Here is a 57671-nt window from a genome sequence, read left to right on the forward strand (position 1 = left end):
CTCCGTCAGTTGCCGCTACCGGCCGCTGGGATGGTGGGTTGCTTTGCGTTTTGGCCTCGGGTGGGGGGGGGCGGAGGAGTTTGCGGGGTCGCCAAAGACGGCCGCGCGGGCGGCCTTTTTTGGCGTTTGGGCGGGCTTGCGTCGGGGCGTTGGCGCTTCGCGAATGCGGGGGGTGCGTGTTTGATCGCTTTGGCGTTAGCGTTTTTCCAGTGCCAGCTTTAGTCCGAATGCGATGAATACCGCGCCTGTCATGCGGTCCAGGCCGCGCATCACGGCGGGGCGGGACAGCCATTTTGCCAAGGGGCGGGTGGCGGCGACCAGCAGAGTGAACCAGAGTACGCCCAGGAGGGCGTGGATCGTGGCCAGCAGCAGGCTGAAGGTCAGCACGTCCGCGCCCGCCGGGATGAACTGCGGCAGGAAGGTGATGTAGAAGATGCCGACTTTCGGATTCAAGGCATTGGTCAGGCAGCCGCGCAGGAACCAGCCGGTGGCGCTGGTGGAAACTGGAATCGGCCGTTGAAGGGCCGGCTTGCCCGCCGCCGCCGCAGGCGCGCGGCCGGGCAAGGTGCGCCACAGCAGTTTGGCGCCCAGATAGAACAGGTAGGCCGCAGCGCAGATGCGCAGCGTGTCGTATGCCAGCGTGGAGACGGCCAGCAGGGAGCCCAGGCCGAAAGCGGCGATGGCGCCCCAAAGCAGGCATCCCGCACAGATACCCAACCCCGCCATCAACGCGCGGCGTCCGCCTTCAACGGCGGCAGTTCGCAAGACCAGCGCCGTATCCAGCCCCGGCGTAATCGTGAGGATGGCGGCGGCCAGCGTGAAGGCGAGCAGAGCGGCAGTGGCGGTCATGATCGGAAGGCGAGGGCGAGGGCGAGGATAGAGGGCCAATAATGCCAGGCCAGGCGCCCACCCGCAGCGCAAAGGCCAATCGCCACTTTAACCCCAGTGCCGGATGGGCGGCGCGCGCACAAAGCCTCCATTCGCAATCCACCGTCCACCGCGCGCCGCCCATCTCTACCTACCCCGGCACTTGAAAGCGCACTAACACCCCCCTTTTCGCATTCGCGCAAGCGACCACCGCCACGACGAGGCAAGGCACGTATGCCGATTTCGGCCGCCCGGGCGGCCGAAATCGGCGGGCCCCGCAAGCGTCTCCACCGACCACGGCTCCAGCAGCGCATCAATCCAAGAAGGCGCCAGCTCGTCGGCGTGGGCGGCATGGGCGCGAGCAACCTCGATGCGCCCGAGGGAATCGGAAGGGAGCCGCAGGCGGACGACGATGACAACGGGGCAGTCCGGCGCCTGCGCGCCGGACCGCAATCGTGGGCGCGAGCGTCCATGCCGCCCACACCGACGAGCGACCGACAACGTGCCAGCCGAGAGCCAGCAAGAATGCCCCGCAAACACCCCCCCGCCGCCAAGCGTTATCATTGCGGCCTTCACGCAATCTGCACGATTTCAACGGATTTTTCGCCATGGCCCTGCGCGCCACCATCTACAAGGCCGAACTTAATGTCGCCGATACGGACCGCCACTACTACGGCAGCCATTCGCTGACGGTCGCCCGCCATCCCTCGGAAACCGACGAGCGCCTGATGGTCCGCCTGGTTGCCTACGCCCTGCATGCGCAGGAAGAACTGGCGTTCACCAAGGGCTTGAGCGACACCGACGAGCCCGACTTGTGGGTCAAAGACCTGACTGGCGCGGTCAAACTGTGGATCGAGGTGGGTCAGCCCGAAGAACGCCGCATCCTGCGCGCCTGTGGCCGTGCCGACGAAGTCATCGTGTATTGCTACGGCGGGTCGGCCAGCAAGATCTGGTGGGACGGCGTGCGCAACAAACTGGAGCGCACCCGCAACCTGAAGGTCATCAACCTGCCGTCGGACCAGAGCCGCGCGTTGGCCAAGCTGGCCGAGCGCACCATGCAGCTGAACGCGAACATCTCGGACGGCATCGTGTACTTTTCGGCCGACAAGGGCGAGGTCAGCGTCGAACCCGAGGCCTGGCGCTAACCGCCGCGCCGACAGGCCTGCGTTTCCGCGTTACACATTCACCCCGGATTTTTCTTGCCCGGGGTGTTTTTGGGGGATTAATATGATGATCATCATATTTTTGGTTCAAGACCATGCCTGGCCCGTCCTCCCGCAAAGCGCTTTCTCACGAACGCATCGTCGACGCCGCCGCGCGCGCGATCCGGCGTGAAGGCTACGCGGGCGTCGGCGTGGCCGACGTCATGAAAGAGGCCGGGCTGACCCATGGCGGCTTCTACGCGCATTTTCCGTCTCGCGACGCATTGCTGGCGGCCGCCATGGAACGCGCCGGCCGCGATGGCGCGGCGCGTATGTCCCAGAGCATCGCCCGCCGCCGGGCGGAAGGGGCCAGCCCCTTGCGCGCCTGGGTCGAGGCTTATCTGGGCGAGACGCATTTGAAAAGCTGTGAAGGCGGCTGCCCGGTATCGGCGCTGGCTTCCGAAATTCCCCGTCAGTCGAGCGAGGTGCGCGAGGTGTCCGCGCTGCGCGTGCAGCGCCTGATGGATGCCGTGCGGCAGGTGCTGCCCGAGACTGCCGGCGACCATGCGGCCGCGGCCGTGACCAGTACGTTGGTCGGTGCCTTGCAACTGGCCCGGGCATTGGGCGACAACGCCGAAGGGCGCGCCGTGCTGGCGTCCGCCCGCCATGCCATCCTGGACCAATACGACGACCGCGAGGCCAGTTCCTCGTCCACCTGAAAATCCCTTATCCAAGGCCGCATTGCGCGGTCTTTTTACCGGTCAAAAATATGATGATCATCATATTTTATAGACGCTAGTTGCTGTATCCACCCCAAGGACATCCCATCATGGATCTCAAGAATGCAGTGGTTTTGATTACCGGCGCCAATCGCGGCTTAGGGCTGGCATTTGCCCGCGAAGCGCTGGCCCGCGGCGCGCGCAAAGTCTATGCCGGCGCGCGCGATCCGTCGACGGTCACGTTGGCCGGCGTCGAAGCGATCAAGCTGGACGTGACGAACCCGCAAGACGTGGCGGCGGCGGCCGCGCATGCGTCGGACGTGACGCTGGTGATCAACAACGCGGGCGTCGCCGAGATCGGCAGTTTCATGGCCGAGGGCAGCATCGAATCCGCCCAACGCCATCTGGACACCAACCTGTTCGGTTCGTTGCGCGTGGCGCAGGCGTTCGCGCCGGTGCTGGCGGCCAACGGCGGCGGCGCGCTGTTGAACGTGCTGTCCATCGCCAGCTGGATCACGGGTCCGCTGCTGAGCGTGTACGCCATGAGCAAGTCGGCCGCCTGGGCCATGACCAACGGCCTGCGCAATGACCTGCGGGCGCAGAAGACGCAGGTGGTGGGCCTGCACATGGGCTTTGTGGACACGGACTTGAGCCGCGGCATTGATGGCCCGAAGTCCACCCCGGCGTCCATCGTCGGGCAGGCGTTCGACGGGCTGGAGGCAGGCGCCGAGGAAGTGTTGGCGGATGAACGCACGCGCCTGGTCAAGCAGGGCTTGTCCGCCGAGCCGGCGGTGTACCTGAAAGCGCTGGGGTAGGCCATCATGCGCGCGACTGCCCGCTCCGCCTCTGCCGCTTCGCCGGCGGCCCCCTCCGCCAACGACCCGGCGATCAACGCCGCGAATACGCCCGTCGCGGCGTCTCCCTGGCCCGTCTTCTGGGTCGCCAGCATTGCCGTGTTCCTGGTGTCGCTGGATGGCACGATGCTGTATGCGGCATTCGGCGCCTTGCGCGCCGGCTTTCCCCAGGCGTCGGCGGCGGACATGTCGTGGGTGCTCAACGCCTACACCGTGGTGTTCGCCGCCATGTTGATCCCGTCCGGCGGCCTGGCCGACACCCATGGCCGCAAGCGCATGTTCATGGTGGGCGTGGTGCTGTTCCTGGCCGCTTCCGCCGCGTGCGGCCTGGCGGGCAGCGTGGGGTGGCTGATCGCCGCCCGCGTGCTGCAGGCCGTGGGCGCGGCGCTGCTGACGCCGGCCTCGTTGTCGATCGTGCTGGCCGCCTTTCCGGCTTCCCAGCGCGCCGTGGCGGTCAGCCTGTGGGGCGCCGTGGGAGGCCTGGCCGCGGCGGTCGGCCCCAGTCTTGGCGCGTTCGTGGTGGACGTGGCCGGCTGGCCATGGGCCTTCTACATCAATCTGCCGCTGGGCGCCTTGTCGCTGTGGTATGGCGCGGGCCTGCTCAAGGAATCCGTGAAACCCGATGCGCGCCGCCGCGTGGATGGCGTTGGCATGGCGCTGCTGGTTGTGGCGGTGGGCGCGCTGGCGCTGGCGATCGTGCAGTCGGAATCGCCGTCGTGGACCCGTGTGGAACTGGGCGTGGTGGCCGCCATGGGCATCGTATCCATGGGTGCCTTCGTGGCCTGGGCGCGCACCACGCCGCATCCGCTGGTCGATCTGTCGCTCTTCAAGCACCGCACCTATCGCTATGTGAACCTGGCCACGCTGAGCTTTGGCATTGCGTTCGCGATGATGTTCTTCGCTTTCTTCTTCTACATGACCGGCGTCTGGCATTACAGCCTGCCGCGCGCCGGCCTGGCCGTGACGCCTGGCCCGCTGCTGGTGATGCCCACGGCGATCCTGACCGGCAGGCTGGCGGCGCGCATGGGCCACCGCCCGTTCCTGGTGGGCGGCGCCCTGATCTATGCGGCCAGTGGATTGTGGTTCTTGCTGGTCCCGGGCGAGCAACCCGCTTATTTGACGCAATGGCTGCCGGGCCTGCTGCTAAGCGGCATCGGCGTGGGCATGGTGCTGCCGTCGCTGTCGGGCGCGGCCGTCAGCCGCCTGCCGGCGCAACACTACGCCGTGGGCAGCGCCGTCAATCAGGCGACGCGGCAGGTGGGCGGTGTGATGGGGGTGGCGATCACGGTGCTGATGCTGGGGCATGGCGCGGTCAGCCATGCGGATTTCTCGCCGCTGTATGTCGGGCACGTCGCCTTGGCGCTCTTGACGGCCTTGCTGTGCCTGGCGGTGGACACGCGGCCCCGCCAGGCGTGATACGTCACTGCGTGCAGGCGTCCGGCGCCAGATTGGCCGGGTCGCCGCACGCGTTCCATTGCGTGGGCGTCAAGGCTGGCACCAGCGCGACGCGCCCCATCGGGTCGAAATAGAACAGGACCCGGCCGGGATGCTGGTGCATGGCCTGCCAGATCTGTTCTTGGGCCTGCGGCGTCACGTGCGCCGTGCCTTGCGCGTCGGTTTCACCCTTGGCCAGCACGGCCTGCAGCTCGGGGTCCCAGGACGATTGGTCGTCGCCGTCCATCGGTACGTCTTCGGGAATGCGCACGATGCGCCACGCCACGCCCGGGATCTCACCCGGCATCGCCGCCATATGTTCGCGCAGGCGCGGGTACAGACGGTCGGGGCGCGTAGCGGGTTCGGGGTAGGCAAGAGGCTCCGCGCTATCGTTCGGCGCGGCGAACGCGGAATATTGCCGCACGTAGCGCTGCGCCGGCTTGCCTTGCGCGTCGAAGGTCTGGACCGCCAGCGGCTGGCCAGGCGATAGCGTGTCGATGACGCGCAGCAGACGGCCCGAGGCGTCGTGCAGATAGTGGCGGCTGACGCCGGGGCCTTTGGCGTCGCCGCAGCCGTCGTCGATGAAGGTGGTCAGCACGCCTTGCGCGTCGCGCTGCAGGCAGGCGCGGCGAGTCACGGCGTAGGGCTGCGCGCTGGACGCTCCCGTCAAGTCGTATTCGGTATAGGCCGCCAGCGCGCCCGCCGCGTCGTAGGCCAGGCGATAGCCGCTTTCAAGCACGCTCCTGCCGCGGATTTTGCCATAGCGTTCCACCCGGCACAGCTTGCCGTCCGGATCGAAGTAGAGGCGCGTGGGCGCGGCCGCGCCTGCGGTTTCCCGAACCTGGTAGGCCGGCCAGTCGACCTTGTCGGCCCAGGTGTGGGGGGTGGGGTCGCCGCGCTCTTCGGTCCATGCCAGCTTGCGGTTCGTGGGGATGCGTTCGCCGCGCTTGCCCAGCAACACGCGGTCGTCCGTCAGGTCCACGGACACCGGCACGGCCGGCAACGTCGAGGGCACGGAAAAATCAGCATCTACTGGCCCGCACGCCGCCATGGCGGTCGGGGCCAGCAGCGCCTGGGCCGCCAAGGCAAGGGCGATCGGCAGCTTACGCATATTGTTGCGCGTCCATGTACTTCACCAGGTCCCAGAATTCCCGGGACACTCCGCCCAGGCGGAGCTTGCCCTGCGTGTCCTCGAACAGCAGGAACGGGTACGCGTCGCGAGTCAACACGCCGGGTTCCGGAAGCCGATAGGGCTTGAAGACCTCGGGGTTGCTGAAGTAGCTCTCCAGTCGGCCGCCGCCATCCACATGCATATAGCGCACACGCAGCGTCTGCTGCTTGAAGGCGGCCTGGGTTTCGGGATAGATGCCGCCGTCGCCCGCGACGACGGAATGCGACAGCGCCGCCATGAATACGCGCTGGATGCCGACGAAGCGGATTTCACCGTGCGTGCTGTCGCCTTGGGCGCGGGCCAGCTCCTTCACCACCTGCGAAGCGCGCGAACCGGGCACCAGCGTGTTGGCGAACAGCTTGTCGACGTCGGCATTCTCGCGATCGGGCATTTGGAGGAATTGCTGGAAATCCCGCCGGAAGTCTTGCAGCCACTGCTGATAGCGTTGATTCTCCAGCTGGCGATCGAAGGTCTGTGCGACGCTTGCGCCGGCATGCAATGTGAACAGGCTGGCCATTGCCAGCAGCCAGAAACGTCGGAACCAGAATCGGCGGGCGATAGCGATCATTGCAAGGGTTCCGAGGTGGCATCCGACCTGGCGTGCGACCCGGCATCGACCGTCTGCTCGCGCTGGCGACCGGGCCAGCCATAGAACCAGACCGTGCACAGGAACGCGCCGACCATACCGGGCAATGCACCCACGAAGGCGGGGAATAGCAGCTCCGTCCACTGGAATTCCCGGCTGCCGAATCCGGCCAGGAACAGGAATCCGTACAGGCCGCCCGCCACCGTCATCGTGCCTAACGCGCCCCACGAGGGACGCGCGGGTTTGAGCGCGCCGGCCACGATGCCGCACAGCAGCGCAGGCACGACGCCGAAGACGTAGAACCATGGCAGGCCGAAGATGGCCGTCATCAGGTTCTGGGCCTCCAGGGTGGCGATTGCGACCCCGATCATCAGTGCGATCCCGCCGATGGCAGGCGCCGTGAAAGCGTACATGATCGCACCGGCGACAAGGTCGCTGACGATGCGGCGGCGGGTGTCGTCGGGGCGGGGCCGCCGCAGGCGGTAGACGACGGCGGCAGCGATGCCAAGCAGCAGCAGGCCGAGAACGAGGTAGAGTCTCATTGCCTTATTCTGGCACAAGAGTCAGCGCGCGATGACCGCGCGCGGAAATATGCCTGGCATTGCGCGCCGGCGCTTCAGCGTGGCGTGCGCTGATGCGGGACGAGGGGCGGTACGGGCTGGTTGGCGATCAGTTCCCAGAAGCCGGGCAGAAAACACTCGGCCACCAGCAACGGCTGGCCTTGGCGCCAGAACACGGACCGCCGCGCCCAGATGCGGGTGGCGTCGCGGTCGCGCTGCTCGGGCGGCAGCACGCCGCGCGCCGTGGCGTGGAACGGCACCGGCGAGGCCAGCCGGCGGCATGCGAACGGCGAACGAATGACGGTGCTGTCGTGGTACAGCATGTCGGCCAGTGGCCGGGTCAGCAGCCGGCGCATGCCTTGCCACGCCCCGTGCGACGCGCCAAGCGGCGTCAGGCTGCGGGCGGGCACGCTGTCCACGCCGTTCACCGACATCAGGACTTCACGGATCCACACGGGGGTGCCGGGTGCGATGCCCATTGCGCGGGCTTCATCCAGGGGCGCGCCATCGGCATGCTCGGCCACCACGCGCAGGCGGACCTGGCCCACCTGGCGTAGCCCGGCGGTCAGCGCGCCGGGGCGGAACAGCCAGTGGCGCACGGCGGGCGGCAGGACGGGCGGGGCGATGGCGAGCCAGCCAGCGGCAAGGGGAGGGTGATGTGCTGCGGGTTTCATCATGGCTGCGTATTATGCCAAGCCCGGCTGACGGCCCCAATGCGTCGCAGTGACGCAGCGTGGGCGCCGCCGGGAAAAGGCGGCTTGGGCGCGACGGCCGGCGCGCGATTCCAGCGTTCGGGAAAGCACTTATTGTCCCGGGCGCGGCCGTCTCTCTATTATCAGCCCACGGTCAAGATTGATCCGAATGCCTTCAAGGCATGCAGCACCCCGCAGCAATAATTGCTGCTTGAACATTCAGTATGGCTATAGAAGCCCCCGACTTGCACGCGATGCGTGGTCGGGGGCTTTTTCGTTTTCAATTTTCGAAGAGGGAGATCGCATGCAAGCGTCGGATTCGCAACGTTCCCCGGTCGAGGCGACCTGGGTGGCCAGTGTGCAGATGGCTCCCGTGATCGGTGACGTCGCCGCCAATGTGGCCCGCTCGGCCGACATGGTGGAGCAGGCCGCCGCGCAAGGCGCGCGGTTGGTGGTGCTGCCCGAACTGGCCAACACGGGCTATGTGTTCGAAAGCCGCGAAGAGGCTTATGCCCTGGCCGAGGCGGTGCCCGGCGGCCCCAGCTCGCAGGCATGGATCGCGCTGGCGCAGCGGCTGGGCATCTATCTGGTGGCGGGCATCGCTGAGCGCTGCGGCGACCGGCTGTACAACGCCGCGCTGGTTGCCGGCCCGGCCGGATATCTCGGCACCTATCGCAAGCTGCATTTGTGGGGCGACGAAAACCTGTACTTCGAACCCGGGGACCTGGGCCTGCCGGTGTTCCATACCGAGCTGGGCCGCCTGGGGGTGGCGATCTGCTATGACGGCTGGTTTCCCGAGGTGTACCGCGTGCTGGCGGTGCGGGGCGCGGACATCGTGGCGGTGCCGACCAACTGGGTGCCGATGCCGGGGCAGACGCCCGACGGGCCGGTAATGGCCCATGCGCTGACCATCGCGGGGGCGCACAGCAACGGCTTGACGGTGGTGTGCGCCGACCGCGTCGGCACTGAACGCGGCCAGCCGTTCGTGGGCCGCAGCCTGATCGTGGGATCGCAAGGCTGGACGGCCGCGGGGCCCGCCAGCGCCGATCAGGAAGAAATACTGCTGGCGCCCATCGACGTGAAGGCGTCGCGCCGGGCGCGCCAATTGAACGATTTCAACCACGTGCTGCGCGACAGGCGCTGCGATCTCTACGACGAGCAACTGGGCGCAGGCGAGGCCCCGCGGCAACGTCAAGCGCCGGGCATTTAGCCGACTTCCAAGGAGCAACCTCATGAAACCCCTGTTCAGCAGCTTCCGCATCCGCTTGTCGTCCGTCGTGTTACTGGCCGGCGTCGCCGGCGCGCACGCCGCGGAACCCTTGCGCATCGGCGTGCCGGTCGGCCTGTCGGGCGCCAATAGCGTGGTGGCGCCCGGCGTGGTGCAGGCGTCGCAGTTGGCCGCCGACGAGATCAACGCGGCCGGCGGCATTCTGGGCCGTCAGATCGTTCTGGAGATCGCCGACGACGCGTCGGGTGCCGTCGGCGCCCAAAAGGCCTACGACACGCTGGTATTCCAGAAGAAGGTCGACGCGATCATCGCAATGGAGACTAGCGCGGCCCGCAATGCCGCGCTGCCCATCGTGTCGCGCGGCAAGGTGCCGTACATCTATACCTCTTTCTACGAAGGCCGTTCGTGCAACCGCTGGATGCATGTGAACGGATGGGTGCCCGAGCAGCAGGTCGCGCCCGTGGTGGACCACTTCATGCAAGAGCGTAAAGCCAAGACCTTCTTCCTGGTCGGCAGCGACTACGCCTTCGGCCGCGGCATGCTGAAGTTCACGCGGGCGTATATCGAAAAGCAGGGCGGGCGCGTGGTGGGCGAGGAATACCTGCCCATCGACGGTTCGGACTGGACGCCGGTGGTGTCGAAGATCCGCTCGGCAAACCCCGATGCGCTGATCAGTTCGACGGCGGGCGGCGGACCCAACGTCAGTCTGGCCAAGCAGATCAAGGCGGCGGGGCTGTCCATGCCCTACGGCAACCTGGCGATCGACGAGGGCACGGCCAAGACAATGGGCGATACGGCGGTGGGCATGTACATGTCGGCGTCTTACCTGACCAGCATCGATACGCCGCAGAACCGCAAGTTCCTGGATGGCCTGAAGGCGAAGTTCGGCAACGACGCCAAGACCGCCAATGAATTCTCGGGTCCGCAATATGAGGCCTTCTACCTGTACAAGGCGGCTGTCGAGCGAGCAGGCGGCCTGGATCCGCAGAAAGTGGTGCAGGCCCTGAGCGAGGTGTCGTTCGATGGCCCCCGCGGCCCCGTGAAGATGGACCGGCAGCGCCACGCCGCGCTGACCATGCGCCTGGGGCAGGTGCAGCAGGACGGTTCCATCAAGATCCTGCAGACCTTCAATCAAGTGGACCCGGGCGCGCAATGCCCGGACTTGAAGTGACCTTGCCGTAACGTGACAAGCGCCGCCGGCCTGCCGGCGGCGCCGGAGACCGATCATGGGTTTGATGCTGGACATCTTGAGCACGGCCGCCATGCTGTTCATCGTGACGTCGGGGTTGATGATCATCTTCGGCGTGATGAAGATCGTCAACTTCGCGCATGGGGCGATTCTTACGCTGGGAAGCTATGCCAGTCTGGTGGTGACCCAGCTGGGTTTGAATCCCTGGCTTGCGCTGCCGGTGGCGCTGGCGGCCGGCGTGCTGGTGGGCATGGGCGTGGAACGCCTGATCGTTCAGCCCCTGTACAAGCGGCCGCTGGACGCCATCCTGGCCACCTGGGGGCTGGGCATCGTGATCGGCCAGCTCATCACGGTGGCCTTCGGACGCGAGGTTCAATTCGTGGATTCGCCGATCCAGGGAGCGGTGTCTTTCCTGGGCACGGAGTATTCGGCGTATCGCCTGTTCCTGGTGCCCGGGGCGCTGCTGATCTATGCGGCCATGACGGTCCTGTTGAACGGCACGCGTTTCGGCGTGCGTACCCGCGCCGTCATCATGAACGAAGACCTGGCGCGCGGCCTGGGCATCAACGCCGAACGCATCCGCTTCACGACCTTTGGCCTGGGCGCCGGGTTGGGCGCGCTTGCCGGCGCGCTGATCACGCCGCTGTCCAGTGTGGACCCCAACATGGGCCTGCCGTGGCTGGTCAGCGCCTTCATGCTTGTCATGGTGTCGGGCCACTCGATCACCGCGCTGTTGCTGACCTGCCTGGTCTATGGCGCTTGCCAGGTGCTGGTGAGCATTTTCGTCAGCCCGATCCTGGGCGGCGTCACCATCGCCGTATTGGCCGCGTTGACGCTGCGCCTGCGTCCCCAAGGATTCGCCCATGACTGACCATTCGCTTGCACGACCGCGCGAGGCCGGCACGGCGCACCCGGCGCGCATCCGGCGCGGCCAGGGGCTGCCGTGGTTGGCCGGCATGTGCCTGGTCCTGACCGTGGCGGGCCCCTGGCTGTTCGACACCTACTTGCTCAACGTGCTGATCAAGGCGCTGTTTTTCGCGATGGCGGCGGTGACGGTGGACGTGCTGTGGGGTTACACGGGGCATCTGACCTTTGGCCAATCCGCGTTTTTCGGGGTCGGCGCCTACGCGGCCGGCCTGGCCTTCACGCATTACGGGTTTTCACCGTCGATCGCCATCCTCGCCGCCTTGGCGGCGGTGGGCGCGGCGGCGCTGCTGGCGCTGGCCACGGGCTGGCTGTCGTTCTATCGGGGGGCGTCGCCCTTCTTCGCAACCGTCATCTCGCTGGTGCTGCCCATCGTGCTGATGCAATTGGTGCTGGCCGGCGGCACCTACACCGGCTCGTCGTCGGGCCTGACGGGCTACGAGACATTCGACCTGTCGCTCGAGGCCTGGTATGTGATCGCGGCCGGCTCCCTGTCTGTCGTGGCCTTGCTGGCGTGGGTGGTGGTGCGCAGCGACGGCGGCCGCATCCTGGTGGCGCTGCGCGACAACGAGTCCCGTTGCAGCTATCTGGGCTTGAACACCGCCCATTGGCGCATCGTGCTGCTGGTCGTGTGCGGCGCGGTGGCCAGCCTGGCGGGGTTTGGCTATGGCGCGTTCAGCGGCGTGGTGGCGCCGGAACTCACGGGATTCGTGTTTGGCACCGAGCTGATCATCTGGGTGGCGCTAGGCGGACGCGGCACCATCTGGGGCCCGGTGCTGGGGGCCGTTCTCATCAACGTGGCGGGCTCCTACCTCAGCGGGAACATGCCGTTCCTGTGGCAGTTGCTGCTGGGCGTGACGTTCATCCTGGTCATCCTGCTGTTGCCGCGCGGGTTGTTGCCGCTGTTGACGGCGCCGTTCTTGCGGCGCGGCCAGGCGGCCGTGGTGCCGATGCTTGGCACGCGCGCAGGCCAATCGCAGCCGGCCAACGGCGCGTCGCGGGCATTGAGCCTGTCTGGCGTGGCCAAGCGTTTCGGCAGCCTGAAAGTGCTGGAAGGGATCGACCTGCAGGCCCGGGGGGGCGAACTGGTGGGCTTGATCGGCCCCAACGGTGCGGGCAAGACCACCCTGATGCGCTGCATCGCCGACGGCGCCGAACGGTCTGAAGGCGACTTGGAACTCTACGGCCATCGGGTGCTGCGGGACGGGCCCGAGCAATGCGTGCGCTATGGCCTGGGGCGAAAGTTCCAGAATGCCAATGTGTTCGACACGATGACCGTGGCGGAAAGCCTGCGCATCGCGACGACCCTGCGGGAGCAACCATCCTGGTGGCGGCGTTCGCCCACGTTGGACCTGCCGCCCTACGCGCTGGAAGTGCTGCGCGTGACCGGGTTGGACCACTGCCTGGCCAGCGTGGCCCGCGACCTGTCGCATGGGCAGCAACAGGCGCTGGAGCTGGCGATGGTGCTGGCGCTGGAGCCGCGCATCGTCTTGCTGGACGAACCCACGGCAGGCCTCTCCAAGGCCGAACGGTCACAGATCGGCCAGATGCTGTCGTCGCTGGCGCATCAGTACGGCCTGTGCTGCCTGCTGGTCGAACATGACCTGGATTTCGTGAAGGAAGTGGCGACGCGGATCGTCGTCTTGCACCAGGGCCGCATCGTCATGGACGGGAGTTTCCAAGAAGTCGTGGAATCGGAATTGGTGCGCACCATCTATGCAGGTAGCGCGCAGGCTGCGCAGGGGGCAGGGCAATGACGAGCATCGCACCGGCATTAAGCCTGGAAGGCGTGTCCAGCGGCTACAAGGGCGCGGTGGTGTTGAACGAGGTGTCGCTATCGGTCGATCGCGGCGCGTGCGTCGCGCTGCTGGGCAAGAACGGCATGGGCAAGAGCACGCTCCTCAAGACGGTCATGGGATACCTGCCCAAGTTGCGCGGGCGCGTGCGCCTGGGCGCGGTCGACGCCACGCGGTTGCGTCCGCATGAAGTGGCGCGCTGCGGCGTCGCGTATGCGGCGCAGGAACAGCCCTTGTTCCCTGACCTGAGCATCCGCGACAACCTGCGCCTGGGCCTGCCGCGCGATGACCTCTTTGACGAGCGCTTTGCCGATATCGCCGACCTGTTTCCGGTGTTCTCGACGCGCCTGCGCCAGCACGCCGGCACCTTGTCGGGCGGCGAGCAAAAGATGCTGCTGGTGGCGCGTGGGCTGATGCAGCGGCCCGAACTGTTGCTGCTGGACGAAATCACCGAAGGGCTGCAGCCCTCGGTGATCGAGCGGCTGGGCCGCGCCCTGAACTGGGAACGCGAGCAGCGCGGCACGACCATGCTCATCGTCGAACAGAATGTCGCGTTCGCGCTGGATGTGGCCGACCGCTATCTGGTGCTGAAACAGGGGGCGATCGTGGACGAAGGCGAGGCTGGCGCGCCCGAGGCCATCGGCCATATCATTGATCATCTGAAGGTATGAATGCCGCCGCACCCGCTTCTTCACGGGCCGGCATGCTCGATTCACGCATAAGGACGCAATCATGACCTCGCTCCAGGACCAGGACGCGGAACGGCCCGGGTGGCGCATCGGCGTGCTGTACTCGCGCAGCGGCGTGACGGGCACGACCGAATCGCAGCATTTCTTCGGGACGGTGCTTGCCGTGGAAGAGATCAACGCCTTGGGCGGCGTGTTGGGCCGGCCGCTTGCGCCCGTGGTGTACGACCCCGGCAGCGACGCCGAAGAATACCGCCGCCTGGCGGCCCGCCTGCTGCTGGATGACGAAGTCAGCGTCATCTTCGGGGGCTGCACCTCGCATTGCCGCAAAGCGATGCTGCCCGTGGTTGAACGCAGCAATTCCCTGCTTTGGTACGGCTCGGTCTACGAGGGCTTCGAGTATTCGCCCAACGTCATCTACACCGGCGCGGCGCCCAACCAGGGCAGCATGCAGCTGGCGGCCTACCTTATCCAGAACTGCGGTTCGCGCATCTTCCTGGTGGGCGCGGACTACATCTATCCGCGTGAAACGAACCGCATCATGCGCGAGACCGTCGAAGAGCATGGCGGCGAGATCCTGGACGAAACCTATCTGCCCCTGGGATGCGACGAAAGCGACATCATCGACGTGGTGGCGGACATCCGCCGCATCCAGCCGGACGTGGTGTTCTCCACGCTGATCGGCGCGGATGCGCAACGCTTCTATCAGCGCTACCACGAGGCCTGCCAGCAGGCGGGGGCGCAAACCGCCCACATCCCCATCGCCAGCCTGACCATGGCGGAATCCGAGGTGGCCGAGATCGGGCCGCAGCGTTGCGTGGGGCACATCACCGCCGCCACGTATTTCAATACCGTCGATACGCCCGCCAACCGGCATTTCCTGTCGCGTTGGCGCGAGCGTTTTGGCGACCAGCCCGCCAGCGTCTATGCCGAAACGTGCTACAGCCAGGTGCACCTGTTCGCGCGCGCATTGCAGCGCGTGGGCAGCATGGACACCCGCAAGCTCGTGCAAGCGGTGCATCAGGTGCAATTCGACGCGCCGGACGGGCGCATGTCCATCCTGGCCGAGAACAACCACTGTGTACTGACGCCGCGCATCGGCGTGTGCCGGGCCGACGGACGTTTCGATATCGTCTGGGAAAGCGACCAGCCGGTGAAGCCGGACCCTTATCTGACGGCATTCGGCCTGGACGAATTCTGGTTGAAATGAGCATGGACCATAGCCTTCGCCGCCTCTACGAGGACCTGCGCAGCGTGGCCGTCGCGGTGGTGTATCCGCCGGGCGAAGACCGCGATGTGCTGGTCGAACAGCTCAAGCGCATCGGTTGCCGCATCCATTTGCACTGGCCGTTCCCGGATGCCGCGCCGGCCGGCGCCGACGTGATTTTCTTCCAGGTGTCGCAGTGCGTGCAGAACAGCTCGGCCTGGTCGGCCAGCGAAGTCGAGGCCACCTTGATCGCGCTGTCCGAATACGAAACGCCCACTACGCTCAAGCAATTGCTGAAGACCAATGCCCATGGGGTGCTGACGCGGCCATTCCGTTCGGCGGGCATCCTCAGCACCCTGGTGCTGGCGCGGTCGGCCAAGCAGTTCCAGAACCGGCAGCAGGTCAAGATCGACAAGCTGGAAAACACCATCAAGGCGCGGCGCGTCATTGAAAAGGCGATCCGCGTGCTGATGGATCACCAGCGGCTGGACGAACGCGCGGCCTATGAGCACATGCGCACGCGTGCCACGGGTTTGCGCGTCAGCGTGGCCGAAGTCGCCGCGATGATCATCGAGGCCAGCGAAGCCATGGAAAAGCTCGGCCTGGGCGGCACCCGCCCAGGGCCGCCGTAAATGGGCTAAGTGCCTGCCGGTAAAGAGGAAAACAATGAAAGTCATGATTGCCCGCTTGAACCACGAGACCAATACGTTCTCACCCGTGCCGACGCCATTGGCGGCGTTCGGCAACGATGGCCCCGCCTTCGGCGCGGCGGCCTACGAAGAGAACAAGGGCAAGCGCACGGCCATGTCGGCCTTCATCGACATCGCCGAGGCGAACGGCGCGTCGGTGGTCACGCCGGTGTCCGCCACCGCGTATCCCAGTGGCCGGGTGGACGCGAAGGCCTATCGCAAGCTCTGCGACGAGATCGTGGCCGGCGCGCGTGGATGCGGCGCCATTCTGCTGGACCTGCATGGCGCCATGGCGGTCGAAAGCACCGACGACGGCGAGGGCGACCTGCTGGAGCGCTTGCGCCAGCAGACGCCCGACGTGCCGATCGCCGTGGCGCTGGACCTGCACGGCAACGTTACGCCCAAGATGATGGCCAACGCCGACGTCATCGTCAGCTTCAAGACCTACCCGCACGTGGACATGTACGAAACCGGCGACCACGCGGGCCGCATCCTGTTCGACTGGCTCAACGGCGGGCCGCGCCCGGTGATGGCGTGGCGCCGCCTGCCCTTGATGACGCACACTTTGCGCAGCGCCACGGCGCAAGGCGCCATGCGCGACGCCGTGCAGGCGGCCCGGCGCGCCGAGGACGCGGGCATGTTGGCCGTATCCGTGCTGGCGGGGTTCGCCCTGGCGGACATTCCGTATCCATGCCTGAGCGTGGTGGTGGTGGGGGCGGGCGAGCCGGCGCTGGCCGAGCAGGCGGCGGCCGGGATGGCGCAAGGCATCTGGGCGGGGCGGGACGGCTTTTTCTACGACAGCGAACCCCTGGCCGATTCCCTGGCCCGGGCCGTCGAGCTGGCGTGCGGGGCGGGCAAGCCGGTGTTGCTGCTGGATCATGGCGACAACTGCATGTCCGGCGGCACCTGCGACACCATGGAGGTGCTGATGGCGGCGGTGGAGGCCGGTTTGACGGGCATTGTCGCGGGCCTGTATTGCGATCCCGCGGCCGTGGCGGCGCTGACGGCGGCGGGCGAGGGCGCCCGGGTCGATATCCTGGTGGGCAACAAGCGGCCGATTCCGGCCATCGGCCGGCCGGCGGCGCCAGTGCGGCTGCAGGGCGTCGTCGGGGCCATAACCGATGGCCAATACGTCATCACGGGGCCTACCTATACCGGGCAGACGGCGTGCATGGGCCGCAGCGCCGTGCTGGATATCGGCGCGGCGCAACTGGTGATCACCGAGCGCACCCACGAACCCTGGGACCTGGGCGTGTTTGAAAGCATGGGGCTGGACCCGCGCCGGGCCCGCTTCGTGCTGGTCAAATCCCGCATGTACTGCCGGCCGGTGTTCGAGCCCATTTCACAGGCGCTGGTGGAATGCGCCAGCGCCGGCGTCACCAGTTCGGATTTTTCCCTGTTCCCGTACGAACGCCGGCGCCGTCCGCTGTATCCGCTGGATCCCATGGCGCCGTCCGACTACGACCCGTCGGCCTGAGCGGCAGGCCGGCGGGCGTCCGCATACAATACCGGCCATGGAAAAAGTACGCATCTCCAAGCTCATGTCCGAGCGCGGACTCTGCTCGCGCCGCGAGGCCGACAGCTATATCGAACGCGGCTGGGTCCGCGTGGACGGCGCCGTGGTGTCCGAACTGGGCGCCCGGGCCTACCCAGACCAGGTCATCACGCTTGAGCGCGCCGCGCAGGCGCGCCAGACCTCGCGGGTCACGATCCTGATCAACAAACCGGTCGGCTATGTGTCCGGCCAGGCCGAAAAAGGCTACACGCCCGCGGTGGCGCTGATCGATTCCCGCTCGCGCTTTTCAGGCGACCGGGCGCCGCAGCGCTTCGAACGCGCGCACCTGGACGGGCTGGCCGTGGCCGGCCGGCTGGACATCGATTCCCAGGGCCTGCTGGTACTGACGCAGGACGGCCGCATCGCCAAGCACCTGATTGGCGAAGACTCCAGCGTCGACAAGGAATACCTGGTGCGCGTGCAGGGCGACCTCTCGGACCGTGGCCTTGAACTCTTGAATCACGGCCTGTCGCTGGACGGCCGCGCGCTAAAGCCCGCGCAGGTCCGTTGGCAAAACCACGACCAACTGCGATTTGTGCTGCGGGAAGGCAAGAAGCGGCAGATCCGCCGCATGTGCGAACTGGTCGGCCTGAAGGTCGTGGGCTTGAAGCGCGTGCGGATCGGCCGCGTGTCGCTGGGCGACCTGCCCCTGGGCCAATGGCGCTATCTGCGGGACGACGAAGGGTTCTGACCCCCGTTGTTCCGGAATGTCCGCCGCTCCGTCGACGGGCGCGGCCGCGACGCCTGCGCGGTGATCGGCAGATTTTTCAATCTGTTTCCAAGACGCCGTTATTTCATGAAAGCGGGGGTATTCTTCGCTTGCCCGTCGCTGCCCAGGCGCTCCATCAGGAACTCGATGAAGATCCGGGTCTTGGCGGGCAGAAGCCGAGTTTCGGTGACCGCATAGACAGGGAAGGGCCCCAGTTGCCAGTCCGGCAGCACGCGCCGTAATTGGCCCGACTGCTGTTCGGCCATCTGGCCGCCCACCAGCACCGCGATGCCCGCGCCCAGCATGGCCAACCGGCGAGCCATGGCGACGCCATTGACTGAAAACCGGTTGCCCGGCGTGAACTCGATGTGCTGATCGCCGTTGGAAAGCGGCCAGCGGGTCACGCGGCCAGCGCCTTCGGCGCGGAACTCTATGCACTCGTGGCGGGTCAAGTCGCTGGGGTGCCGCGGTTCGCCGTGCTTCTGCAGGTAGTCATGCGAGGCATACAGATGGGCAGGCAGCATGCCCAGTAGCCTGGCAATCTGCGTCGAATCGGGCAGGTCGCCGATTTCGATGGAGATGTCGCAAGTCTGGAATACGCGCGATGCGTGGTCCGGATTGGCAAGATCCAGGAAAAACGTGACGTCGGGATAGCGGCGGGAGAACTCCATGAACGATTCAGCCAGGAAGTCCGTGCCGAAATCCGCAGGCATGTTGACCCGCAGCGGCCCGGCTGGCGTATCCACCAGCTTCTGCAGTTCTTCATGGGCGATCTGGGCTTCGGCGACGATGCGCTGGCAGCGTTCGAAGTACAGCCGGCCCGCGTCGGTCAGTTCCACCTTGCGCGTGGTGCGGCTGAGCAGCCGCAAGCCAACGGATCGCTCCAGTTCGGCCACCTGGCGAGACAACGTGGACTTGGGGACGCCCAGCGTCGCCGCAGCGCGGCTAAAACTGTGCGTCTTGGCCACTTCCACGAAGAGTTCCATGCCTTGTAAGCGTTTCATGGCGAGATTCTGTCATAGGCCGGGGATGAATAATTGTCCCATAAATGGAATGATGTTTTCTTAATGTGCCCCTTTGTTTCCACGGCGGGATAACGCAGAATGCGAGTTCTGCAATGCAGCAATGCGACTAAGCCCACCCTGCGTGTTCAACGCGAATCCACCCAGTTGATGCACTGCCTTGCCAGTTCGGGCGCGGCTCGGCGGCGTTTTGCCGCTTGGTCTTCCCGGGGCAAAAAGCCCTTTGGGGCAGCAAGCCCGCGAAAGCGAGTGCAGCGTGGGGTCTCATATTTTTTGGAATGCAATCTATGAACAAGAAAAGCGCTATGTGGCGCGGCGCGGCGATCGTCACGCTGACGGCATCGGCTCTCACCCTGGCCGCTTGCGGCAAAAAGCAGGACGCGCCGCAGGCGGGCAAGCCGCAAGTCTCGGTCGTGACCCTGACCACGCAGCCCGTGTCCCTGACGACGGAATTGCCGGGCCGCACCTCCGCATTCCGGGTTGCCGAAGTCCGGCCCCAGGTCAACGGCATCGTCCAGAAGCGCCTGTTCACCGAAGGCGGTGAGGTCAAGGCGGGCGAACAGCTCTATCAAATCGATCCCGCGCTCTACCAGGCCAGCGTCGATAGCCAGAAGGCCGCCCTGGCCCGCGCCCAGGCGCAGCAGAAGACTGCCGGCTTGCTGGCCGAACGTTACAAACCGCTGGTGGCCACCCGCGCCGTCAGCCAGCAGACCTATGACAACGCCGTCGCGTCGCGCGACCAGGCCGCCGCCGACGTGATGTCGGCCAAGGCCGCGTTGGACACGGCCCGCATCAACCTGGTCTACACCAAGGTGCTGTCGCCCATCGACGGCATCATCGGCCGGTCCTCGGTGACCGAAGGCGCGCTGGTCACGGCCAACCAGACCGGCGCGTTGGCTGCAGTGCAGCAAATTGACCCGATCTACGTCGACGTGACCCAATCCAGCGTTCAGTTGCTGCGTTTGCAGGACGCGCTGGCCAGCGGTCAATTGAAGAAGGCCGACGGCGAGCAGGCCGCGCTGGTCACGCTGACGCTGGAAGACGGTTCGCAATACAAGCAGACCGGCAAGCTCCAGTTCTCGGAAGTGACCGTGGACCAGGGCACCGGTTCGATCACGCTGCGCGCGGTGTTCCCGAACCCCGACCGCCGCCTGCTGCCCGGTATGTTCGTGCGCGCCCGCCTGGCTGACGGCGTGGCCGCCGACGGCCTGCTGGTGCCGCAACGCGGCGTGACCCGCAACCAGCGCGGTCTGCCGACGGCGCTGGTGGTCAACGCCAAGAACCAGGTTGAATTGCGCGAATTGAAGACCGACCGCGCCATTGGCGACAAGTGGCTGGTCACCGACGGCCTGGCCGCCGGCGACAAGGTCATCGTGGAAGGTCTGCAGATGGTGCGTCCGGGCGTCGAAGTCGTCGCCACCGAAGCTGGCGCCAACGCGCAGCAGCCGCAGGCGGCGAACGCCGCGCCGGCCAAGCAGTAATCAGGGAGCCATGCATGGCAAAGTTTTTTATCGATAGGCCGGTTTTCGCCTGGGTGATCGCGATCGTGCTGATGATGGCCGGCGCGCTGTCCATCCTGCAATTGCCGGTCTCCCAATACCCCAACATCGCGCCGCCGGCCATCGGCATCGCGGTGACCTACCCGGGCGCTTCCGCGCAGACGGTGCAGGACACCGTGGTGCAGGTGATTGAACAGCAGATGAACGGCTTGGACGGCCTGCAATACATCTCGTCGGAAAGCAATTCCGACGGCAGCATGTCGATCACGCTGACCTTCAAGCAAGGCACCAATCCGGACACCGCGCAGGTGCAGGTGCAGAACAAGCTTGCGCTGGCGCAGCCGCTCTTGCCGCAGGAAGTGCAGCAGCAGGGCATCCGCGTCACCAAGGCCACGAAGAACTTCCTGATCGTGGCGGGCTTCGTGTCCACCGACGGCACGATGACCAAGGACGACCTGGCCGACTACGTCGCCTCGTACGTCCAGGATCCCATCAGCCGCACGCAGGGCGTGGGCGACTTCCAGCTGTTCGGCTCGCAATACGCGATGCGCATCTGGCTGGACCCCGCCAAGCTCGTCAACTACGGCTTGACCACGGTCGACGTGGTGGCGGCGATCAAGGAACAGAACGTGCAGGTGTCGTCCGGTCAGCTGGGCGGCCTGCCGTCCGTGCGCGGGCAGCAGTTGAACGCCACCATCATCGGGCCGTCGCGCCTGGAGAAGGCGGAAGATTTCGGCCGCATCCTGCTCAAGGTCAACGCCGACGGTTCGCAAGTGCGCCTGGGCGATGTCTCGCGCATCGAACTTGGCGGCCAGACCTACGCCATCGACAGCTTCTACAACGGCAAGCCGGCATCGGGCCTGGCAATCAAGCTGGCCCCGGGCGCCAACGCGCTGGACACGGCGCAGGCGGTGCGGGACACCATCAATAACCTGAAGCCGTACTTCCCGCCGGGCATGGACGTCGTCTACCCGTACGACACGACGCCGTTCGTCAGCCTGTCCATCCATGAAGTGTTCAAGACGCTGGTGGAAGCCATCATCCTGGTCTTCCTGGTGATGTACCTGTTCCTGCAGAATTTCCGCGCCACCATCATTCCCACGCTGGCCGTGCCGGTGGTGTTGCTGGGCACGTTCGGCGTGCTGGCCGCGTTTGGCTATTCCATCAATACCTTGACGATGTTCGGCATGGTGCTTGCCATCGGCCTGCTGGTGGACGATGCCATCGTGGTGGTGGAAAACGTCGAACGGGTGATGGCCGAAGAGGGCTTGACGCCCAAGCAGGCCACCCGCAAGTCCATGAGCCAGATCACCGGCGCGCTGATCGGCATCGCCATGGTGCTGGCCGCCGTGTTCATCCCGATGGCGTTCTTTGGCGGCTCCACGGGCGTGATCTATCGCCAGTTCTCGATCACGATCGTGTCGTCGATGGTGCTGTCGGTGCTGGTGGCCATCGTCTTCACGCCGGCCTTGTGCGCCACCTTGCTCAAGCCCATCCCGAAGGGCCACCACGGCACGAAGAAGGGCTTCTTCGGCTGGTTCAACCGCACGTTCGAGCGCAGCAGCAACGGCTATGCCAATAGCGTCGCGCGCGGGCTCAACCGCACCAAACGCCTGATGGTGGTGTACCTGGCGCTTGTCATCGCCATGGGCTGGCTGTTCACCCGCATCCCGACGGCGTTCCTGCCTGCGGAAGACCAGGGCATCTTGTTCGCCCAGATCCAGACGCCGGCCGGCGCCACCGCAGAGGCCACCAAGGCCGTCATCGACGATGCCACGAAGTATCTGCTGACCGAAGAAAAAGACGCCGTGACATCGGTGTTCGCGGTGAACGGCTTCAACTTCGGCGGCCGCGGCCAGAACGCGTCCATCCTGTTCATCAAGCTGCGCGACTGGGAAGAACGCGGCGACGCCAGCCTGAAGGCCGGCGCCGTGGCGGCGCGCGCCAACGCGCACTTCGGCAAGACCGAGCGCCGCGCGCAACTGTTCGTGGTGCCACCGCCTTCCGTGATGGAGCTGGGCAACGTCACCGGTTTTGACTTCCAGCTGATGGACCGCGCCGGCGTGGGCCATGAAAAGCTGCTTGCCGCGCGCAATCAGTTGCTGGGCGAAGCCGCGAAAAGCCCGGTGCTGATCGGCGTGCGTCCGAACGGCATCGAAGACGCGCCGCAGTACCAACTGGACATCGACCGCGAAAAAGCGCGGGCGCTGGGCGTGGCCGTGTCGGACATCAACAGCACGCTGGCGACCGCGTGGGGGTCGTCGTACGTCAACGACTTCATCGACCGCGGCCGGGTGAAAAAGGTGTTCGCGCAGGGCGAGGCGTCGTCGCGCATGCTGCCGGAAGACTTGAACAAATGGTATGTGCGCAATAACGCGGGCGACATGGTGCCGTTCTCGGCATTCTCGAAGGCCACGTGGAGCTTCGGCCCGCAGAAGCTGAACCGCTATAACGGCGTGCCGTCCTACAACATTCAGGGTCAGGCGGCGCCGGGTTACAGCTCGGGCGCGGCCATGGAAGAAATGGAAAAGCTGGCGGCCAAGCTGCCGGTGGGCGTGGGCTTTGAATGGACGGGGCTGTCGTTCGAAGAACGCCTGTCGGGCTCGCAGGCGCCGGCGTTGTATGCCATTTCGCTGATCGTGGTGTTCCTGTGCCTGGCGGCGCTGTATGAAAGCTGGTCCATCCCGACGGCCGTCATGCTGGTGGTGCCGCTGGGGATCATCGGGGTGCTGTTGGCGACCTTGATGCGGGGCTTGTCCAACGACGTGTACTTCCAGGTGGGGTTGCTTACCACGGTGGGGCTGGCGGCCAAAAACGCCATCCTGATCGTGGAGTTCGCCAAGGAACACTTCGAGTCCGGCGCCAGCCTGACGGAGTCGGCCATCCACGCCGCGCGCCAGCGCCTGCGCCCGATCCTGATGACGTCGCTGGCGTTCATCCTGGGCGTGACGCCGCTGGCGATCTCGTCGGGCGCGGGCTCCGGCAGCCAGAATGCCATCGGCACGGGCGTGATCGGCGGCATGCTGACGGGCACGTTCCTGGCGATCTTCTTCGTTCCGGCCTTCTTCGTGATCATGCTGCGCATGTTCAAGGTCAAGCGCATGAGCGAAAACCAAGACAAGCACGACACCAGCGCCAACGGCTCGCAGGAAGTGTCCGCCGAAGGACAACCGTAATGAAATTCCAGATGAGAACTTTATTGTCTGTTTCCCTGGCGGCAGCCCTGGCGGGCTGCTCGCTGGCCCCGACCTACGAACGGCCGGACGCGCCGGTCGACGCCGCCTATCCCACGGGCCCGGCCTACAAGGCCGACGGTTCGCAGGCTGCGCAAGGGATGTCCACGGCGGATATCGGCTGGCGCGATTTCTTCAGCGATCCGCTCTTGCAGCAGCTGATCGAGCTGTCGCTGGCCAACAACCGCGATCTGCGCGTGGCGGCCTTGAATGTCGAAGCGGCGCGGGCGCAGTACCGCATTCAGCGCGCCGATCTGATGCCCAGCGTGGGCATCGCGGGCCAGGAAACGGCCCAGCGTTCGCCTGCGGACCTGTCCGCCAGCGGCCGCGCCACCACCAGCCACAGCTATCAGGTGGGCGCCGCCATGTCGGCCTGGGAGCTGGATCTGTTCGGCCGCATACGCAGCTTGAGCGACAAGGCGCTGGAGTCCTATCTGGCGCTGGATGAAACCCGCACGGCAACCCAGCTGACGTTGATCGCCGAGGTGGCCAACGCCTATCTGACGCTGCGTGCCGACCAAGAACTGCTGAGCCTGACGCGGGACACATTGAAGAGCCAGGAAGATTCCTTCAATCTCACGCAGCAAAGCTACGACCAGGGGCTGTCCACCGCGCTGGACCTCAGCCAGGCCGAAGTGTCGCTGCGCACGGCCCAGCGCAACCTGTCGCAATACACGCGCCAGGCTGCCCAGGACCGCAATGCGCTGACGTTGCTGGTGGGCCAGCCGATGTCGCCGGAGATCACGGCGGCGCTGGACCAGGCCGTCAGGCTGGACGACGGCATGCTGCCGACCACCTTGCCCGCCGGGTTGCCATCCGACCTGCTGGCCCGGCGCCCGGACATCCGTGCGGCCGAACACCAGTTGAAGGGCGCCAACGCCAACATCGGCGCGGCGCGCGCGGCGTTCTTCCCGACCATCAGCCTGACGGGCCAGGCGGGCACCGCCAGCGCCAGCCTGGGCGGGCTGTTCGAAGGCGGCTCCGGCGCCTGGAGCTTCGTGCCCCAGATCACGGTGCCGATCTTCGCGGGCGGTTCGCTGCTGGCGGGCCTGGACCTGGCGAAGGTGCAGAAGAACATCCAGGTCGCCCAGTACGAAAAGTCCATCCAGACCGGCTTTCGCGAAGTGGCGGACGCCCTGGCTGGCCGCGGCACGCTGGACGACCAGATCCAGGCGCAGCGCTTGCTGGTTGACGCCAACCAGCGGGCCTACGACGTGTCCGACCAGCGTTTCCGCCAGGGTATCGACGACTACCTGAGCGTGCTGGATTCACAGCGTTCGCTGTACACCGCGCAGCAGACGCTGGTGGATACGCGCCTGGCCCGGTTGTCCAACCTGGTGACCTTGTACAAGGTGCTGGGCGGCGGCTGGACTGAACGCACGGCCACGTCCGCGCAAGCCGCGCCAGCGGCGGGGGCCGGCGCCGGGTCGTAACCGGCAAGGGGCGGGGGATATACCCGCCCCGCTGCCACGGTATCGGGTGCCACAAGGCCGCATTGCGCGGCCTTTTTTTTGGCTCAGTGTTTTCCCGATGGAACAGCCCGCCGCGTCATTTGTTCCATTGACGGTACATTAGGACACCCCTAGAGTTCCCGACATGGGAACTTCACTACCTCTGCCGAAATACCATCAGATCTACCTTGTGCTGCGCGAGCAGTTGCAAGAGGGCAGGTTCGATCAGGATGGGCTGCCGGGCGAACACGCGCTGGCCGACCAGTTCGACGTGGCCCGCATCACCATCCGCAAAGCGCTGGAGATGCTGGTGGCCGACGGGCTGGTGTCTCGGCGCCCCGGCCTGGGAACGTGGCCGTTGCGCGCGGCGTCCAGCCCGCAGGCCGCGCCCGCGCCCAACGTGCCGCAGAAGGCGCATCTGACCGGGCTGCTGGAAAACATCGTCAACATGGGCTTGCGTACATCGGTGCAAGTGCTGGACAGCACGCTGGTGTCCGCGCCGTTGGCCGTGGCCGAGTCGTTGCGCATCGCGCCCGGCACGCCGGTCCACAAGAGCCTGCGCGTGCGCAGCACCGAGGCCGGGCCGCTTTCCCACATCACGACCTATGTGCCGCAAGCCGTGGCCGACTTCACGCGTGCGGACCTGGAGCGCGAGCCCTTGCTGATGCTGCTGGAGGCCGCGGGCGTGGAGTTCGGCGGCGCCACGCAGACGATTTCGGCCAAGCTGGCCGATGCGCAGGTGGCGCGCCATCTGGACGTGTCGGTGGGCTCGGCGCTGCTGGCGGTTACCCGCGTCGTGCGCGACGTGAACGACCGCCCCGTCCAGCTGTTGCAGGGCCTGTACCGGCCCGACCGCTATCAGTACCAATTGCAGCTGTCGCGCGTCGGCAGCATCGACGCCAAGGTCTGGGTCAGCGAAGAGCTGTCGGCCCAATTTCATTGAACCCTTCGGAGATCTCCCATGAATTCGCGCCGCACCTTTCTCTATCGATCCGCCGCCGCGGCAGCCCTGGTATCCGCGCCCTGGGTGGCGCGCGCGCAGGGCGCCACGCCCGTGAAGATCGGCGTGCTGCACCCCGTGACCGGCGCGCTGGCGTATTCGGGCCAGCAATGCCGCCTGGGCGCGCTGCTGGCGATTGAAGACATCAATAAGGCTGGCGGCATCAAGTCGCTGGGCGGCGCGCCGCTGGCGGCCGTGCTGGGCGACGCGCAGTCCCGCCCCGAGGCCGGTTCGGCCGAAGTGGAGAAGATGAACGAGGCGGGGGTGTCGGCCATCGTCGGCGCGTATGCGTCGGCGATCTGCCTGGCCACGACGCAGACCGCCGCCAAGTACAACCTGCCGCATGTGGTGGACGTAGGCGTGGCCGACCAGATCGTGGAGCGCGGCCTGAAGAACACCTTCCGCTTCGGCCCCGGCTACCGTGCCTGCAGCGAACGCGCCATCACCGACCTGGCCGCGTTGAACGACGCCGCCGGCAAGCCGGCCAAGACCGTCATGATCGTGCACGAGGACTCGCTGTTCGGCACCGGCACCGCGGCGCTCCTGTCGAAGTCGCTGCCGCAGCACGGCTTCGAGGTGAAGGACGTGGTGAAGCACCCGAACCCCACCCGCGACTTCAACAATATCGTGCTGCGCATGAAGTCGGTGAATCCGGACATCGTCATTCCCGCCAACTACTACAACGAATACGCGCTGCTGTTGCGCGCCATGAAGCAGCAGAAGGTGCAGCCCAAGGCCATCTATTCGGTGCTGGGAGGCGCGGCGTCCAGCTACAAGTTCCTGAAGGAATTCCCCGACATCGCCAACGGCATCATCGACTGCAACCATTGGTTCAACCCCAAGGATCCGCGCGTGGCGCCGCTGAAAGCCCGGGTCGAGGAAAAGGGCGCGTACTTCAGCTATGAAGTCTTCATGACCTACGTCTCGATGCAGTTGCTGGCCGATGCCCTTGAGCGCGCCAAGTCCGCCGACCGCGCCGCCATCATCGACGCGCTGGCCGCCAGCACCTTCCAGGACAACCTGATGCCGTATGGGCCGACCCGGTTCGTGAACGGCCAGAACACCGGGGCGCGACCGCTGCTGACGCAGGTGATCGGTGGCGACATCAAGGTGATCGTTCCGGCCGAATATCGCCAGGCCGATGCCATCTTCCCGCTGAAGGCCTGAGCGCTAAGCATGCTGGATCCCGCCATCCTCTTTTCTTCCGTGCTCAACGGCCTGACGACCGGCGCGGTGTATGCGCTGATCGCCCTGGGGCTGACCCTGATCTACGGGGTGCTGCACATCATCAACTTCGCCCACGGCGCCGCGCTGATGGTGGCGTTGTACGCCGTCTACCTGCTGAAGGACCGGCTGGGCATCGATCCCTACGCCGCACTGCCGCTGGTCGTGGCGGGAATGTTCGCGCTGGGCTACGCGCTGCAACGCTTCGTGATCAACCGCGCCAGCCATGGCAAGGACGAGAACATCCTGCTGGTCACGCTGGGTCTGGCCATCGTGCTGGAGAACCTGGCGCTGGTGTGGTTCAAGTCGGACACGCGCAGCATCGACACGGCCTACACCTTGTCCACCGTGGAGATCGGCCCGGCCATGATCGCGCTGCCCAAGGTTATTGCCTTTTTCGGCGCGCTGGCGGTGGCAGCGGTGCTGCTCTGGATCCTTCGCGGTACCGACCTGGGCCGGGCGATCCGCGCGGTGGCGCGGGAAAAGCAGGGCGCCAGGCTGATGGGCATCGACGTGGAAAAGGTCTATGCGCTGTCGTTCGGCATCGGCATGGCCTGCCTGGGCGCCGCCGCCTGTTTTCTGTTGCCGGCCTATTACGTCAACCCACAGGTGGGCAGCGGCTTCGTGCTGGTGGCGTTCACCATTGTGGTGCTGGGCGGCATGGGCAGTTTCGCGGGCGCGCTGGCGGGCGGGTTGCTGATTGGCGTGGTGGAGTCCATCGGAGGCCTGTTCCTGGGCGATTCGCTGGGCCAGATGGGCATTTTCGCGATCTTCATCGCGGTACTGCTGTTTCGCCCGCAGGGGCTGTTCGGGGCGAGGGGCTGAGCATGAACCGGGATCTTTGCGCAATCGCGCTATTTGGGGTGGCGCTGGCCGCCTTCGCGGCATTCGTTCAGTCGGGCGTCTTGCTGACCTTCGTGATGATGTCGCTGTACGCGGCCCTGTTGTCGCAGGCCTGGAACATCCTGGGCGGCTATGGCGGCCAGTTGTCTTTCGGCCATGCGCTGTTCTTCGGCGTGGGCGCCTATGCCCAGGCGCTGGGCCAGCTGAACTTCGGGATCAACCCCTGGCTGGCGCTGCCGATGGCCATTGCGTTTGGCGCGCTGGCGGGCCTGGCCGTGGGCGGCCTGACGTTCCGCTACGGACTGAAGGGCTCGTACTTCGCGCTGGTGACGCTGGCGTTCGCCGAGGTCTTCCGCATTCTGGCGTTGTCGGCGTCCTTCACCGGCGGCGGGGTGGGGCTGATGGTGCCGTTGCAGGAAGGGGCGGCCAATATGCAGTTCGCTTCGCGTCGAGGCTATGTCTACCTGCTGCTGGCCATCGTGGTGCTGGCGCTGGCCACCACGGCCTGGTTGCGCCATTCGCGTTTCGGCGCCTACCTGCAGGCGGTGCGCGACAACGAGGACGCCGCGCGCGCCATCGGCGTGAACCCGCTGCGCGTGAAGCTGGGCGGCATCGCGCTGTCGGCGGCGTTCATGAGCGCCGCCGGTGCTTTTTACGTGCAGGTGTTCCAGTACGTCGATCCGGGCATCGCCTTTGGTTCCGCCGTGTCGGTAGAGGCCCTGGTGGGCGCGATCGTGGGGGGCATGGGCACGCTTTGGGGGCCGGTGCTGGGCGCGGTCGTCCTGCACGGGCTGGCCGACCTGACGCGCAACCTGTTCGGCGAACTGCCGGGCATCAGCATGGTGATCTACGGCGTGGTGCTCATCTTGATCGTGATGTTCCTGCCGCGCGGCATCAGCGGCGGCGGCCGCTCGCTGGGCCAGCTGTTCGGCAAGGAGCGCGCCCGTGTCTGAAACGCTGCTGCAAGCCCGTAATCTGTCTATCTCCTTCGGCGGCCTGAAGGCGGTCCAGGACGTGGACCTGGACGTGCCGCAAGGCTCGCTGACCGCGCTGGTCGGCCCGAACGGCGCGGGCAAGACCACGCTGTTCGCGCTGTTGTCCGGCTTCCTGAAACCGGGCACGGGTTCGGTGCACTTTGCCGGCCAGGACATCACGGGCCGCGCGCCGCACGAGTCGGCGCGATTGGGCCTGACCCGAACCTTCCAGATCGTGCAGCCCTTTGGCGCCCAGACGGTGCGCCAGAACATTGCGGTGGGCGCGCATTTGCGCCTGCGTGATCGGCGGGCGGCGCTGGCCGCGGCCGAAGAGGTTGCCGCGCGCGTCAACCTGCAAGGGGTGCTGGACAAGCCCGCGGCCGACCTGACCGTGGCGGGGCGCAAACGGCTGGAATTGGCCCGCGCGCTGGCTACGCGACCGCGCCTGCTGCTGCTGGACGAGGTGCTGGCGGGGCTGAACCCTAGCGAGATCGACGAAATGATTCCGGTGGTGAGAAAGCTGGTGGACGATGGCGTCACCGTGTTGATGATCGAACACGTCATGCGCGCGGTGATGAGTTTGGCCGAGCACGTGTGGGTGCTGGCCCAGGGCCGGCTGATCGCGTCGGGCACGCCTGGCGAAGTCACCTGCGACCCCACGGTGGTGGAAGCCTATCTGGGGCATGGCGCGGCGGCCCGGCTGGCCGCGCAGGGAGCCGCGGCATGAGCGCGCTGCTGGAAATCACCGGCCTGCGGGCAGGCTACGGGCGCATGGAGGTGTTGCGCGGCGTGGACCTGACGGTGGGCGAGGGCGAGATCGTGGTCCTGTTGGGCAGCAACGGCACCGGCAAGTCCACGTTGAACAACACCGTCTCCGGGCTATGCCGGCCCTGGGGCGGATCCGTCCGCTTTGGCGGCGCCGACTTGACGGGGCGTCACTATCGCGAGGTCGTCAAGGCCGGGCTTATCCAGGTGCCCGAAGGCCGGCGCATCTTCCCGAACCTGAGCGTGCGCGAGAACCTGGAGCTGGGTTCGTTCACGCGTGCGCGCGGCAATCGCGCGGCGAACCTGGACAAGGTGCTGGATATCTTCCCGCGGCTGCGCGAGCGGCTGACGCAGTTGGCCGGCACCATGTCGGGCGGCGAGCAGCAGATGCTGGCGATCGGCCGGGGCCTGATGGCCGAACCCCGGCTGCTGATCCTGGACGAGCCGTCGCTTGGGCTGTCGCCGTTGATGGTCGAAGAACTGTTCGGCCTGATCCGACGGTTGCACGCCGACGGGCTGTCGATCCTGCTGGTCGAGCAAAACGTCGGCCTGTCGTTGGAGACCGGGCAACGCGCCTATGTGCTGGAAAACGGGGCGGTGCGCCACAGCGGATCGTGCGCGGAACTGATGGCCAGCGACGACGTTCGCCGCGCCTATCTGGGGATGTAGCGATGACCCGGCCTCAAACCCTGGCCCAGAAGCTGATCGCCGCCGCTTGCGGGCGATCCGCTGTCGACGAGGGCGAAATCGTTACCTGCGCGGTGGACCTGGCGATGTTCCATGATTCCAGCGGCCCGCGGCGCCTGCAGCCCATGCTGGAGGAACTGGGCGCCAAGTTGTGGGACCCTGCCAGGATCGTGCTGGTCATCGACCACTACGTGCCTGAATCCGACGACGAATCGCGCCGCATCGTGCGCATCGCGCGCGATTGGGCGGCGGGGCAGCGGCTGCCCAACGTGTACGACTCGGTCGGCATCTGCCATGTGGTCGTGCCTCAGCATGGCCATATCCGCCCGGGCATGTTCTGCGTGGGCGGAGATTCGCATTCGCCCACGGGCGGTGCGTTCGGGGCATATATGTTCGGCATCGGCAGCACCGAGATGCTGGGGGTGGCCGTCACGGGCCAGATCTGGGTCAAGGTGCCGAAGACGCTGATGATGCGATGGCGCGGGCGGCTGGCCGCCGGCGTCACGGCCAAAGACATGATGCTGCACATGATCGGCCGCTACGGCATGAATGGCGGACGCTACCAGGCGGTTGAGTTCTGCGGCGAGGCCGTGCGCGCGCTGTCCATGCAGGAACGCATGACCTTGTCCAACATGAGCGCCGAGCTGGGTTCGCAGGTGGGGCTGATCGCGCCCGACGAGACCACCGCCGCCTATCTGCGCGAGGCGGGCGTGGCGCAGGAGCTGGACCTGGATCGCTGGCGAAGCGATGCGGACGCGGACGCCGAATGGCACGACTTCGACGCCGATTCGCTGGCGCCCCAGGTTGCCGCCCCGCACAGCCCGGCCAATGCGCGCGACGCGGATCAGTATCGCGACGTGCCGGTGCAGGTGGCGTATATCGGCGCCTGCACCGGCGCCAAGCTGGAAGATCTGCGCGCCGCCGCCAGCGTGCTGCGCGGGCGCCGGCTGGCCGACGGCATGCGCCTGATGGTGGCCCCGGCCAGTAGCCAGGACCAGCGGCAGGCCGAGCAGGAAGGGGTGATGCAGTGGCTGCGCGAGGCCGGTGCCCAGGTGCTGCCCACGTCTTGCGGCGCCTGCGCAGGCTATGGCGGCTCCATCCCCGACGGCGCCAGCGTCATTTCCACGACCGCGCGCAATTTCAAGGGGCGCATGGGCTCGGAGACCGCGCAGGTCTACCTGGCGTCGCCCTATACCGTGGCGGCCTCGGCGGTGGCCGGGCGCATCGCCGATCCGCGGGAGTTCATGGCATGACGGACCACAACGGGACGCATCGCGTCTGGCGGGTGGGGGCGGACATCGACACCGATGCGCTGGCCCCGGGCGCCTATATGAAATTCGGCATCGACGAAATCGCGCGCCATTGCCTGCAACGGGTCCGACCGGAATTCGCCGGTCAGGTGCAGCCAGGCGACGTACTGGCGGCCGGGCCGAATTTCGGCATCGGCTCGTCTCGCGAGCAGGCCGCCGCCGCGCTCGTGCACCTGGGCGTGGCCGCGGTGATCGCGCCGTCGTTCAACGGCCTGTACTTCCGAAACGCCTTCAATGTCGGCCTGCTGCTGCTGACCTGCGCGCAAGCGGAAGCGCTGGTCGACGGAGAGCGCATCGCGTTCGATCCCGCCGCCGGGCGCATCCGCCGCGCGGACGGCGCCGACCCCGCCGACATGCTCTGCGAGACCGTCCCCCCCTTTCTGATGGACATGGTCAGGGCCGGCGGCCTGCTGAACCTGCTGAAACAGCGTCAAACCTTTTAGGAAGAAGATAATGCTTGATCCCGTCACCCTGGCGGTCCTGAAGGGCCGCCTGGAACAGATTGCCGATGAGATGGACGCGACGCTGTACCGCAGCGCGTTCAACCCCATCATCGCCGAGGCCCACGACGCCTGCCACGGCATGTACGACGCGGCCACCGGCGCCACCCTGATCCAGGGCAAATCCGGGCTGCCCGTCTTCGTGGGCGCTATGGCGTTCGCCGTCAAGGCGGCGGCGAAGGCGGCCGCCGAGCGCGGCGGCATGGTCGAGGGCGACGTCTGGTTGTTCAACGACCCTTACGAAGGCGGCACGCACGCGAACGACTTCAAGCTGGTGCGTCCGGTGTTCCGGGGCGGGCGGCTGTTCTGCTTCCTGGCGTCGGCCGCGCATTGGCACGATGTGGGCGGCGCGGTGCCCGGCAACTACAACCCGGCGGCTACCGAATGCTGGCAGGAAGCCGTGCAGATCCCGCCGGTGCGCATCGTGCGCGCGGGCGTCCTGGACCCGGACGTGCTGGCCATCCTGAAGGCCAACACCCGCTTGCCCGACAGCCTGTGGGGCGACTTGAATGGCCAGTTGGCCGCGCTGGAGCTGGGCGCGGGCCGGCTGGGCGGGCTGCTGGACGAATACGGCGACGCCACCGTGCTGGAATCGCTGGACACCTTGCGCGAACGCGCGCGCCGCTTGATGCGCGACCATATCGCGCGCCTGCCGGACGGAGAATATGCGTTCGAAGACATGCTGGACAACGACGGCGTGCGCGACGTGGCCCTGCGCATCGCGCTCAAGCTGAAGATCGACGGCGACCGGCTGACGCTGGATTTCAACGGCACCTCGCCCGCCTGCGCCGGTCCGGTCAATATATCCCGCGCCACCGCCATCGCGGCGTGCTACGTGGCGCTGAAGCACCTGTTTCCGGACGTGCCGGCGAATGCGGGCGTGCTTGACGCGGTGGACGTGGTGCTGCCCGACGGCATGGTCATCTCGGCGGACCGCCCGCGCCCGGTGGGTGGCTACACCGAGACCATTCTGCGCATGATCGACGTTATCTTCTGCGCCATGGCGCAAGCCTCGCCCCAGCGCGCCATGGCGCAGGCCTACGGCACGATCAACGCGCTGTCCATTGCCGGCTACCGCAGCGATGCGGCGCGCAAGGGGCAGCGCTGGGTGATGTTCAGCTTCTTCGGGGGCGGCCATGGCGGACATTCCGATGGCGATGGTTTGAGCCACGGCAATGCACCCATTTCCACCGCGACCATTCCGCCGCTGGAGATCCTGGAGGCTGCTTATCCGGTGCGCTTCACGCAGTGGGCGCTGCGCCCGGATTCGGCGGGTGACGGCGCCCATCGCGGCGGCCTGGGCGCCATCTACGAAATCGAGCTACTGGAAGACGGCGCCGAGGCATTCATCTTCGGCGAACGGGGGCGTAGCGCGCCCAAGGGCATCGCGGGCGGCGGCGAGGCCGCATTGAACGTCTTCCGTTATCGGCAGGACGGGCAATGGCGCACGCCGCCCATGACTTCCAAGATGCTGGGTATCCAGTTGCAGCGGGGCGACCGCGTGCGACTGGAAACGCCGGGTGGCGGCGGGTATGGCGAACCGGCGGCGCGTTCGGCCGCTGCGCGCGAACACGACCGCAAGATGGGCTATGTAGGCGACAACAAGAAGGAGCAGTCGGCATGAGCGCGGCAGATGGAATGAACCCCCCGCAGGGATTGGTCGTGGGGGTGGACGTGGGCGGCACGTTCACGGACCTGTTCGTGCTGGACGAGGCAGGCGGCGCCGCGCGCGTGGTCAAGGTGCCGTCGACGCGCGGCGAAGAAGCGCGTGGCTTCATGAACGGCATCGCCCGGGTGGCCGACGGCGCGGGCGCCATCGCCACCATCGTGCACGGCACCACCGTGGGCACCAACGCGTTGCTGGAGCGCAAAGTGGCGCGCACGGGCATCATCACGACGGTCGGGTTCCGCGATGTGCTGGAAATGCGGCGGCGCGACCGGCCCCAGACCTGGGGGCTGCGCGGCAACTACGAGCCGATCGTTCCGCGCGACCGGCGCCTGGAGGTCAGCGAGCGCGTGCTGGCCGACGGCACGGTGCACACGCCCGTGGACCTGGACGAGGTCGAGGCGGCCGCCCGCGCGCTGCTGGCGCAAGGCTGCGAGGCGGTATGCGTGTTCTTCGTCAACGCCTACGCGAACCCGGTCAACGAGGCGCAGGCGGCGGCGCGCGTGCGCGCGGTCTGGCCCAATGGCAACGTGACGGCGGCGACCGAGGTGCTGCCCGAAATCCGCGAATTCGAGCGCTGCTCGACGGCGGTGCTCAACGCCGCCTTGCAGCCGGTGGTGGGCGGCTATCTGACCCGTCTGGAGTCCGACCTGCGCGAGCACGGCTTCGGAGGCGAACTGCTGGTCGTGCAAAGCAACGGCGGCGTGATGTCCCGGCAGACGGCATGCGACGTGCCGGTGCGCACCGCGCTCTCGGGGCCGGCGGCCGGCGTGATCGCCTGCGCGGCCATCGCGCGAGCCGCCGGCTTTCCCGACGTTGTCACCGGCGACATGGGCGGCACGTCGTTCGACGTATCGCTGGTGGCGGGCGGCGAGGCCTCGCTGTCCGCGCAGACCGTGATCGACTTCGGCATGGTGGTGCGCGCGCCGATGATCCAGATTGAAACCATCGGCGCGGGCGGCGGGTCGATCGCCAGCGTCGATGCGGGAGGCCTGTTGCAGGTTGGTCCCGAATCCGCGGGCAGCAACCCCGGCCCGGCCTGCTATGGCCGCGGCAATACCCGGCCCACCGTCACGGATGCCAACGTGTTGCTGGGCCGCATTCCGGCCGACCGCCCGCTGGGCGGCGGGCTGCTGGCCACCATGAACGCGGACCTGGCGCGGGCCGCCATCGACGAGCATGTCGCCAGGCCGCTGGGGCTGGACGTCCATGCGGCGGCCGAGGCGATCCTGACCGTGGCCAACGCCAAGATGGCGGGCGCGATCCGGGTGGTCTCGATCGAACGGGGACACGATCCGCGCAAATTCGCCTACATGCCGTTCGGCGGGGGCGGCGCGTTGCACGTGTGCGCGATGATGAATGAAGTCGACGCGGCCCACGGCATCGTGCCGCGCTACCCGGGCGTGACGTCGGCGCTGGGTTGCGTCATGGCCGATATGCGGCACGACGGCGTGCAGACGTTGAACTCGGCGCTGGACGCGCTGGATACCGACGATCTGCTTGCGCGCATCGACGGCCTGGCGGCCGCTTGCCAGGAACGGCTGGACTCCGCGGGCGTGACCTTCGAGGGCGTCCGTGAAAGCATCGAGCTGGACATGCTGTACGTGGGCCAAAGCCATACCGTGCGCGTGGAAGTCGCGCGCAATGCGCTGACACGCCCGGGTATCGCCGCCGCCTTCGAGGGCGCTTACCGCGCGGCGTTCGGCCGTAGCCTGAACGGCATCGCCGTGCGCATCCTGAATCTGCGCTATGCCCGCATCGGGCAGCGTCCCAAGTTCGATCTGGCGCTGTTGGCGCCGACTTGCCTGGAGATGCCGTCCGCGCTGGGCACGCAACGCGTCTTCCACGCCGGCCATTGGCACGAAGCCGCGCGGTACGCACGCCTGGACTTGCCCGTGGGGGCCGAGGTGGCGGGCCCCGCCATTCTTGAACAACCGGACACCACCATCTGGATCGAGCCCGGCTTTGCCGGCCGCGTCGACGCACTGGGCAATCTTCTGATCACCCGTCGGGACGCCTAGGAGACCGCCATGCACCCCTTGGACCCCCGTACGACCGCGTTGCTCATCATCGATCTGCAAAACGATTTCCTGGCGCCGGGCGGCGCCTATGACCGCGGCGGCGCCGTCAGTCCGCAGGCGCGCGTCCTGCCGGCACGCGTCGCGCCCGTCGCCCGCGCGCTCAAGGCGCAAGGCGGCCTTGTCGCCGCCAGCCTGTTCACCTTGTGGCCCGATGCGCGGGGCGAACCCATGATCTCGCCGCATCTGAAGCAGTTACGCCCCTTCCTGGCGAAAGGCGATTTCGCCGCTGGGTCGCACGGCCAGGCCAACGTGGCCGAACTGGACGGCCTGGTGGACGTGTCGGTCTGGAAGGTGGCGTATTCGGCGTTCTTCAACACGCAGCTGGATTGGGTGCTGCGCCGCGCGGGCGTGTCCGACGTGGTGATCGCCGGCATCGTCACCAACGGCGGCGTGGCAAGCACGGCGCGCGACGCGCACATGCGGGACTATCACGTGACGGTGCTGGCTGACGGCTGCGCCGCGCCCACGCCTGTCATGCATGATGCCGCGCTGGCCGACCTGCGCACGGTGGCGGATATCGTGACGTGCCAGGACTTCCTGGGCAGGCTGGCCCCGTGAGCGCGCCCACCGTCAAACGCGGCGTCCCGGGCGGCGACGTGATGCATGTGCCGGTGCTCATCATCGGGGCCGGCGCTTGCGGGCTGACCGCCGCCCTGCGGCTGGCGGAGGCCGGTATCGAGACCGTCTTGATCGAGCGCGATGCCACGCCCAGCGGGTCGTCGGCGCTGTCGTCGGGCTTCATCCCGGCGGCGGGTTCCGCGGTGCAGCGCGAGGCCGGCATCGATGACGACGCGGCGCGCTTTGCCGCCGACATCCAGGCCAAGGCCGGCGGGACCGCCGCGCCGCATCTGGTCACCGCCTACACCGGCGCCGCCGCGGCCGCCATGGACGCGCTGGGGCGCCACGGCCTGGCGTTCCAGGTGCTGGACGGGTTCCTCTACCCCGGCCACTCCGCGCGCCGCATGCACGCCTTGCCGGAACGCACGGGGCAGGCGCTGGTCGCCGCCCTGGAACGCGCGGCGACCAGCGCGGGGGCAACGGTGCTGACGCGGGCGCTGGCGCGCGAGATCTGGGCAACCGAAGACGGCCGCATCACCGCCGTCGGATGCGAGCGGCCCGACGGGTCGGTCGACGTGATCGGCTGCGCAGTGTTGATCCTGGCCTGCAACGGATTTGGCGGCAACGCAGGCATGGTGGCCGAGCATTTGCCCGCCATGCGAGGCGCCGTGTACGGCGGCCACGCCGGCAATGACGGCAGCGCCATCGAATGGGGCAGGCAATTGGGCGCGCGCGTGGCCGATCTGGGCGGGTACCAGGGGCATGGATCCTGGGCGACGCCGCAGGGGGCGCTTATCTCCTGGGCCGTCATGATGGATGGCGGCGTGCAGATCAACGCCAACGGCCTGCGTTTTCATGACGAGACGCACGGCTATTCCGAAGCCGCGGTCCACGTGCTGGCACAGCCGGGCGGGATCGCCTGGAACGTGTTCGACGACCGCACCCTGGCGCTGGCGCGCGGTTTCCCGGACTTCGTGGCGGCCGAAGCGGGCCAGGCGGTCCGGCACTGCGCCGGATTGCCCGAGCTGGCCACGCTGATCGGCTGCGACGCCGGCGCTTTGGGACGGACGCTCCAAGGTGTCCATTCGGATGCCGTGGATCCGCACGGCCGGCGCTTCGGACGCGGTTTGCTGCCGCCGTATCACGCGGTCAAGGTCACCGGCGCACTGTTCCACACGCAAGGCGGGCTGGATATCGATGCGCAATCCCGCGTGCTGGATGCCGATGGCCTCCCGTTGCCCAATCTGCTGGCTGCCGGTGGCGCCGCTCGCGGCGTGTCGGGCAACGACGTGTCCGGCTACCTGTCCGGCAATGGACTGCTTAGCGCGGTGGCGGGTGGACATATCGCCGCGGCAACCGCCGCCGCGCTGCTTGAACGCACGCTTGCATAGGAATATTCATGACACAACCCTTGAAAGCGCAATTGGCCGCTGGCGCCGTGCTGGCGCCCGGCGTCTACGACCCCTTATCGGCGTTGATCGCCGAGCAGGCGGGCTTCGACGCGCTGTACCTGTCGGGCGCCTCGATCGCCTATACGCGGCTGGGCCGTTCAGACATCGGGCTGACCACCTATTCCGAGGTCGAGGACACGCTGGCCCGGATCACCGAACGCGTGGTCACCCCGGTCATCGTGGACGCCGACACAGGGTTCGGCAATGCCTTGAACACGCAGCGAACGGTGCGGGGCTTCGAACGCGCGGGCGCCGCGATGATCCAGTTGGAAGACCAGACGTTTCCGAAGCGCTGCGGCCACCTGGACGGCAAGACCGTGATCCCGGCCACGGAGATGTGCGGAAAGCTGCGCGCGGCGGTGGACGCGCGCACCACAGCCTCCACCTTGATACTGGCGCGTACCGACGCGCTGGCCGTTGAGGGGCTGGACGCCGCGCTGGACCGGGCCGAATCCTATCTGGAAGCGGGCGCCGATGCATTGTTCATCGAAGCGTTGCGCACGCCCGAGCAGATGCGGGCCGCGTGTGCGCGCTTCGCCGCCCGGGTGCCGCTGCTGGCGAACATGGTGGAAGGCGGAAAGACGCCCGTGCAGGGCGCCGACGCATTGACCGCGCTGGGTTTTCGCATCGTGATATTTCCCGGTGGCACGGCGCGCGCCGTGGCACATGCCTTGCAGGGCTATTACGGCAGCCTGCACCGCCACGGCACGACGCTGCCTTGGAAAGAGCGCATGCTGGATTTCGACGGACTGAACGTCGTGATCGGCACGCCAGCGCTGCTGGAGCGCGGCAAGCGGTACGAGGGGTAGGAACGCAGACGCCCGCCAAGCTGAACGCGTTGCTTGCGGGGCCTCTGTGGCTGCAACGAAAACGGGCCGGTCTTTCGACCGGCCCGTTTCGTTGAACCTTGCCTAGGGGAACGTCAGGTTCGCTTCTTGGCAATCATGCCGACCACGAACAGCACGATGATGGCACCCACCACCGATGCGATCCAGCCTGCGGGTTCGCCTTCCGCGTACCAGCCCATCGTCTGGCCCAGGAACCCGGCAACGACGGCGCCGATGATGCCCAGGATGGTGGTCATGATGATTCCCATGTTCTGGTCACCGGGCATGATGGCCCGGGCGATCAGGCCCACGATGAACCCGACGATGATCATGATGATGAAGCTCATGCGCGTACTCCTTACTAGGGGGAAAAGGGCAATCAGCTGTGATGATACTCACGCTCCGAATCGCGCCGCTGTAACAACTGGTATGTGGCGCACGGCTGCAACATGTTGCGGCGCATCGTCGCCGTCACGCCGGTGTCAGGAGGTCAGGTCAATCAGCTGGCGGACGTCCTTGGTCAGCGCGTCGATGCTGTCGGTATCCGAGGCCAACAGGCGCGCGCGGCCTTCGTTGTCGAAAATGTACACGCCGCGGCTATGCGTCACTTCGTACATGTCGGCGTCGTCGCCCGGGCGGGGCTTTTCAATCTGGTAGGCGACGCGGTAGCGGCGGGCCAGGTCGGCGATCTGTTTTTCGTCGCCGGTCACGCCGATCGCGTTGTTGTTGAACGCGTTGACGTAGGCCTGCAGGATGTCGGGCGTGTCGCGGTGGGGATCCACGCTGACGAACAGAATGCGCACGTCCCGGGCCTTGTCGCCCAGGTTCTGCAACACCGCCGTCAATTGCGCCATGGTGGTGGGGCAGATGTCCGGGCAACTGGCGTAGCCAAAGAAGAGCAGTACCGTCTTGCCCTTGAGGTCTTCACTGCTGACCGTCTTGCCGCCCGCGCCGGGCAACGAGAATTTGAGGTCGGGCAGGTGGCCTTTCACGTTGTAGAGCGTCCAGTCGACATTCCGGTCGCCGCAAGCGGCAAGCAAGACGCACAGGGCCAGCAGCAAGCCACGCCAGGCGCGGCCGGTAATGAGGTGTCGCATAAGTCCAGGGGCCGAAAGGTTGATTGGGAAAAAGCCCGGAAAACCCGTTGATTCTACCTGCAAGCGCCGGGCGGGGCGGGCCCGCGCAAGCCGTCCTGGACGGCGGGCAAGCGTGCTTCTTGTCCTGGCGCAAAGGACCGGTACGGAAAATCGAGCACGACCTGGAAACCCCGCTGACCGGCGCTGGAGGGTGGTGTCGGCGCGCAAACCGGCCGACGAAAAATAACGGCCCGCGCGTGGCGGGCCGTCGGGAGAAACGCGCGGGGCTTAGTTGCCGCTCATGCCGCTATGGCGCAGCAGGGCGTCGATGCGTGGCGGGCGGCCGCGGAAAGCGGCGAACGAATCGGCAGCCGGGCGGGAACCGCCCACGGCCAGCACTTCGCGACGGAAGCGCGCGCCGGTTTCAGGGTCCAGCGTGCCCAACGGATTTTCGGCCTGATTTTCCGCCTGTTTGGCGGCGGCCTCTTCGAAGGCTTCATACGCGTCGGCGGACAGCACTTCCGCCCACTTGTAGCTGTAGTAGCCCGCGCCGTAGCCACCCGCGAACAGGTGCGAAAAGGCATGCGGCAACCGATGCCAGGCCGGCGGGAACAGCACGGCCACTTCCTGGCGCACTTCCTGCAGCAACGCCAGCACTTCGGCAATGGTGGCGCCACGGGCGCGGTCGTGCATCAGCATGTCGAACAACGCGAACTCGATCTGGCGCACGGTCTGCATGCCGCTCTGGTAGTTGCGCGCGGCAATCAGGCGGTCATAGAGGGCGCGCGGCAGGGCTTCGCCGGTGTCCACATGGGCCGACAGCTTTTGCACCACGGCCCATTCCCAGCAGAAGTTCTCCATGAATTGCGACGGCAGTTCGATGGCGTCCCATTCCACGCTGGCAAAGGCCGCGGCGCCCGGCTCGTCGACTTCGGACAGCAGTGCATGCAGCGCATGGCCGGTTTCGTGGAACAGGGTGATGACGTCGTCGTGCGTCAGCACGGCGGCGCGGTCGCCGTTGGGGCGCGAGAAATTGCAGGTCAGGTAGACGACGGGCGTCTGTACGTGACCGGCCACGACGCGTCGCGTGCGCTCGCTGTCGACCCAGGCGCCGCTTTGCTTGCCCGAGCGGGCGTACAGATCCAGGTACAGGTAGCCGATAAGGCCGCCCGTGGCGTTTTCCACGCGGACGCCGCGCGCGTCGCTGTGCCACGTGGACACCGGCGTTTCCGTCAGGCGCACGTCAAACAGCTTTTCGATCACTTCATACAGGCCCGCCAAGACACGCGGCTCGGTGAAGTATTGCTTCACCTCGTCTTCGGAATAGGCGTAGCGCGATTCGCGCAGCCGCTCCGAGGCGAAGGCCACGTCCCAGGGCTGCAGGCTGTCCAGGCCCAATTCACCGGTGGCGTAGGCGGTCAGTTCAGCCAGATCGCGCTGCGCGTAGGGTTTGGCGCGGGCGGCCAGGTCGCGCAGGAAGACGGTCACTTCGTCGGCGTCGCGCGCCATGCGGGTCTGCAGGCGCAGCGCGGCGAACGTGCCCAGGCCCAGCAGGCCCGATTCTTCAGCGCGCAGGGACAGCAGTTCTTCGATCAGCGGGGAGTTGTCGAATTGGGCGTCGCCTTGCTCGGATGCAACGGTGCCGTAGCCACGGTACAGCGCTTCACGCAGCGAGCGGTCTTGCGCGTACTGCATGACGGGCAGATAGCACGGCATCTTCAGCGTCAGCTTCCAGCCCGGCTTGTCGTCTTCGGCCGCAGCGGCGCGGGCGGCGGACAGGACATCCGCGGGAATACCGGCCAGGCGGGCCTCGTCTTCCACCAGCAGCGACCACGCGTCAATCGAATCCAGTACGTTTTCCGAAAACTTCTGCGAGGCCTGTGCTTCGCGGTCGGAGATCTGGGCGTAGCGCTCGCGGTCGGCGCCCTGGAGCTCGACGCCGCTTAGGCGGAAGTCGCGCAGCGCCATCTCGACGATGCGGCGGCGCACGGGCGACCACGACGCGAAATCGGGGGCGGCGGCCAGGCGTTGATATTGCTTGTACAGGCCTTCGTGCAGGCCGACCCACGTCGAAAATTCGGTGATCAGCGGCAGGGCGGCGTTATAGGCTTCGCGCAGTTCCGGCGTGTTGACGACCGCGTTCAGGTGCCCGGCCACCGACCAGGCGCGCCACAGGCGTTCGGAGGCGGTGTCCAGCGGTTCCACCACCGCTTCCCAGGTGGGCGCCAGGCCGGCGTCGGCCGCGTGGTCGACCGCCTGGCGGGCGATGCCCAGCAGTTCCTCGATGGCGGGCACGATATGCCCGGGCTTGACGGCTGCATAGTCGACCAGGTCGGAAACGGGGGCAAGCAGTGGGTTCTGGGTCATGGTGTTACCGGCGTGAGCAATGGCGGGCGGCGCGCGGGGCATGCACCCGGGCGCCGGCGGAGTTCATAAGGGTCAGGTAAGGGCGATCTGCCCGAATGCAAGGGCGCGGCGGCGCCCCGGGGCAGGGCGATGCGAAGGGCCCGGGCGGACCCGGGCGCCTGGCCCGGGCCGCATGGCGGGGATCAGGCGGCAGCCCGTTCCGCGGCTTCAACCGTATTGACCAGCAGCATGGCGATGGTCATCGGACCCACGCCGCCGGGGACGGGGGTGATGGCGCCGGCCACTTCGCGGGCGGAAGCGAAGTCCACGTCGCCGCACAGCTTGCCGTCGTCGCCGCGGTTGATGCCCACGTCGATGACCACGGCGCCGGGTTTGATCATGGATCCGTCGATCATGCCGGGCTTGCCGGTGGCCACCACCAGCACGTCGGCGCGGCGGGTCTGGGCCGCCAGGTCGCGTGTCTTGGAGTTGCAGATGGTGATGGTGGCGCCGGCTTGCAGGAGCAGCATGGCCATCGGCTTGCCGACGATGTTGCTGGCGCCGACGATCACGGCTTCAGCGCCGCGCAGGGCCACGCCTTCGGATTCCAGCATCTTCATCACGCCGTAGGGCGTGCAGGGGCGGAACAGGGGCTGGCCCGTCATGAGCAGGCCCGCGTTGCTGATATGGAAGCCGTCCACGTCCTTCTCGGCCGCGATGGCTTCGATGACCTTGTGCGAATCCATGTGCTTGGGCAGCGGCAACTGCACCAGGATGCCGTGGATGGTCGGATCCTGGTTCAACACGGCGATGCGGGCCAGCAGTTCGGCCTCGGTCATGTCGGCCGGGTACTGTTCCTTGACGGAATGCAGGCCGGCTTTTTCGCAGGCGGCAACCTTGTTGCGCACGTAAACCTGGGACGCGGGATCCGCGCCCACCAGCACCACGGCTAGACCCGGGCGCGTGCCCTTGGCGGCCAGGGCGGCGACGCGCTGGGCGACTTCTTCGCGAATGCGCAGCGACAGTGCCGCGCCATCAATAATCCTAGCGGTCATGCATGTGCCTCGGGTTTGGCCAAGGCCACTTTCATCAAATCAGCAACGGTAGTCACTTCCAGTTTTTCCATAATGTTGGCGCGGTGCGCCTCGACGGTCTTGATGCTGATGCCAAGGTCGTCGGCGATCTGCTTGTTCAAGCGGCCGGCGACGATGCGCTCCAGCACCTGCTGCTCGCGCGCGGTCAGGCGCGCCAGCATGGCTTCGTGGTCCTTTTGGGCCTGGTGCTTGCTGACGCGTTGCGTGGCCTGTTCCAGCATGCGCGCGACGATCTCGCGCAGGTCGGACTCGTTGAAGGGCTTTTCCAGGAAGTCGACCGCGCCTTTCTTCATCGTGGACACGGCCATGGGCACGTCGCCGTGGCCGGTGATGAATACGATGGGCAGCGGCGCGTTGCGGGCGATCAGCTGTTCCTGGAGTTCCAGGCCGCTCATGCCGGGCATGCGCACGTCGGCGATCAGCACGCCGATCTGGCTGGCGTCGTAGTCTTCCAGGAAGGATTCGCCGCTGGCATAGGCGCGAACGCGGTAGCCGTTGGCCTCCAACAGCCAGCGCAACGAATCGCGGACCGCTTCGTCGTCGTCAACAATGAATACCGTGCTCGACAGGTGGGGCGTGTTCATGCGTGCAACTCCTCGGACTGATCATTCTGGGCCTGCGTCTGGGACGCAGCGCAGGGCAGGGTAAAGCGGAAAATCGTACCCCCGGCGGGGTTCGGGTCCGCCCACAGGCGGCCGTGGTGCGATTCGATAATGGTACGGCAGATATTCAGCCCCATGCCCAGGCCCTGGGACTTGGTGCTGAAGAAAGGTTCGAACAGGCGTTCGGGCTCGGCCAGGCCATGGCCGCGGTCCACCACGGCCACTTCGATGTGCTGTTCGTGCAGGATGACCGCCACCTTGAGCTCGTCGGACTCGCTCTTTTCCATGGCTTCCAGCCCGTTTTTCAGCAGGTTCAGCAACACCTGCTCGATCAGGATCGGGTCGGCCAGCACGTCCGGCGCGTTCGACGGCACAAAGCTGTCGATGCGGATGCGGCGCTTGCGGGCGTCGATTTCGGCGAAGCCGATCGCATTGTCGACAATGCGGCCGATGGCCACGCGCTGGCGGCGGGGCTCGCTGCGCTTCACGAATTCGCGGATGCGGCTGATGATCTTGCCGGCGCGCTCGGCCTGCGATGCGGCCTTCTCCAGCGCCGGCAGCAGCATGTTGGGGCTGGTGTGCCCGGCCTTGACCAGGGCAACGGCGCCCATGCTGTAGTTGGCGATGGCGGTCAGCGGCTGGTTCAGTTCATGCGCCAGCGACGAGGCCATTTCGCCCATGGTCGTCAGGCGGCTGGTCAGCTGGATCTTTTCCTGCTGCAGGCGGGACGCCTCTTCGTGGCCGCGGCGTTCGGTGATGTCGCGCGCCACCTGCATGCGCACGCGGCGGCCGTCCGTCCAGGCCAGCATCCGGTGGTGCACTTCAAACCAGCGCTGCACCGACGGCGCGAACACTTCCACCGATTCGTCGGTGAAGCGGCCGCGGCGGCCGGCCAGCAATTCGTCGTGGCCGCCCGTCTGGGCGCCGAACACGCGGCGATAGGTGCGGTTGGCGAACAGCAGTTCCAAGCCGTCGTGGGTGTCGGCCGTGACCGAAATGGCGTCGTCCAGGCCTTCCAGCACCGTCATGAAGCGTTCGTGCGCGGCGGTCAGCGCTTCGCGGATGCGCTTGGGTTCGGTGATGTCGGTCATGGATGTCATCCAGCCGATCTGGTTGCCGTTCGGGTCCAGCAGCGGCGACACATACATGCGGGCCGTGAAGCGGGACCCGTCGCGGCGCTGCGCCTCGACCTCGAGGCCGCTGCTGGGCGTCTTGCCGGACATCAGCACGTCCAGCGTGTGCTGGTGCTGTTCGTGGCGGCCGGGCACCCAGTAGGGGAAGGGCGGGCTGCGGCCGATCAGGTCGGCCTCGTTCCAGCCGATCATCCGGCAGAAGGCCGGGTTCACGTAGGCGATGCGGCCTTCCATATCCAGCACGCGCATGCCGGTGGACATGGAGTTTTCCATGGCGCGCCGGAAACCGGTTTCGGCGATCAGGGCGGCTTCGGCGGCGGAGCGAAAGCGCGTGTAGCGCCACAGCATCAGCAAGCTGATGACGATCACGCAGGACAGGGCCAGCACCACCCAGATCAGGCGTTGCTGGCGCATTTCCTGGTCGATCGTGACAAACATGACACTGTCGTCATGAATGCGTTGCAGCCAGAAGAACACCGCCATCACACAGATGTAGAGGATCAGCACCATGGCAGGCGTGACCCAGTACACCCCCCGGCGGCGGGTGCGGGCGTGATCGTGGAAAGGCGTAGGTATATTGGACTTGGGCGCGCTGGACATGGAATTCGGGCCAGATAGACCGCGCATTTTAGTGCGGGTTGGCGGGGAAGTGCCGGGAATCGGCCCCTGCTTTTAGCGTAAGCCTAAAAAAGTGCGGTCCGTAGACGTTCAGCTTGCATTCATGTTTTCATATTATGAAATGCCGTACCGCAACATGAAATTTTCCTTGCGAGCGGTTAATCTTCTTTCTTAGAATGCCGGCTGATAGGGAACCGACCCAAAGCAGGTCTCTAGAAAAACACCCCGACCCATGCCTGACATGGTAGCCCGGATGATCCCGGCTACCATGCAGAGTCCGCGAGTAGATAAGCGGGTGTGGTCACGAACGAACCCCAACAGGAGACACACGATGTCCTCTTTCGCCCAGGCTGGCGCCCCGCAGGCTGCCAACGACGAAGACACCCTTGAAACCCAGGAGTGGCTCGAAGCCCTGGCGGCAGTCCTTGATCGCGAAGGACCGCAGCGCGCGCACTACCTGCTGGAACGCCTGATCGATGAAGCCCGTCGCTCCGGCGCCCACATCCCGTTCTCGCCGAATACCGCTTACGTCAACACGATTCCCCCGGGCCTGGAGCCCGCGCATCCGGGCAACCTGGAGCTGGAATCGCGCATCCGTTCGTACGTGCGCTGGAACGCCATGGCGATGGTCGTGCGTGCCAACAAGCACAACCCGCCGGACGGCGGCGACCTGGGCGGCCACATCGCGTCGTTCGCCTCGCTGGCCACCATGATCGGCTGCGGCCAGAACCACTTCTGGCACGCGGAAGACGAAGGCCACGGCGGCGACCTGGTCTATTTCCAGGGCCACACGTCCCCCGGCATGTACGGCCGCGCCTATCTTGAAGGCCGCCTGACCGAAGACCAGCTGAACCACTTCCGCCAGGAAGTGGACGGCAAGGGCCTGTCGTCCTATCCGCACCCGAAACTGATGCCGGATTTCTGGCAGTTCCCGACGGTGTCGATGGGCCTGGGCCCGCTGATGGCCATTTACCAGGCCCGCTTCCTGAAATACCTGCACGCCCGCGGCATTGCCGACACCAGCAACCGCAAGGTCTGGGTGTTCTGCGGCGACGGCGAAATGGACGAACCCGAATCGCTGGGTGCCATCGCCCTGGCCGCCCGTGAAAAGCTCGACAACCTGATCTTCGTGGTGAACTGCAACCTGCAGCGCCTGGACGGTCCGGTGCGCGGCAACGGCAAGATCATCCAGGAACTGGAAGGCGACTTCCGCGGTTCGGGCTGGAACGTGATCAAGCTGATCTGGGGCGGCTACTGGGATCCGCTGTTGGCGCACGACAAGGAAGGCATCCTGCGCCAGATCATGGAAGACACCGTTGACGGCGAGTACCAGGCGTACAAGGCCAACGACGGCAAGTTCGTCCGCGAGCACTTCTTCGGCAAGCACCCCAAGCTGCTGGAAGCCGTGTCGCGCATGAGCGACGAAGACATCTGGCGCCTGAACCGTGGCGGCCATGATCCCCACAAGGTGTACGCCGCGTTCGATGCCGCGACCAGCCACACCGGCCAACCCACCGTCATCCTGGCCAAGACCATCAAGGGCTACGGCATGGGCCACGTGGGCCAGGCCAAGAACCCGACCCACCAGCAGAAGAAGCTGGAGCTGGAATCGATCCGCGAATTCCGCGACCGTTTCGGCATCCCGATCCCCGACGACCAATTGGCGGACCTGCCGTACTTCAAGCCGGCCGAAGACTCGCCGGAAATGAAGTACCTGCACGAGCGCCGTGCCGAGCTGGGCGGTTACCTGCCGCGCCGCCGTGCCCGCGCCGACGAGCAACTGAAGGCCCCGGCGCTGGACGCCTTCAAGGCCGTGCTCGAGCCCACCGCCGAAGGCCGCGAAATTTCCACCACGCAAGCCTTCGTGCGCATCTTGAATCAGGTGCTGCGCGACAAGGAACTGGGTCCGCGCGTCGTGCCGATCCTGGCCGACGAATCGCGCACGTTCGGCATGGAAGGCCTGTTCCGCCAGATCGGCATCTACGCGCCGGAAGGCCAGAAGTACACCCCGGTCGATAAGGACCAGGTGATGTACTACAAGGAAGCGGCCGACGGCCAACTCCTGCAGGAAGGCATCAACGAAGCGGGCGCAATGAGTTCGTGGATTGCGGCGGCCACGTCGTACTCCTCGAACAACCGCATCATGATCCCGTTCTTCATCTATTACTCGATGTTCGGGTTCCAGCGCATTGGCGACCTGGCCTGGGCAGCGGGCGACATGCAGGCGCGCGGCTTCCTGTTGGGCGGCACCGCCGGCCGCACGACGCTGAACGGCGAAGGCCTGCAGCACGAAGACGGCCACAGCCACATCCTGGCGTCCACCATCCCGAACTGCGTGTCCTACGACCCGACGTTCGGCCATGAGCTGGCCGTGATCATTCAGCATGGCCTGAAGCGCATGGTGGAAGACCAGGAAAACGTCTATTACTACCTGACGGTGATGAACGAGAACTACCCGCAGCCCGGTCTGACCCAGGGCGACGAGGAAGGCATCATCAAGGGCATGTACAAGCTGAAGTCGCACGGCAAGGGCAAGAACCGCGTTCAGTTGATGGGTTCGGGCACGATCCTGCGCGAAGTCATGGCCGCGCAAGACCTGCTGGCCGCCGACTGGGATGTGGCCTCGGATATCTGGAGCGTCACCAGCTTCACCGAACTGCGCCGCAACGGCCTGGACGTCGAACGCCACAATATGCTGCACCCCGACGAGAAGAAGCCGCAGGTGGCTTACGTCACGGAACAGCTGGCCAAGACGGAAGGCCCGATCATCGCGTCGACCGACTACATGAAGCTCTTTGCGGACCAGATCCGTCCGTTCGTGCCCAAGGGCCGCGAATACAAGGTGCTGGGCACCGATGGTTTCGGCCGCTCGGATTTCCGCTCGAAGCTGCGCGAGCACTTCGAAGTGGACCGCCACTTCGTCGTCGTGGCCGCGCTGCGCGCGCTGGCCGACGAAGGCAAGGTGCCGGTTGCCAAGGTGGCCGAAGCCATCAAGAAGTACGGCATCAATCCGAACAAAGCCAACCCGCAATACGCCTGAGGGTAAAGAGACATGAGCAACATCGTGCAAATCAAGGTTCCCGACATCGGCGACTTCAAGGAAGTGGAAGTCATTGAAGTGCTGGTGGCGGTGGGCGACACGATCAAGGCCGAACAAAGCCTGATCACGGTCGAGTCCGACAAGGCCTCGATGGAGATTCCCGCGTCGCAGGGCGGCGTGGTGAAGTCCATCACCGTGAAGGTCGGCGACAAGGTCGCCGAAGGCGCCGTCGTGCTGGAAGTGGAAGCCGAAGCCTCGGATGCCGCTTCGGCCGCCAAGGAAGAGGCCCCCAAGGCCGCTGCCAAGGAAGCCCCGAAGCAAGCCGCCGCTGCAGCCCCCGCCGCCAAGGCGGAAGCCGCCGCGCCGGCCGCCGCCAGCGGCCCGGTCGAGATCGAAGTGCCCGACATCGGCGACTTCAAGGAAGTGGAAGTCATCGAAGTCATGGTCGCCGTGGGCGACACCATCAAGGCCGAGCAAAGCCTGATCACCGTCGAGTCCGACAAGGCCTCGATGGAGATCCCGGCGTCGCAGGGCGGCGTGGTCAAGGAAGTGAAGGTCAAGGTGGGCGACAAGGTCGCCAAGGGTTCGGTCGTGGTGGTGGTGGAAGGCGGCGCTGGCGCCGCGCCTGCCGCCAAGACGGAAGCCAAGGCCGAGGCCAAGAGCGAAGCCGCCGCTGCCGCGCCGGCCGCCAAGGCCGACGCGCCCGCTGCCGCACCCGCTTCGCGTCCGGCTCCGGCCGCCGCGCTGGAAGATGCCAACCTGAAACCGGGCCAACTGCCGCACGCGTCGCCGTCGGTGCGCAAGTTCGCGCGCGAACTGGGCGTAAACCTCAGCAAGGTCAAGGGTTCGGGTCCCAAGGACCGCATCACCGCCGACGACGTGCGCGGTTTCGTCAAGCAGGCGCTGGCCGCTGCTCCCGCGGCCGCAGCCGGCGGTTCGGCCGATGGCGCCGCGCTGGGCCTGTTGCCGTGGCCGAAGGTCGACTTCACCAAGTTCGGCCCGATCGAAGCCAAGCCGCTGTCGCGCATCAAGAAGATTTCCGGCGCGAACCTGCACCGCAACTGGGTCATGATCCCGCACGTCACCAACAACGACGAAGCGGACATCACCGACCTGGAAGCGCTGCGAGTCACGCTGAACAAGGAAAACGAGAAGTCGGGCATCAAGGTCACGATGCTGGCCTTCCTGATCAAGGCCGTGGTTGCGGCCCTGAAGAAATTCCCCGAGTTCAACGCGTCGCTGGACGGCGACAACCTGGTGCTCAAGCAGTACTACCACATCGGTTTTGCCGCCGACACGCCCAACGGGCTGGTGGTGCCGGTGATTCGCGACGCCGACAAGAAGGGCATCTTGCAGATCGCGCAAGAAATGACGGACCTGTCCAAGAAGGCGCGCGACGGCAAGATCTCGCCCGCGGAAATGCAGGGCGGCTGCTTCTCGATCTCGTCCCTGGGCGGTATCGGCGGCACGTCGTTCACGCCGATCATCAATGCGCCCGAAGTGGCCATCCTGGGCGTGTCGCGTTCCGCGCACAAGCCCGTCTGGGACGGCAAGCAGTTCGTGCCGCGCCTGATGGTGCCGCTGTCGCTGTCGTACGATCACCGCGTCATCGACGGCGCTTCCGCTGCCCGCTTCAACGCCTATCTGGGCGCCTTGCTGGCCGACTTCCGCCGCATCGCGCTGTAAACGGGGAGCCCTATGAGCAATACCGTTCAAATCAAAGTGCCGGACATCGGCGACTTCAAGGAAGTGGAAGTCATCGAAGTGCTGGTGGCCGTGGGCGACACGATCAAGGCCGAACAAAGCCTGATCACCGTGGAGTCCGACAAGGCTTCGATGGAAATTCCCGCGTCGCAAGGCGGCGTGGTGAAGTCCATCGCCGTCAAGGTCGGTGACAAGGTCGCTGAAGGCGCGGTCGTGCTGGAAGTGGAGGCATCGGATGCCGCCGCCGCGCCGGCCGCCAAGGAAGCGCCCAAGGCGGCCGAGGCACCCAAGCAAGCCGCGGCTGCTGCGGCGCCGGCTGCCAAGGCCGCCGCACCCGTTGCGGCCAGCTTCAAGGGTTCGGCAGACGGTGAATACGACATGCTGGTGCTGGGCGCGGGCCCCGGCGGCTATTCCGCCGCCTTCCGCGCCGCCGACCTGGGCCTGTCCGTGGTCCTGGTTGAGCGCTACGCAACGCTGGGCGGCGTCTGCCTGAACGTGGGCTGCATTCCGTCCAAGGCGCTGCTGCACAACGCCGCCGTCATCGATGAAGCGCGCGAGCTGGCTGCCCACGGCATCAGCTTTGGCGAGCCCAAGATCGACCTGGACAAGCTGCGCGGCTACAAGGACAGCGTGGTCGCCAAGCTGACCGGCGGCCTGGCCGGCATGGCGAAGGCGCGCAAGGTCACCGTGGTGACGGGCGTGGGCGAATTCGCCGATGCCAATCACCTGACCGTGACGTCGGCCGACGGCAAGAGCCAGACGCTGCGCTTCAAGCAAGCCATCATCGCCGCCGGCAGCCAGTCGGTGAAGCTGCCGTTCATGCCCAAGGACGACCGCGTCGTCGACTCCACCGGCGCATTGCTGCTGCGTGAAGTGCCCAAGAAGATGCTGATCGTGGGCGGCGGCATCATCGGCCTGGAAATGGGCACGGTGTATTCGACGCTGGGCGCGCGCCTGGACGTCGTGGAAATGCTGGACGGCCTGATGCAAGGCGCCGACCGCGACCTGGTCAAGGTCTGGCAAAAGAAAAACGCCTATCGCTTCGACAACATCATGTTGAAGACGAAGACCGTGGGCGCCGAAGCCAAGAAGGACGGCATCTACGTCACCTTCGAAGGCGAGGGCGCACCCAAGGAACCGCAACGCTACGACCTCGTCCTGCAAGCCGTGGGGCGCAGCCCCAACGGCAAGAAGATCGGCGCCGATCGCGCCGGCATCGCCGTGACCGATCGCGGCTTCATCGAGGTCGATCGCCAGATGCGCACCAACGTGCCGCACATCTACGCCATTGGCGACATCGTCGGCCAGCCGATGCTGGCGCACAAGGCCGTGCATGAAGGCCACGTGGCGGCGGAAGCCGCCGCCGGCCAGAAGTCGTTCTTCGACGCGCGCGTCATTCCGTCGGTGGCCTACACCGATCCGGAAGTGGCATGGGTGGGCCTGACCGAAGACGAAGCCAAGAAGCAAGGCATCAAGATCGAGAAGGGCGTGTTCCCGTGGGCGGCTTCCGGCCGCGCTATCGCCAATGGCCGCGACGAAGGCTTCACCAAGCTGATTTTCGACGCGGAAACGCATCGCATCCTGGGCGGCAGCATCGTGGGCACCCACGCTGGCGACCTGATCAGCGAACTGGCCCTGGCGGTTGAAATGGGCGCCGACGTCGTCGACATCGCCAAGACCATCCACCCGCACCCGACGCTGGGTGAATCGGTGGGCATGGCGGCGGAAGTGGCCGAAGGCGTCTGCACCGACTTGCCGCCGATGAAGAAGAAGTAAGCGGGGGGCGGCTTGCCGCCTTTCGCCCAAGCAAAAGCGCCGGCCCTGTCAAAGGGGCCGGCGCTTTTTTTTGGATGCGCCGGGAGCGGCGCTGCCCTGGCTCAGGCTTGCGTGTTGATGCGCGAACCCAGCGTGCTGTCGATGGCCATGGGCGCCACGGACTGCATGAGCGTCGCGATGGTGTCGGCTTGCGAATTCAGGACCTTCTTCAATAGCCGGGCCTGCACTTCCTGCACGACGTTCGCGTCTTTCAGGGCCAGGGCGGTGTTGACGGTGTTGTTGACGGAGTCCAAGGTCGCGGTTTCCTAATCGGGAAGGGGGCCGGGCCAGGCCCAGGGTTTACACATTATTGCGCAGGTTTCTGGTGGGACGCAAAGGATTGTCACAGGTTTGCGTGGCCATCGCGTGACAGGCGGCGTCTTCGGACGGCGGCCGAGGCTACGGTTGCGCCGGGCATTCCTGGATCGAACCCCAGCCATGATTCGGTTCGCAGAATTGCTTGCGTGCCGCCCAGGCGCAATCCGGACGTTCGAAGAATCCCAACTGGGCGCACCGATCCAGTTCGCCCTGTAGCGCGTCGACCCAGGCGTTGGGATTCTGCGCCGGGATTTCCGTGATGCGCAGCGTGGACTGCGGCGCGCTGGCGGCCGGGGCGCCCGCGGTCGACGGCGGACGCGGGGACGCCGTGTCGGAAGGGGCGGCTGGCGCGACGTCCGCCGCGGGCGTATGCGGCGCAGCCGTGGATTCGGATTCGCGCTCGGGCTTCGGTTCCACCGCCCCTGCGGCACGGGAGTCCCCGGCGGGATCAGACGCTGGAGCAGGAGCCATCACCGGTTCGGACGGGGGCTTTGCGTCGTTCCTCTCGGCGGACGGCCCCCCTTCTGGCGCTAGCGGCGGCAGGGGCAGAAGCGGCACCCGGACCGGGCTGGCCGAGGTGGCGCCGGTGATGCCATTGTTCGGCGCATTCCAGGACACCACCAACAGCACCAGCGCGCCATAGATGGCCAGGGTGTAGATCACGGTCAAGGTGGCCGACCCCACGCGACGCCCGGTGATCGGAGAAGCATCGTCGCGGCCCAGCAGGGCGCGCCAGCCCACCAGCGCCGCACCCGGGGCAGAGATCAGCCACCAGCCCAGCCGGCGCAGGCAGCCGGATCGGGAAGCGGGAAGCGAGGCCTGCACCTGGGCAGCCAGCAGTTCGCGCAACGCGCGATTTTCTTCGCGCAGACGGGCTGTCTGCGGATCCACCGGCACCTGAGAGTCTGGATCCGGGGTGCCGTCGTGCTGCGTAGCGAGTGGATCGGGGGGCGTGGCGGTCATGTGGCGAAAAAAATAGATACAAAGCTGCGGCCGCAATTATGCCGGGATCATGCGTCACGCAAAAATCCGATAAGGCGGCAAAAAGCCGGCTTCAAAATTGTCTTCAACGGTCCCCTGGATTCCCGCGTGCGTGAATAGGGTGCAAGAGCCGGTAAAAACCGGCGCTTTTCGCCCGATTCCGCTGGCATCGGCGCTGATATTCTGGCCCACACTTGCCACTGGTACATGCCCGATGCGGAGTTTCTTTTGAACGCGCCTGAGTCCCTACCCGATGGAGGCCGCGACGTCGCGGCTTCTCCCGCTTTGGCCGATCACGCCATCAACTTCCTGAGTTCGCCGGGCCACCTGCGCGCCACGGCACATCTTTATGGCCTGACCAGCGTGCCGCTGGACGAGGCGCGTGTACTGCTGCTGGGCTGCCGGGCGGGAGCCAATGCCTTCCCGTTCGCCGCAGCCTATCCGCGCGCCAAAATATTGGGGATCGACCCCGATTCTACCCAGATTGAGGTCGCGCGCCAGCATGCGGAGATCCTCGGGTTGGCGAACGCTGAATTCATCGCGGCCGACTACGCGGCGGTGACCCCGGAACTGGGCGAATTCGACTACATCATCGCGCACGACGTATTCAGTCTGCTGGACCGGGACCAAGCCGCCGAGATTCTTCGCATCTGCCGCTTGAACCTGGCTTTCGAGGGCATTGCCTACGTCAATTACGATACTTATCCCGGGGCTCGCGCCGCCGAGGCCGTGCGCGACGCGATGATGCTCTATAGCCATGGCGCCGAGACGGTCGAAGACCAGCGGGACGCCGCGCGCACCGCGCTGACGTTGTTCACGAACGGGATCTCGCCGGATAACCCGATGGCGGCCGCGTTCAACCAGGCCGCCGAGCAAAGCAAGGCGGATCTGGATGCGGGCCTGTTCGGCGTGACGCGCCAGCCCTACTATTTCGTGGAGTTTTCCGAACAGGCGGCGGCTTATGCCATGGTGTGCGCGGGCGACGCCCAGCCGCAGATCGAGATGGCGGATACCTACGGGGGCAATGTCGCCCTGGCGCATGGACTGCTGGGCCTGGGCAAACCGCGCGCGTTGCGGCAGCAGAACCTGGACTTTTCGGCCGGCCGGCAGCATCGCCGCAGCTTGCTGGTGCATCAGGAACGCCAGGAGCAGTTATTGCCTCAGGCGGAAGCGTCGCGTTTGATGGAACTGCGCTGGGCAGGGCGGTTCCGGCGCTGCGCATTCGCCTTGCGGGACGCCGCCAATATTTATTTCGAGACATTCCCCGGCCATGTCTTTAGCACCGAGGACAGGGTGATTCAGCACATCGCCGACGCGCTGGGCGCCGCTTGGCCGGAGTCCGTGTCGGCGACACGCCTTGTGGAATTGGTGCAGGATGCGTCGATCACGCCTGAAGGCAAGACCGCGTTGGAAGCGACTCAAGCGGCGCTTTTGTACCTGCTTCATCAAGGATTGGGACGCTACGCGCTCGATCCGGTCTTTTACGACTGTGTGGCCGACAACGTGATCGGCGTGGCGCCCCCATTGCTGGCTACTCTGGCGGCGCGGGAGCATGGGTCGTCGATACCCCTGTTTAATCTGTGGCACGAAGCGGTCGTGTTGGTGGATGACGACCACAGCTTGCTGACCCATTTGAGCCTGCAGTTGCCGTTGGACCAATTGCGAGCCCCCCCCGCTGAGGCGGAGGGCACGCTAAAGACGGCGGATGACATTTTTCAAGCCAGCGCCAATGTCGAGCCCGCGCGCAACGGCGTGGCATTGTCGGCCCGGTTGCGCCGGTTGAAGCTGCAGGGTGTGCTGCTGCTAGGGTCTTCGCGGTGGCGTGATTACCTGCATGAGGGATTGGTGGCTGGACAAGGTGAAGTGCATTTGTGGGCTCCTTATGTCCAGGCCCTGGCGCGTTGTGACATTCGCAAGCGGCCTGAACCACGCCAGCTTCGTGGTGTGACGCCGGTTCAGCAAAAGGAGGCCACAGAGCTACGCGCGCTGGCTTATGGCGGAAAGCCCAATGCCGACGTGGAAACACGCATCCGGCGCTTGATCAAGCAGGCGCCGCGCTGCGATGTGGCTTGGGACGCATTGGGCGCCATGTTGAGAGACAAAGGCGACCTTGAGGGATCGTTGATGGCTCTGCTGGAGGCGACGCGGCTTGATTCGAGCCAGGCGCACCGCTTTGCGCTGCTGGCGTTGACGCTGCTGCCAGCGGACAGGCTGGAAGATGCCGAAGTGTCGTGCTTGCGCGCGTTGGCTTTAAGCCCCAATTATGCATCCGCCCACAATGTGCTGGGCAGTGCCTATCACCGGACCTCTCGCTTCTACGAATCGGCTTACTACTATCAACGTGCCATCGAACTTGACCCCGAAGCATTGGATTCGGTCTCAAACTATGGCGTGGTCCTGGCCGACATGGGCGACTTCGAAGGTGCTGAACGTCAATACCGGAAAGTCCTCGAACGCATGCCGAATGATCCCCAAGTCTGGGGAAGCCGCTTTTTCGCGCAGAACTACTTCCCGGATCGCAGTGCCGAGCAGATATTCGAGGTCTACAGAGAGTACGACAAGATCTTCGGCGAACCCATGCGCAAGCACTGGTTGCCGCATCGCAATGACCGGAATCCGGATCGTAAGCTTCGAATCGGTTATGTGTCGCCCGACTTCCGCCATCACCCGGTACCGCTTTTCCTGGAGCCCTTGATGGCGCACCACGATAAGACGGCGTTTGAAGTTCATGCTTACGCGTATTTGGAAGCCGAAGATGATGTGACCGAGATCTTCAAGGGCTATGCCGATCATTGGACGCGCATTAACGGCATGTCCGATGACGTTCTGACGCGCCGCATCCGGGCTGACAAGATCGACATCCTGATCGATCTGGCCGGGCACACGGGCAACAACCGCTTGGGCGTCTTCATCCGCAAGCCCGCTCCTGTCCAAGTGACGTGGCTGGGGTTCGGTTGCACGACTGGCCTGAAGGCGATCGACTACATCCTGAGCGATGCGGACATGGCGCCGGCGGGTACGGACCATCTGTTCGCCGAACAGCCATGGCGCTTGGACGGAAGTAATTTTGCATATCGACCCAAGTCGGATATGGGCGACGTCAGTCCGCTGCCGGCCCTGCAAAATGGACATGTGCGGTTGGTCACGTTGTCGCGGGCCATTCGCCTGAATGATCACGTATTGCGTGTATGGGCCGAGATATTGCGCCGCTTGCCTACCGCGAAGCTCGTTGTGGACAGCCGGAGCTATTTCTCCGCCGGACTGCGCGAAGACCTGGTGCAGCGCTTCGCCCTGCATGGCGTGGACGCCAAGCAGTTGGAAGTGGGTTTTCACACGCCTCCCTGGGACGTGCTGCGCAACGCCGACATCACGCTGGACTGCTTCCCGCACAACTCGGGCACGACGTTGTTCGAAAGCCTGTACATGGGCGTTCCCTTCATTACGCTGGCCCGCGGCGTGGGTGTCGGCCGCATCGGTGCGTCCACCTTGACCGGGCTGGGCCGCCCCGAATGGGCCGCGTCGACCGAGGCCGAATACGTCGAAAAGGTCGTCGCGATGGCCAGCGATATTCCGGCCCTGGCGCGTATCCGAGAAGGCCTGCGCGAAGAAATGCGCGCAAGCAGCCTGATGGACGAACCCGCATTCGCGCGCAAGGTCGAAACGGCCTTCCGCGCCATGTTCCAACAATGGTGTGAGAAACAAGCATGAAGGCAATCATTCTTGCGGGTGGCCTTGGCACGCGCATTTCCGAAGAAACGCATGTCAAGCCCAAGCCCATGGTGGAGATCGGCGGCAAGCCGATCCTGTGGCACATCATGAAGATGTACTCCGCGCACGGCGTGAAC

Annotated in this window: 48 protein-coding genes (1 of these 48 running past the window's edge); 34 read left to right on the forward strand and 14 right to left on the reverse strand. The window is 66.1% G+C overall.

Annotated elements, in window-relative coordinates:
* Window positions 1-195: 195 nt before the first annotated feature.
* Window positions 196-849: a LysE family translocator gene (locus CQ050_RS26415; RefSeq protein ID WP_105559807.1), complete on the reverse strand. Its 654-nt coding sequence runs from the start codon at window positions 847-849 to the stop codon at window positions 196-198.
* Window positions 850-1475: 626 nt separating this feature from the next.
* Between CQ050_RS26415 and CQ050_RS26420 the strand changes: the two genes are divergently transcribed.
* From CQ050_RS26420 to CQ050_RS26435, 4 genes are all read left to right on the forward strand, one after another.
* A complete protein-coding gene (locus CQ050_RS26420) occupies window positions 1476-2012 on the forward strand; it encodes a YaeQ family protein (protein ID WP_105559862.1) in 537 nt (178 codons plus the stop codon).
* Window positions 2013-2125: 113 nt separating this feature from the next.
* Window positions 2126-2728 (forward strand): TetR/AcrR family transcriptional regulator, encoded by a 603-nt coding sequence (locus tag CQ050_RS26425; protein WP_105559808.1) that lies wholly within the window; start codon window positions 2126-2128, stop codon window positions 2726-2728.
* Between the two features lie 110 nt (window positions 2729-2838).
* On the forward strand, window positions 2839-3543 hold the full coding sequence (locus CQ050_RS26430) for an SDR family oxidoreductase (protein WP_105559809.1): 705 nt from the start codon (window positions 2839-2841) through the stop codon (window positions 3541-3543).
* A gap of 6 nt (window positions 3544-3549) precedes the next feature.
* Entirely contained in the window at window positions 3550-4998 is a 1449-nt protein-coding gene (locus CQ050_RS26435) for a DHA2 family efflux MFS transporter permease subunit (RefSeq protein ID WP_105559810.1), read from the forward strand.
* Window positions 4999-5002: 4 nt separating this feature from the next.
* Here the strand turns inward: CQ050_RS26435 and CQ050_RS26440 are convergent, their stop codons facing one another.
* The 4 genes from CQ050_RS26440 to CQ050_RS26455 all read right to left on the reverse strand — a co-directional run bounded on the left by CQ050_RS26440 (window position 5003) and on the right by CQ050_RS26455 (window position 8010).
* On the reverse strand, window positions 5003-6127 hold the full coding sequence (locus tag CQ050_RS26440; RefSeq protein WP_105559811.1) for a hypothetical protein: 1125 nt from the start codon (window positions 6125-6127) through the stop codon (window positions 5003-5005).
* A complete protein-coding gene (locus tag CQ050_RS26445; protein ID WP_105559812.1) occupies window positions 6120-6755 on the reverse strand; it encodes a hypothetical protein in 636 nt (211 codons plus the stop codon). The genes CQ050_RS26440 and CQ050_RS26445 overlap by 8 nt, the downstream gene beginning before the upstream one ends.
* The gene (locus CQ050_RS26450) at window positions 6752-7315 is read right to left on the reverse strand and encodes a hypothetical protein (protein ID WP_199196940.1); all 564 of its coding nucleotides are present in this window, start codon (window positions 7313-7315) and stop codon (window positions 6752-6754) included. Before CQ050_RS26450 ends, CQ050_RS26445 begins: the two co-directional genes overlap by 4 nt.
* 74 nt (window positions 7316-7389) lie before the next feature.
* Complete coding sequence (locus CQ050_RS26455) at window positions 7390-8010, reverse strand: chorismate lyase (RefSeq protein WP_105559813.1); 621 nt, start codon at window positions 8008-8010, stop codon at window positions 7390-7392.
* A 319-nt stretch (window positions 8011-8329) separates the two neighbouring features.
* Between CQ050_RS26455 and CQ050_RS26460 the strand changes: the two genes are divergently transcribed.
* From CQ050_RS26460 to CQ050_RS26500, 9 genes are all read left to right on the forward strand, one after another.
* On the forward strand, window positions 8330-9235 hold the full coding sequence (locus CQ050_RS26460; RefSeq protein WP_105559814.1) for a nitrilase family protein: 906 nt from the start codon (window positions 8330-8332) through the stop codon (window positions 9233-9235).
* 22 nt (window positions 9236-9257) lie between these two features.
* Complete coding sequence (locus CQ050_RS26465; protein ID WP_105559815.1) at window positions 9258-10424, forward strand: substrate-binding protein; 1167 nt, start codon at window positions 9258-9260, stop codon at window positions 10422-10424.
* 55 nt (window positions 10425-10479) lie between these two features.
* Window positions 10480-11313 (forward strand): branched-chain amino acid ABC transporter permease, encoded by an 834-nt coding sequence (locus CQ050_RS26470; protein ID WP_105559816.1) that lies wholly within the window; start codon window positions 10480-10482, stop codon window positions 11311-11313.
* On the forward strand, window positions 11306-13123 hold the full coding sequence (locus CQ050_RS26475; RefSeq protein WP_105559817.1) for an ATP-binding cassette domain-containing protein: 1818 nt from the start codon (window positions 11306-11308) through the stop codon (window positions 13121-13123). The genes CQ050_RS26470 and CQ050_RS26475 overlap by 8 nt, the downstream gene beginning before the upstream one ends.
* A complete protein-coding gene (locus CQ050_RS26480) occupies window positions 13120-13833 on the forward strand; it encodes an ABC transporter ATP-binding protein (RefSeq protein ID WP_105559818.1) in 714 nt (237 codons plus the stop codon). Before CQ050_RS26475 ends, CQ050_RS26480 begins: the two co-directional genes overlap by 4 nt.
* A 61-nt stretch (window positions 13834-13894) precedes the next feature.
* On the forward strand, window positions 13895-15058 hold the full coding sequence (locus CQ050_RS26485) for a transporter substrate-binding domain-containing protein (RefSeq protein WP_105559819.1): 1164 nt from the start codon (window positions 13895-13897) through the stop codon (window positions 15056-15058).
* 2 nt (window positions 15059-15060) lie between these two features.
* Window positions 15061-15687 (forward strand): ANTAR domain-containing response regulator, encoded by a 627-nt coding sequence (locus CQ050_RS26490; RefSeq protein ID WP_105559820.1) that lies wholly within the window; start codon window positions 15061-15063, stop codon window positions 15685-15687.
* Between the two features lie 34 nt (window positions 15688-15721).
* The gene (locus CQ050_RS26495) at window positions 15722-17221 is read left to right on the forward strand and encodes a M81 family metallopeptidase (RefSeq protein ID WP_105559821.1); all 1500 of its coding nucleotides are present in this window, start codon (window positions 15722-15724) and stop codon (window positions 17219-17221) included.
* Window positions 17222-17258: 37 nt separating this feature from the next.
* On the forward strand, window positions 17259-17990 hold the full coding sequence (locus tag CQ050_RS26500) for a pseudouridine synthase (protein WP_105559822.1): 732 nt from the start codon (window positions 17259-17261) through the stop codon (window positions 17988-17990).
* A 98-nt stretch (window positions 17991-18088) separates the two neighbouring features.
* On the opposite strand, the gene CQ050_RS26505 is transcribed toward CQ050_RS26500, so the two are convergent.
* Window positions 18089-18994, reverse strand: coding sequence for a LysR family transcriptional regulator (locus CQ050_RS26505; RefSeq protein WP_105559823.1), 906 nt, complete (start codon window positions 18992-18994; stop codon window positions 18089-18091).
* Between the two features lie 341 nt (window positions 18995-19335).
* Here CQ050_RS26505 and CQ050_RS26510 point away from each other — a divergent pair, with 341 nt between their 5' ends.
* The 16 genes from CQ050_RS26510 to CQ050_RS26585 all read left to right on the forward strand — a co-directional run bounded on the left by CQ050_RS26510 (window position 19336) and on the right by CQ050_RS26585 (window position 39081).
* The gene (locus tag CQ050_RS26510) at window positions 19336-20511 is read left to right on the forward strand and encodes an efflux RND transporter periplasmic adaptor subunit (RefSeq protein WP_105559863.1); all 1176 of its coding nucleotides are present in this window, start codon (window positions 19336-19338) and stop codon (window positions 20509-20511) included.
* A gap of 14 nt (window positions 20512-20525) precedes the next feature.
* On the forward strand, window positions 20526-23705 hold the full coding sequence (locus CQ050_RS26515) for an efflux RND transporter permease subunit (protein WP_105559824.1): 3180 nt from the start codon (window positions 20526-20528) through the stop codon (window positions 23703-23705).
* Window positions 23705-25195 carry an AdeC/AdeK/OprM family multidrug efflux complex outer membrane factor gene (gene adeC, locus CQ050_RS26520; protein ID WP_105559825.1) on the forward strand — a complete coding sequence of 497 codons (1491 nt, stop codon included), beginning with the start codon at window positions 23705-23707 and terminating at the stop codon, window positions 25193-25195. Before CQ050_RS26515 ends, adeC begins: the two co-directional genes overlap by 1 nt.
* Before the next feature lie 163 nt (window positions 25196-25358).
* The gene (locus CQ050_RS26525) at window positions 25359-26156 is read left to right on the forward strand and encodes a GntR family transcriptional regulator (RefSeq protein WP_105559826.1); all 798 of its coding nucleotides are present in this window, start codon (window positions 25359-25361) and stop codon (window positions 26154-26156) included.
* Window positions 26157-26174: 18 nt separating this feature from the next.
* The gene (locus CQ050_RS26530; RefSeq protein WP_105559827.1) at window positions 26175-27380 is read left to right on the forward strand and encodes an ABC transporter substrate-binding protein; all 1206 of its coding nucleotides are present in this window, start codon (window positions 26175-26177) and stop codon (window positions 27378-27380) included.
* A gap of 9 nt (window positions 27381-27389) precedes the next feature.
* Window positions 27390-28262, forward strand: coding sequence for a branched-chain amino acid ABC transporter permease (locus CQ050_RS26535; protein ID WP_105559828.1), 873 nt, complete (start codon window positions 27390-27392; stop codon window positions 28260-28262).
* 2 nt (window positions 28263-28264) lie between these two features.
* Window positions 28265-29233 carry a branched-chain amino acid ABC transporter permease gene (locus tag CQ050_RS26540; protein WP_105559829.1) on the forward strand — a complete coding sequence of 323 codons (969 nt, stop codon included), beginning with the start codon at window positions 28265-28267 and terminating at the stop codon, window positions 29231-29233.
* Window positions 29226-29981 (forward strand): ABC transporter ATP-binding protein, encoded by a 756-nt coding sequence (locus CQ050_RS26545; RefSeq protein ID WP_105559830.1) that lies wholly within the window; start codon window positions 29226-29228, stop codon window positions 29979-29981. Before CQ050_RS26540 ends, CQ050_RS26545 begins: the two co-directional genes overlap by 8 nt.
* A complete protein-coding gene (locus CQ050_RS26550; RefSeq protein WP_105559831.1) occupies window positions 29978-30688 on the forward strand; it encodes an ABC transporter ATP-binding protein in 711 nt (236 codons plus the stop codon). Before CQ050_RS26545 ends, CQ050_RS26550 begins: the two co-directional genes overlap by 4 nt.
* 2 nt (window positions 30689-30690) lie before the next feature.
* The gene (locus tag CQ050_RS26555; RefSeq protein ID WP_105559832.1) at window positions 30691-31959 is read left to right on the forward strand and encodes a 3-isopropylmalate dehydratase large subunit; all 1269 of its coding nucleotides are present in this window, start codon (window positions 30691-30693) and stop codon (window positions 31957-31959) included.
* Window positions 31956-32459, forward strand: coding sequence for a 3-isopropylmalate dehydratase (locus tag CQ050_RS26560; RefSeq protein WP_105559833.1), 504 nt, complete (start codon window positions 31956-31958; stop codon window positions 32457-32459). The genes CQ050_RS26555 and CQ050_RS26560 overlap by 4 nt, the downstream gene beginning before the upstream one ends.
* 10 nt (window positions 32460-32469) lie before the next feature.
* Window positions 32470-34140, forward strand: coding sequence for a hydantoinase B/oxoprolinase family protein (locus CQ050_RS26565; RefSeq protein ID WP_105559834.1), 1671 nt, complete (start codon window positions 32470-32472; stop codon window positions 34138-34140).
* Window positions 34141-34154: 14 nt separating this feature from the next.
* Entirely contained in the window at window positions 34155-36203 is a 2049-nt protein-coding gene (locus CQ050_RS26570) for a hydantoinase/oxoprolinase family protein (protein WP_105559835.1), read from the forward strand.
* Window positions 36204-36212: 9 nt separating this feature from the next.
* Window positions 36213-36821 carry a cysteine hydrolase family protein gene (locus tag CQ050_RS26575; protein ID WP_105559836.1) on the forward strand — a complete coding sequence of 203 codons (609 nt, stop codon included), beginning with the start codon at window positions 36213-36215 and terminating at the stop codon, window positions 36819-36821.
* Window positions 36818-38212 carry an FAD-dependent oxidoreductase gene (locus CQ050_RS26580; RefSeq protein ID WP_105559837.1) on the forward strand — a complete coding sequence of 465 codons (1395 nt, stop codon included), beginning with the start codon at window positions 36818-36820 and terminating at the stop codon, window positions 38210-38212. Before CQ050_RS26575 ends, CQ050_RS26580 begins: the two co-directional genes overlap by 4 nt.
* Window positions 38213-38220: 8 nt before the next feature.
* The gene (locus CQ050_RS26585) at window positions 38221-39081 is read left to right on the forward strand and encodes an oxaloacetate decarboxylase (RefSeq protein WP_105559838.1); all 861 of its coding nucleotides are present in this window, start codon (window positions 38221-38223) and stop codon (window positions 39079-39081) included.
* A gap of 113 nt (window positions 39082-39194) precedes the next feature.
* Here CQ050_RS26585 and CQ050_RS26590 read toward each other — a convergent pair whose 3' ends face one another.
* The 6 genes from CQ050_RS26590 to CQ050_RS26615 form a co-directional block, all read right to left on the reverse strand.
* Window positions 39195-39446 carry a GlsB/YeaQ/YmgE family stress response membrane protein gene (locus tag CQ050_RS26590; RefSeq protein WP_105559839.1) on the reverse strand — a complete coding sequence of 84 codons (252 nt, stop codon included), beginning with the start codon at window positions 39444-39446 and terminating at the stop codon, window positions 39195-39197.
* 135 nt (window positions 39447-39581) lie between these two features.
* Window positions 39582-40196, reverse strand: coding sequence for an SCO family protein (locus CQ050_RS26595; RefSeq protein ID WP_105559840.1), 615 nt, complete (start codon window positions 40194-40196; stop codon window positions 39582-39584).
* Between the two features lie 267 nt (window positions 40197-40463).
* Window positions 40464-42542: a M3 family metallopeptidase gene (locus CQ050_RS26600; protein ID WP_105559864.1), complete on the reverse strand. Its 2079-nt coding sequence runs from the start codon at window positions 42540-42542 to the stop codon at window positions 40464-40466.
* Between the two features lie 182 nt (window positions 42543-42724).
* Window positions 42725-43576: a bifunctional methylenetetrahydrofolate dehydrogenase/methenyltetrahydrofolate cyclohydrolase FolD gene (gene folD, locus CQ050_RS26605; RefSeq protein ID WP_105559841.1), complete on the reverse strand. Its 852-nt coding sequence runs from the start codon at window positions 43574-43576 to the stop codon at window positions 42725-42727.
* Window positions 43573-44199, reverse strand: a complete 627-nt coding sequence (locus CQ050_RS26610; RefSeq protein ID WP_006219003.1) for a response regulator transcription factor — start codon at window positions 44197-44199, stop codon at window positions 43573-43575. The genes folD and CQ050_RS26610 overlap by 4 nt, the downstream gene beginning before the upstream one ends.
* Window positions 44196-45950: a PAS domain S-box protein gene (locus CQ050_RS26615; RefSeq protein ID WP_105559842.1), complete on the reverse strand. Its 1755-nt coding sequence runs from the start codon at window positions 45948-45950 to the stop codon at window positions 44196-44198. The genes CQ050_RS26610 and CQ050_RS26615 overlap by 4 nt, the downstream gene beginning before the upstream one ends.
* 349 nt (window positions 45951-46299) lie before the next feature.
* Here CQ050_RS26615 and aceE point away from each other — a divergent pair, with 349 nt between their 5' ends.
* From aceE to lpdA, 3 genes are read left to right on the forward strand one after another with little or no spacing between them, the layout of a single operon-like run.
* Window positions 46300-49008 carry a pyruvate dehydrogenase (acetyl-transferring), homodimeric type gene (aceE, locus tag CQ050_RS26620; protein ID WP_105559843.1) on the forward strand — a complete coding sequence of 903 codons (2709 nt, stop codon included), beginning with the start codon at window positions 46300-46302 and terminating at the stop codon, window positions 49006-49008.
* 12 nt (window positions 49009-49020) lie between these two features.
* A complete protein-coding gene (gene aceF, locus CQ050_RS26625) occupies window positions 49021-50694 on the forward strand; it encodes a dihydrolipoyllysine-residue acetyltransferase (protein ID WP_105559844.1) in 1674 nt (557 codons plus the stop codon).
* 12 nt (window positions 50695-50706) lie between these two features.
* A complete protein-coding gene (lpdA, locus tag CQ050_RS26630; protein WP_105559845.1) occupies window positions 50707-52488 on the forward strand; it encodes a dihydrolipoyl dehydrogenase in 1782 nt (593 codons plus the stop codon).
* A gap of 101 nt (window positions 52489-52589) precedes the next feature.
* Here the strand turns inward: lpdA and CQ050_RS26635 are convergent, their stop codons facing one another.
* Window positions 52590-52781 (reverse strand): putative motility protein, encoded by a 192-nt coding sequence (locus CQ050_RS26635; protein ID WP_105559846.1) that lies wholly within the window; start codon window positions 52779-52781, stop codon window positions 52590-52592.
* 145 nt (window positions 52782-52926) lie between these two features.
* Window positions 52927-53808, reverse strand: coding sequence for a hypothetical protein (locus tag CQ050_RS26640; RefSeq protein WP_199196941.1), 882 nt, complete (start codon window positions 53806-53808; stop codon window positions 52927-52929).
* 246 nt (window positions 53809-54054) lie between these two features.
* Here CQ050_RS26640 and CQ050_RS26645 point away from each other — a divergent pair, with 246 nt between their 5' ends.
* On the forward strand, window positions 54055-57534 hold the full coding sequence (locus CQ050_RS26645; RefSeq protein ID WP_158266083.1) for a methyltransferase domain-containing protein: 3480 nt from the start codon (window positions 54055-54057) through the stop codon (window positions 57532-57534).
* Window positions 57531-57671, forward strand: partial view of a glucose-1-phosphate cytidylyltransferase gene (gene rfbF / locus CQ050_RS26650; RefSeq protein WP_105559848.1) — the beginning only. It continues 630 nt past the right edge of the window; only the first 141 of its 771 coding nucleotides appear in the window; its start codon is at window positions 57531-57533; its stop codon lies beyond the right edge, outside the window. The genes CQ050_RS26645 and rfbF overlap by 4 nt, the downstream gene beginning before the upstream one ends.

The organism is Achromobacter sp. MYb9, from assembly GCF_002975275.1.
GTDB lineage: Bacteria > Pseudomonadota > Gammaproteobacteria > Burkholderiales > Burkholderiaceae_B > Achromobacter.

Bases quoted from the DNA above. Each gene is read 5' to 3' on its own strand.
- CQ050_RS26415 (WP_105559807.1), bottom strand. From the start codon at position 849: ATGACCGCCACTGCCGCTCTGCTCGCCTTCACGCTGGCCGCCGCCATC.
- CQ050_RS26420 (WP_105559862.1), top strand. From the start codon at position 1,476: ATGGCCCTGCGCGCCACCATCTACAAGGCCGAACTTAATGTCGCCGAT.
- CQ050_RS26425 (WP_105559808.1), top strand. From the start codon at position 2,126: ATGCCTGGCCCGTCCTCCCGCAAAGCGCTTTCTCACGAACGCATCGTC.
- CQ050_RS26430 (WP_105559809.1), top strand. From the start codon at position 2,839: ATGGATCTCAAGAATGCAGTGGTTTTGATTACCGGCGCCAATCGCGGC.
- CQ050_RS26435 (WP_105559810.1), top strand. From the start codon at position 3,550: ATGCGCGCGACTGCCCGCTCCGCCTCTGCCGCTTCGCCGGCGGCCCCC.
- CQ050_RS26440 (WP_105559811.1), bottom strand. From the start codon at position 6,127: ATGCGTAAGCTGCCGATCGCCCTTGCCTTGGCGGCCCAGGCGCTGCTG.
- CQ050_RS26445 (WP_105559812.1), bottom strand. From the start codon at position 6,755: ATGATCGCTATCGCCCGCCGATTCTGGTTCCGACGTTTCTGGCTGCTG.
- CQ050_RS26450 (WP_199196940.1), bottom strand. From the start codon at position 7,315: ATGAGACTCTACCTCGTTCTCGGCCTGCTGCTGCTTGGCATCGCTGCC.
- CQ050_RS26455 (WP_105559813.1), bottom strand. From the start codon at position 8,010: ATGATGAAACCCGCAGCACATCACCCTCCCCTTGCCGCTGGCTGGCTC.
- CQ050_RS26460 (WP_105559814.1), top strand. From the start codon at position 8,330: ATGCAAGCGTCGGATTCGCAACGTTCCCCGGTCGAGGCGACCTGGGTG.
- CQ050_RS26465 (WP_105559815.1), top strand. From the start codon at position 9,258: ATGAAACCCCTGTTCAGCAGCTTCCGCATCCGCTTGTCGTCCGTCGTG.
- CQ050_RS26470 (WP_105559816.1), top strand. From the start codon at position 10,480: ATGGGTTTGATGCTGGACATCTTGAGCACGGCCGCCATGCTGTTCATC.
- CQ050_RS26475 (WP_105559817.1), top strand. From the start codon at position 11,306: ATGACTGACCATTCGCTTGCACGACCGCGCGAGGCCGGCACGGCGCAC.
- CQ050_RS26480 (WP_105559818.1), top strand. From the start codon at position 13,120: ATGACGAGCATCGCACCGGCATTAAGCCTGGAAGGCGTGTCCAGCGGC.
- CQ050_RS26485 (WP_105559819.1), top strand. From the start codon at position 13,895: ATGACCTCGCTCCAGGACCAGGACGCGGAACGGCCCGGGTGGCGCATC.
- CQ050_RS26490 (WP_105559820.1), top strand. From the start codon at position 15,061: ATGGACCATAGCCTTCGCCGCCTCTACGAGGACCTGCGCAGCGTGGCC.
- CQ050_RS26495 (WP_105559821.1), top strand. From the start codon at position 15,722: ATGAAAGTCATGATTGCCCGCTTGAACCACGAGACCAATACGTTCTCA.
- CQ050_RS26500 (WP_105559822.1), top strand. From the start codon at position 17,259: ATGGAAAAAGTACGCATCTCCAAGCTCATGTCCGAGCGCGGACTCTGC.
- CQ050_RS26505 (WP_105559823.1), bottom strand. From the start codon at position 18,994: ATGGAACTCTTCGTGGAAGTGGCCAAGACGCACAGTTTTAGCCGCGCT.
- CQ050_RS26510 (WP_105559863.1), top strand. From the start codon at position 19,336: ATGTGGCGCGGCGCGGCGATCGTCACGCTGACGGCATCGGCTCTCACC.
- CQ050_RS26515 (WP_105559824.1), top strand. From the start codon at position 20,526: ATGGCAAAGTTTTTTATCGATAGGCCGGTTTTCGCCTGGGTGATCGCG.
- adeC (WP_105559825.1), top strand. From the start codon at position 23,705: ATGAAATTCCAGATGAGAACTTTATTGTCTGTTTCCCTGGCGGCAGCC.
- CQ050_RS26525 (WP_105559826.1), top strand. From the start codon at position 25,359: ATGGGAACTTCACTACCTCTGCCGAAATACCATCAGATCTACCTTGTG.
- CQ050_RS26530 (WP_105559827.1), top strand. From the start codon at position 26,175: ATGAATTCGCGCCGCACCTTTCTCTATCGATCCGCCGCCGCGGCAGCC.
- CQ050_RS26535 (WP_105559828.1), top strand. From the start codon at position 27,390: ATGCTGGATCCCGCCATCCTCTTTTCTTCCGTGCTCAACGGCCTGACG.
- CQ050_RS26540 (WP_105559829.1), top strand. From the start codon at position 28,265: ATGAACCGGGATCTTTGCGCAATCGCGCTATTTGGGGTGGCGCTGGCC.
- CQ050_RS26550 (WP_105559831.1), top strand. From the start codon at position 29,978: ATGAGCGCGCTGCTGGAAATCACCGGCCTGCGGGCAGGCTACGGGCGC.
- CQ050_RS26555 (WP_105559832.1), top strand. From the start codon at position 30,691: ATGACCCGGCCTCAAACCCTGGCCCAGAAGCTGATCGCCGCCGCTTGC.
- CQ050_RS26560 (WP_105559833.1), top strand. From the start codon at position 31,956: ATGACGGACCACAACGGGACGCATCGCGTCTGGCGGGTGGGGGCGGAC.
- CQ050_RS26565 (WP_105559834.1), top strand. From the start codon at position 32,470: ATGCTTGATCCCGTCACCCTGGCGGTCCTGAAGGGCCGCCTGGAACAG.
- CQ050_RS26570 (WP_105559835.1), top strand. From the start codon at position 34,155: ATGAACCCCCCGCAGGGATTGGTCGTGGGGGTGGACGTGGGCGGCACG.
- CQ050_RS26575 (WP_105559836.1), top strand. From the start codon at position 36,213: ATGCACCCCTTGGACCCCCGTACGACCGCGTTGCTCATCATCGATCTG.
- CQ050_RS26585 (WP_105559838.1), top strand. From the start codon at position 38,221: ATGACACAACCCTTGAAAGCGCAATTGGCCGCTGGCGCCGTGCTGGCG.
- CQ050_RS26590 (WP_105559839.1), bottom strand. From the start codon at position 39,446: ATGAGCTTCATCATCATGATCATCGTCGGGTTCATCGTGGGCCTGATC.
- CQ050_RS26595 (WP_105559840.1), bottom strand. From the start codon at position 40,196: ATGCGACACCTCATTACCGGCCGCGCCTGGCGTGGCTTGCTGCTGGCC.
- CQ050_RS26600 (WP_105559864.1), bottom strand. From the start codon at position 42,542: ATGACCCAGAACCCACTGCTTGCCCCCGTTTCCGACCTGGTCGACTAT.
- folD (WP_105559841.1), bottom strand. From the start codon at position 43,576: ATGACCGCTAGGATTATTGATGGCGCGGCACTGTCGCTGCGCATTCGC.
- CQ050_RS26610 (WP_006219003.1), bottom strand. From the start codon at position 44,199: ATGAACACGCCCCACCTGTCGAGCACGGTATTCATTGTTGACGACGAC.
- CQ050_RS26615 (WP_105559842.1), bottom strand. From the start codon at position 45,950: ATGTCCAGCGCGCCCAAGTCCAATATACCTACGCCTTTCCACGATCAC.
- aceE (WP_105559843.1), top strand. From the start codon at position 46,300: ATGTCCTCTTTCGCCCAGGCTGGCGCCCCGCAGGCTGCCAACGACGAA.
- aceF (WP_105559844.1), top strand. From the start codon at position 49,021: ATGAGCAACATCGTGCAAATCAAGGTTCCCGACATCGGCGACTTCAAG.
- lpdA (WP_105559845.1), top strand. From the start codon at position 50,707: ATGAGCAATACCGTTCAAATCAAAGTGCCGGACATCGGCGACTTCAAG.
- CQ050_RS26640 (WP_199196941.1), bottom strand. From the start codon at position 53,808: ATGACCGCCACGCCCCCCGATCCACTCGCTACGCAGCACGACGGCACC.